This window comes from Pseudomonas sp. SWRI50 (assembly GCF_014269095.1).
Classification (GTDB): Bacteria; Pseudomonadota; Gammaproteobacteria; order Pseudomonadales; family Pseudomonadaceae; genus Aquipseudomonas; species Aquipseudomonas kermanshahensis.
The window spans coordinates 1-41,033 of record NZ_JABWRW010000038.1 but is presented as its reverse complement, the minus strand read 5'-3'; the positions used below and the strand labels follow the sequence as shown (position 1 = coordinate 41,033).

Sequence of the window (41,033 nt, the reverse complement as noted above, 5' to 3'; positions counted from 1 at the left end):
CAGCACGTTGCTTGAACTCGCGGGTATAGGTCTTACGCTCTTGCATGGAACCTCCTGAATGGGCGAATCATATCGCCCTTAAGAGGTGTCCGGGATCATTAGGCCAGTTCACTATGGTTTTTGCCATTAGTCCAACGCCCGCAACCGATACTGCGGCGGCAGTTGGGCGAACCCGCTGATGGTGGTGTCCAGGCTCTTCCAACGCCCGTCCTTGATGCCGTAGATGCAGCCATGCACCGACAGCTCCTGCCCACGGTGCCAGGCGTTCTGCACGATGCTGGTGTGGGCCACGTTGGCGACCTGCTGGATCACGTTCAGCTCACACAGGCGATCGACCTGCGCCTCTTCGGTTTCAAGGTTGGCCAGCTCACCGCGCTTTTCGTAGTACAAGTCGCGAATCGAACGCAGCCAGCCGTCGATCAACCCTAGCTGGCGGTCCTGCATGGCGGCGCGCACGCCGCCGCAGCCGTAGTGGCCGGTGACCAGGATGTGTTTGACCTTGAGCACTTCGACGGCGTACTGGATCACCGACAGGCAGTTAAGGTCAGTGTGCAGCACGACGTTGGCGACATTGCGGTGGACGAACAGGTCGCCGGGCAGCATGCCGACGATCTCGTTGGCCGGCACACGCGCATCGGAGCAGCCGATCCAGAGGAATTCCGGGGTTTGCTGACGGGCCAGTTTGGCGAAGAAATCGGGGTCACGCTGGGTGATGGCATCGGCCCAGCGCGCATTGTTGTCGATCAGTTCCTGCAGGTCGTGCATGGTCTTACCTCATCAGGTTGTACCTGTGTGACTGGACCTGCGCCTGAGGGGTCACTCCTCGAACAGGGTGCAGGCCATCACCAGGAAGCACTCACGCTTCTTCCAACCGTGCCTTAACGACCCCCTGGACAAAATAGCGTGCAGCGTCCGGGCTTTGGTCCATAAACGATAGATCGACAGGTCTCAATCGACGCCACCTATTTGCTTTCTATCTGACAGCTTCATGACCGGATCGCAGGGCGTGAATGAACCTACATGGTTAGACCTGCCTTGCAGCATCTAGAATCTGTAAAGATTATCGCTTAGCTGATCTGCGAATCCAACTAACAATTCCACTCACACCGTTATAAACGTATTCCCTCACCTCGATAACTCTCACTGTCCTTCCATATTTATTGTATAACGCTTCTCTCGCTTCATCCGCTGCCTTAGAATCGAGCATATCTAAATAATCTAGCGCGATAGTTCTATTGTCTGGAACATTACTATCATTAGAAAACAACTCGAGTTGAGAATGCTCAATTCGAGCTGTCATTCTGGCTTTAACCTGCCTCCTGTTGACATCAGCCTGCGGTTTTTGAATGAGACCTCCTTCTTGCTTCACGCGCTTTGCCCCCCCAGCCTCTACGGTTGACGCAGCACGCTTACGCGAAGCATGAATCCCCTCAGAGCGAGGGCTAATCGTTGTAGTAATCCTTGGGAAATTCTGTACCTGACTCTTTCCAAATAAACCATCTGAATAATAACTCGGCCCGGTGCGCGCACTGGGTGCAATGGGTGCAATGGGTGCAATGGGTGCACTGAGTTCTGTACCCGGTGTCAACCAATTAAAGACACTTGATGAGCCCACATAGTAGATCATGTGACCACTAGGGTCCGTACGATTCACTGGGTCACCCCCGCAGTAAACATACGCATTCACGCCTCCTCTACCAAACGGACTGAATTCATCAGGCGAGTTGAAGCGATTGGTAACAACGTCAAAAAAACGATAACCGTTTCCAAGAAAGTAACCGATTGGTAACAATGACTGCATCTGGCCTGCGAAGCCAATCAGCGACTCCATACCCCTCTGGAAGCCATAAGGTGAATAGGCTACCGATTTAGACCGTGTACCGGACTCACCTATCACAGAGCCCATGCCATCCGAAGCGAGCATCATCGTTTGCTGAAGACCATTGGCAACCTTTCGCTCGACAAGCCGCATACCCGCAGCCTGGATCAACGAACTGCAACGGCCTTCCTGCCAAACAGTGCGTACTGCATCCCCTTCATAAAAAAACCAAGCACCCGTGAAAGTCTTCATGGTCGTAATACTCAGAATTCCCATCCCAATGATTCAGAACGCGAAGCCCTTTGTATACTGGTAAAAATGCCAGGAGCGTTTCTGGGGTAACTCGGAAGCCGAGCGCAGCAACGGGTGAATCGGCACCACGCCATAGTATGCGCTAGAGGGCTGGCAGCCAGCGCATCAGCGAATGGACCGCACCTTCACTCTTCGAACAACGTACAAGCCATCACCAGCGCATCCTCGCGCCCGCCCGCCATAGGGTAGTAATCCCGCCGGCGGCCGATCTCGTTGAAGCCATAGCGCTCATACAACCGATAGGCCGACTGGTTGCTGGCGCGCACCTCCAGGAAGCACTCACGACCATTGAGCTGGTAAGCTCGCGCCATCAGGTGCTCGAGCAGACGCAGGCCCAGGCCACACCCCTGGTTCTCGGGTTTGACGGTGATGTTGAGCAGGTGCGCCTCGTCGATGATCACGTTGATCACGCCGTGGCCGACCTGCTGCTGGCCATCGAACATCAGCCACACTTCGTAGGACTTGAGCGCATCCTGAAAGATTCCGCGGGTCCAGGGATGACTGAACGCTGCATATTCGATCTTAAGCACGGCATCCAGATCCGCCTCGGTCATCGGGCGGAAACTGATCGATTCACTCATTCAACGCTCTTCCAGCGCGCCATCAGCTGGCGCATGGCTTTCCAGACGTCCGCCTTGCGCTGCGGCTCGTCCATCAACAGTTCAAGGCCCGGCAAGGCCCAGGCGTCGCCCAGGCCATCGAGCTTCAGTACTTGGTAGTAAGTGTGCGCATCGGCATTGCCGGCGAAGCGTAGCGCGGGCAGGCCGATCAGCCACAAGCAGTTGCACGGAGCTTCTTCCAGGCGCGCCTGGATGAACCCCTGGACAAAATCGCGTGCTGCGTCCGGGCCCTGGTCCATGTTACCGCGCACCAGCAACGGCCAGCGGACCGGCTCGCCGATGATCTGCGGGGCGTCGGGCAGGCCGGCGGCGCGCAGCATGTCCTTGAGCAACAGGTAGGACGGGTCGCGGCTCTGGAAGGGCTGGCCGGTGGCCAGTTCCACCAACAGCAGGCAACTGCCGGCACGCAGCAACTGCAGAGAGAAACGTGGCGGCGGCACCGGGGCCGGGCGCGGTGCGGGCGCTTCTGGCTCAGCTTCGGCTGGCTTGGCGGCGGGCTTTGCGGTGCTGCCAGGGCGCGGAATTTCGATTTTCGGGCGTTCGCCAGAGCGTGCCTGAGGGGCGGCTGGCGCCGGCTGGTTAGCCGCCGGTGCAGGCCTGACCTCGAAGTCGATGTCTTCGACCGGCGCCACCGGCAATAGCAGTTCGGGCCGCGACGGTGCGGCGAACGGCAGTTCGGCGCGCGGCAGCCAGTGCACCACTTGCATGGCGGAGAGGTAGGCGCGGCGACGGGGTTCGGTCAGCACGGGGCGGGTATCCGGAGGGTTGAAACAATCGGGCATTCTAACGCGTACGCCTTGGGTTTTGCAGTGTTGTTCAGACCGAGCGCCGCCCGCGCGGCGCTCGATCTCACAGGCGCCAAAGCGCTCCCGCCATACCCCTAAAAAACCAAGGGACATCTCTCATTACAGACCAAGGGGTGAAATCCTCCCCCCTGGATGCAGTACAATCGCCCCCTTTTTCTTGGCAACGAGTCGAAGCCAATGATCGAACCCAAGCGCGTCCTGCGCGCCCTAGCCGAACACTGGGCCCTGATCGAGCCACTGTGCGAACGTTTCGACCAGGGCACCCTGAGCCTGGTTGAACTGCGCCAGCATGTGGCCCGCCAGCAGGTCGAAAGCACCCCGCAGGACATCACCCAGCTGCTCGACGTGTGGATCCGCCTGGATATCCTGGTCCCGGTGGCCAAGAGCCCGAACCGCTTCGAGCTCAACGCCCAGATCCACGACTTCCTCGCCTACCTGCGCCGCGAACACCGCTTGGGCCTGTGCCTGGAAATCGAAGCCTACCTGCGCCACCTGGAGCGCCTCGCCGGGCATATCCAAGACGCCTTCGACAACCGCGACAGCGACGACCTGGCGCGCCAGCTGCGCCTGCTCGACATGCGCGTGCGCGATGTGCTCAAAAAGCTCGACAACGACGAGCAGGCACTGGTGGCCGTGGCCGAACGGGCCAAGACCAGCAACCGGCAGATCCCGCTGCGCCAGCGCTACGCCGAAGTCCTCGCAACCTGGGACGAATACGTCGAGCCGATGATCCAGCTGGTCAACGCCGACGGCGCCTTCGAACAAGGCGTGCGCAAGGTCGAGACCGTGCTGCTGCGCCTGCTGGGCGAACAGGCCCGCCTCGGCCACCTGGTCGACGACGACATGCTGCTGCGCACCCACGCGCGCATTCTGGAAATGCAAACCAGCGCCCAGCTGACCCTGCGCCACGCCCGTGAACTGCTGCTGCCCCTGCGCGAAGAAGCGCGCCGGCACAACGCCGTGACCCGTGGCGCTGCGTTGGCCCTGTCGGTGATCCGCCGCAAGGGCATCGATGCCGTGCCGCAAGCGGCCATGCCGATGTTCACCCGGCCGCAGAGCACCTTCCTCGGCAGTGCCAGCCAAGTCGAGGCTTATGTTTACGCCCTGGCCCGTTTCGAGCCCAAGCCTGCGCGCTTCCCCAAGGCGCACAAGACCGACAAGGACCCGCTGCCGCGCGCGCCACGTACGGTCAAGGAAATGCTCGAACGCTGCGAGCAGGCCCTGCCGCTGCCCGACCTGATGGTCTGGCTGCTTGACCAGGAGCCCGAAGGCGCCACCGACGAACTGCTGTACTGGTTCTCGCGCCTGTCCCGAGAAAAGCGCTTCAAGCGCGAGCGCCTTGAGCGCCGCGACTACACCACCCACGAACACCTGGTCAGCCTGCGCTCGTTCGCCCTGACGTCCAGCCGTGAAGACGTCGCCCGAACGACTGCCGAATCCAACGCGAGCCCAGCCAATGCATCTTGATCTTTCCGAACTGTCCCAGCTCGCGCCGATCTTCCGCGAGCTGTTCAAAGGTTTTCACGTCAGCCGCCGTGACCCGGAGCTGTACGCTCAGCTGTCGAACTTCCAGGACCAGTACCGCACCCTGTTCAAGGCCCTGGGCTTCGAGCTGGTGTGCGACACCCGTGGCTTCTATTACTTCGTGCCCGAGCTTGCCGCCGCGCAGGTCAACAAGACCGCCCAGCGCCTGTCGTTGTTCACCTTCATCCTGGTCGAGCACCTGGCCGACCAGGGCCGCGACCCGATGGCCGTGCTCGACGGCGGCAGCATCGGCCGCGACGAACTGCCCTCGCTGCTGGACAAGTACCGCGACCTGTTCCTGCAGGCCGAGGTGCAAACCGTCGACGAACTCGAAGAGAAGATCCTCCGGCGCATGACCCAGCTCGGCTTCGCCCATGAGGAAGGCGGCATCTACCGCTTCCTGCCGCCGATGCACCGCTTCCTCGATGTGTGCCTGTCGGTCCAGCAGGACCGCGACCTGGCGGCCACCCTGCACAGCGACCTGCCCTTGCCGACCCCGGTACTGGTCGAGGAAGAAAGCCCGGAACAACTCAACCGTACCGACGACCCACTCGACCTGTCGCCGTTCGAAGGCGACGAGCGCGAAGAGGACGCCCTGGCCCGGGCCATCCGCGAAGAGCAACAGGAGATTGACGCATGAGCCAGGAACGCTACGGCATCCGCCGCTTTGCATTGCTCAACACCGCCGGTTACAGCCTCGGCCTGTTCCCGCTGGAACACCCGCTGTCGGTGTACGGCGCCAACAACCTGGGTAAATCGGCGTCGATCAACGCCCTGCAGTTCCCGATTTTGGCGCGCATGTCTGACATGAGCTTCGGCAAGTACAGCCTGGAGCAGTCGCGTCGTTTCTACTTCGCCAGCGATACCTCGTACATTCTCTGCGAACTGAACCTGCCCCACGGCCCGCACGTGATCGGTGTGGTCGGCCGCGGCCCGGGTGGCGGTTTCGGCCACCAGTTCTTCGCCTACAAAGGCGAGCTGGACCTGGCCCACTACCAGAAGAACGACACCTGCCTGCGCCAGAAGGAGCTGTTCACCAACCTGGAGCGCCTAGGCCTGAAGGCCTACGAGCTCAAGCCCGATGAACTGCGCCGGCTGCTGGTCGGCGGCCACACCTCGGTGCCGCTGGACCTGACCATGATCCCGCTGCGCTCGACCAGCGAGCAAAGCCTGAAAACCTTCCGCGCGCTGTTCATCAACCTGCTGCACATGCGCGAAATCACCGCCGCCAAGCTCAAGCAGCTGTTCCTCGATGCCTTCGAGCACAGCCTGCGCTCGGGCAGCGTCGACTACATCGCAGCCTGTGAAGAAGCCTTCCGCGACGTGCGCCGCATGGAGCAGGACTACAACGCCCTGGTCGCCGCCGGCCCACTGGTTGAAGCCCTGGCGGGTGGCGTGGCCCAACGCGACATCCTGCGCGGCAAGCTGCACCGCCTTTCGCCGCTGCTCGACAACCTGCTGGGCACCTGGCAGGAATACGCCATGGCGCGCAAGGAAGAGCTGGTCATCCAGTCCGAACACTACCGCGGCGAACAGGACCGGTTGCAGAACGACCAACGTGGCGGTACCCAGGAGCTGATGCGCCTGGAACGTGAAATCACCGGCATCCAGCGCTGGCTTGGCGAGCTGTCAGTGCTCAAGCACCGCTTCGCCCTGGTCGATGACGTCAAGGTGCTGGAGCAGCAGTTGCTGGCCGCCAAAGACGCCCACGACGAACTGGCCGGCGCGCTGGCCCAGTCGCGGCAGTTCTCGGCCGAAGACCTGGACGAGCGCGTACGCGACCTGGAAAAACGCCTCAAGCAGGTCCGCCAGCAGCTCGACCACGCCGACAACAACAGCTACGCCCGCCTACGCGAAGAATTCTCGCAGCAGGATGTCGACCGCCTGATGCGCCTGTTCAACGGCGCCCTGTTCAGCCTGCCGCTGGGCGAGCGTGGCATCGAACTGGACGACAGCGACCTGTGGGTAAAGTCGCTGGAAGCGGTGCTCGATGGGTTCAAGGGCGAGCGTTTCGAAGCGCCCGGCCTGTCCATCGACCTGTCTCACATCGACCCACCGGCCCTGCAGGCCCTGGCCGACCGCGCCGCCCTTCGCGACCAAAAAGAGCGCCTGGAAAAAGAACTCAAGCAGCTCAAGACCCAGCAGGCCGTAGCCGCCGACCGCTCCGCCTCCAAGGCGCAGACCGAAACCCTGTACCAAGCGGTACTGGACGCGCAAAAAGCCTTGGAAGACTTCCGCCGCAGCGAAACCCTGGCCGCCGAAGAGCCCGAGAAACTGGAGCAGCTGTCGCAACTGGAAGCCGCCCAGGACGAGCTCAAGCGCTCCAGCGACGCCTTCACCGAACGCGTCCAGCAACTGTCGGCCAAGCTGCAACTGGTCGGCCGGCAGATCGGCGACCTCGAGTCCAAGCAACGCACCCTGGAAGACGCCCTGCGTCGCCGCCAGCTGTTGCCGGCCGACCTGCCCTACGGCACGCCGTTCATGGAAGCGATCGACGACTCGATGGACAACCTGCTGCCGATGCTCAATGACTACCAAGACAGCTGGCAGAGCCTGCAGCGGGTGGATAACCAGATCGAGGCGCTGTACGCCCAGGTGCGCCTCAAGGGCGTGGCCAAGTTCGACAGCGAAGACGACATGGAGCGCCGCCTGCAACTGCTGGTCAACGCCTATGCGCACCGCACCGACGAGGCCCTGACCCTGGCCAAGGCACGCCGCGCGGCCGTCACCGACATCGCCCGGACCCTGCGCAACATCCGCAGCGACTACGACAGCCTCGAGCACCAGTTGGCCCTGTTCAACCGCGAGATCAACAAGCGCCAGGTGTCCAACTTGGAGAGCTTCCGCGTGGTGCTGGCGCCGAACAAAGAGGCGCTCAAGCACATCGACCAGATCATCCACAGCGCCGGCCAGTACGAGGAAGGCGAGACCCTGTCGGTGTTCGACCTGACCCAAAGCTCGGACCAGGACCACAAGAACGAAGAAGCCAAGGAGTACCTGGCACGGCTGGTGGCGGCCAACCACAACCAGTTGGGCCTCAAGGACCTGTTCGAACTGGCGTTCGAGATCACCAAGGTCAATGGCCAGCCGGTGATCCACGCCGACATCGACGGCGCCGCGTCCAACGGCACCACCATGACCATCAAGGCGCTGACCAACATGTACTTGTTGCTGCACCTGATGGACCGCGACCTGGCCGGGCGCATTCGCTTGCCGTACTACCTCGACGAGGCGGCAGACATCGACGAACGCAACCAGGCGGCACTGCTGGAGACCAGCTTGCAGCTGGGCTTCGTGCCGATTCTGGCGAGCGTGAAGCCGCAGGTGTCGGCCAAGGTGGCGATCGACCTGGAAGGTGGCAGCGGGCCGAATGGCATCTACATCGACGAGGCGGACTGGAAGTTCATCAGCCGGCTGGATGAGGTGAAGGTGGACGTGCGCGAGGATCAGGCTGAGGCGTTGGCCTGATAGTGGAATACAGGGGCCGCTTTGCGGCCCATTCGCGGGGCAAGCCCGCTCCCACAGGTCTTGCGCAGCCCACAGAGGCAGCGGGGTCTCTGTAGGAGCAGCCTTGTGCTGCGAATGGAGGCCAAAGGCCTCCCAACATCTACCGGCCTATCAATGAGCCCAAGGCAAGATCGGAATCGCCGTCACCGCATTCTGCGGGCTGCCTTCGATCATGCGGTCGCTGTACACCAGGTACACCAGGGTATTGCGCTTCTTGTCGAGAAAGCGCACCACCTGCATGGTCTTGAACACCAACGAGGTGCGTTCCTTGAACACTTCCTCGCCATCTTTCAACTCACCCTTGAAGTTGATCGGCCCCACCTGACGGCAGGCAATCGACGCCTCTGCCCGATCCTCGGCCAAGCCCAAGCCACCCTTCACGCCGCCGGTCTTAGCCCGCGAAAGGTAACAGGTCACACCCTCGACCTTGGGGTCATCGAATGCCTCGACCACGATGCGGTCGTTCGGCCCGACGAACTTGAACACGGTCGACACCTGGCCGACCTCTTCGGCACCGGCCAGCATCGGCAACGCCAACGCTGCCACGGCGATCATCCTTTTCAACATGCCCACGCCCTCAAACCAGAACCAGGTTGTCACGGTGCACCAGCTCGGGCTCCGCGCTGTAGCCCAGGATGCTTTCGATGGCATCGGACGGCTGGCCAATGATTTTTTGCGCCTCAAGGGCGCTGTAGTTGGCCAAACCGCGGGCCACTTCCAGGCCATCAGGGCCGACGCACACCACCATCTCGCCACGACGGAAACTGCCCTGTACGGTCTTCACGCCCACCGGCAACAGGCTCTTGTTGGCCTGGCGCAGCGCCTGCACGGCACCGGCGTCCAGCACCAGCGTGCCGCGGGTTTGCAGGTGCCCGGCCAGCCACTGCTTGCGCGCTGCAAGCATGCCGCGCTCAGGCGACAGCAAGGTCCCTAGGCGCTCGCCCGTCTTGAGGCGGTCGAGCACGCGCTCGATACGGCCACCGATGATGATGGTGTGGGCACCGGAACGTGCCGCCAGGCGCGCCGCGCGCAGCTTGGTCTGCATGCCGCCACGGCCCAGGGCGCCGCCGGTGCCACCGGCCACGGCGTCGAGCGACGGGTCGTCGGCGCGAGCTTCGTAGATCAGCTGGGCTTCGGGGTTGTTGCGCGGGTCGGCGTCGAACATGCCGTCGCGGTCGGTGAGAATCACCAGCAGGTCGGCTTCCACCAGGTTGGCCACCAGCGCGGCCAAGGTGTCGTTGTCGCCGAAGCGGATCTCGTCGGTAACCACGGTGTCGTTCTCGTTGATCACCGGCACCACGCCCAAGTCGACCAGCGTGCGCAGGGTGCTGCGGGCGTTGAGGTAACGCTTGCGGTCGGACAGGTCGTCATGGGTCAGCAGAATTTGCGCGGTGTGCTTGCCGTGCTCGCCGAAGCTCGACTCCCAGGCCTGCACCAGGCGCATCTGGCCGATCGACGCGGCCGCCTGCAGCTCGTTCATCGCGCTCGGTCGCGAGGTCCAGCCCAACTGGCTCATGCCAGCTGCCACGGCCCCCGAAGAGACCAGCACCAACTCCACGCCTGCTTCACGCAGCGCGACCATCTGCTCGACCCAAACGGCCATTGCGCCGCGATCGAGGCCCTTGCCATCGGCGGTCAACAGAGCACTGCCAATCTTCACGACCCAGCGCTTGGCGCCCGTCACCTTGCTTCGCATCTTCTTCCAACCTATGTCGAATCTGTAGAGACCGTAGATACAAAAACGCCGCTCCAGAGAGCGGCGTTTAGTGTACTGCAACCGGTCAGTCGCGGACGTAAATGATTTCTGGGCCGTCTTCGTCGTCCTCGAAATCATCATCCCAACCGTCATCGTCGCCGATGTCGTGGACGCTCTTGACGCCAGTGCGACGCAGGGTGCGGGCGTCGTCCAGGGCCTGCAGCTGAGCACGGGCTTCGTCTTCGATGCGCTGATCGAGGTCGGCCAGCTCTTCGGCGTAGGCCGGGTCGTTGGCCAGGCGATCGGCGCGGTCTTCGAGGTAGCGCATCAGGTCGTGGCTGAGCTTGTCGGTGCCCTGCTTGGAGATGGCCGAGATCACGTAGACCGGGCCTTCCCACTGCAGACGCTCGACCACTTCCTTGACCCGCTCGTCGCGCTCGTCTTCCATGACCATGTCGGCCTTGTTCAGCACCAGCCAGCGCTCACGCTCGGCCAGCGACGGGCTGAAGCGGGTCAGCTCGTTGACGATCACTTCGGCGGCATCGGCCGGGCTGCTTTCGTCCAGCGGCGCCATGTCGACCAGGTGCAGCAGCACACGGGTACGTGCCAAGTGCTTGAGGAAGCGGATACCCAGGCCGGCACCGTCGGAAGCGCCTTCGATCAGGCCGGGGATGTCGGCGATGACGAAGCTCTTCCAGCGGTCGACGCTGACCACACCCAGGTTCGGCACCAGGGTAGTGAACGGGTAGTCGGCGACTTTCGGCTTGGCGGCCGACACCGAACGGATGAAGGTGCTCTTGCCAGCGTTCGGCAGGCCGAGCAGGCCGACGTCGGCCAGTACCTTCATTTCCATTTTCAGGTCGCGCTGATCACCTGGCTTGCCTGGGGTGGTCTGGCGCGGCGCACGGTTGGTGCTGGACTTGAAACGGGTGTTGCCCAGGCCGTGCCAGCCGCCTTGGGCGACCATCAGTTTCTGGCCAGGGGTGATCAGGTCACCGATCACTTCCTGGGTGGTGGCGTCGATCACCGTGGTGCCGACCGGCACGCGCAGGAACAGGTCTTCACCCTTCTTGCCGGTGCAGTCGGTGCTGCCACCGTTGGCGCCACGCTGGGCCTCGTGGTGACGGGTGTAGCGGTAGTCGACCAGGGTGTTGAGGTTTTCGTCGGCGACCATGTAGACCGAACCGCCGTCACCGCCGTCACCCCCGTTAGGGCCACCGTTTTCGATGAATTTTTCACGACGGAAGCTCATGCAACCGTTACCGCCGTCACCGGCTTTGACTCGAATCGATACTTCGTCAACAAACTTCATTAAAACCGCCTCTCGTCGGCAGACGAGCTGAATACTTAAAAAACCTGAGGCTCTTGCAAAAATGAGCGCGGCGGCCCCGTACGACCGTAGAAACCCACGCCGGCAGCCCATACAAACAGCTTTGCAAGAGGCTCACCACAAACGAAAAAGCCCCGTCGCATGACGGGGCTTCTGGAGCGACGTCGCGATTAAGCGGCGACGATGCTCACGTAACGGCGGTTGAACTCGCCTTTCTTCTCGAACTTGATCACGCCTTCGATCTTGGCGAACAGGGTGTGATCCTTGCCCATGCCAACGCCGTAACCGGCGTGGAACTGGGTGCCACGCTGACGGACGATGATGTTGCCGGCCTTGACGACCTGGCTGCCATACATCTTCACGCCAAGGCGTTTCGATTCTGAGTCGCGACCGTTACGGGTACTACCACCAGCCTTCTTGTGAGCCATGGTTCAATTCTCCAAATAAATTCAGGGGATCTAGGGGATTAAGCCTGGATGCCGGTGATTTTGATCTCGGTGAACCACTGGCGGTGGCCCATACGCTTCATGTGGTGCTTACGGCGACGGAACTTGATGATGCGGACTTTATCGTGACGGCCTTGCGAAACGACTTCTGCAACAACTTTAGCGCCAGCGACGACTGGTGCGCCGATGGTGACTTCTTCACCGTTGGCAACCAGCAGAACGCGATCGAAAGTCACGGATTCGCCAGTGGCGACTTCCAGTTTTTCGATCTTGAGGAATTCACCTTCAGCGACTTTGTACTGCTTGCCGCCGGTAACGATTACTGCGTAAGACATGGTATTTCTCCGATAATCCTGCTCACCCAGCGCTTTATATATTGAGTATTGGCTGGCATGGCTGCATGGGGCTGGAACGGCCCGGTGCAATTGCGTAAGGCAGGTGCTGCCCAGGAAGTTAGGGTGCGCGATTGTACGCAACCCCGGTTTTGCTTGCAAGTACCGCCCCGGTGGCGCTGGCACCGCGCCTTGACACACCGGGACCCGCGACCTAGCATGCCGCGCAACGTCAATGGAGCAGCCGATGCAACCCCAAACCTTCTACCGCGCGGTGGCTGATGATTTCAGCGCCGTCGACGAGATCATCAAGAAGCAGCTGACCTCGCGCGTGCCGCTGGTATCGAAGATCGGCGACTATATCACGTCGGCCGGTGGCAAGCGCCTGCGTCCCCTGCTGGTCCTGCTCTGCGGCAAGGCCCTGGGCCGCGAAGGCGACGACCTGCGCCTGCTGGCAGCGACCATCGAATTCCTGCACACCGCTACCCTGCTGCACGACGACGTCGTCGACATGTCGGGCATGCGCCGTGGCCGTTCCACCGCCAATGCGCTGTGGGGCAACGCGCCAAGCGTGCTGGTAGGTGACTTCCTTTATTCGCGCTCGTTCGAAATGATGGTCGAACTGGGTTCGATGCCGGTCATGCAGATCCTCTCCAAGGCCACCCGCGTCATCGCCGAGGGTGAAGTGCTGCAGCTGTCGCGTGTTCGCGATGCCAGCACCACGGAAGAGGTGTACATGGAGGTCATCCGCGGCAAGACCGCCATGCTGTTCGAAGCCTCGACCCACAGCGCCGCCGCGCTGGCCGGCGCCAGCGAAGCACAGCGCGAAGCCCTGCGCACCTTCGGTGACCACCTGGGCGTAGCCTTCCAGCTGGTCGACGACCTGCTGGACTACAAGGGCGATTCGCAGACCCTCGGCAAAAACGTCGGTGACGACCTGGCCGAAGGCAAGCCAACCCTGCCGCTGATCTACACCATGCGCGAAGGCACGCCTGAACAGGCTGCACTGGTGCGCAAGGCCATCCAGAAGGGCGGCCTGGAAGACCTCGAGCAGATCCGCGTAGCGGTCGAAGCCTCGGGCGCGCTGGACTACACCGCGCAGATGGCACGCGACTACGTGGCCAAGGCCATCGAGTGCCTGGAAGTGCTGCCGGCCAGCGAGTATCGCGATGCATTGATCGAGCTGAGCGAGTTTGCGGTAGCGCGTACGCACTAAGACAGCGTCGCCCTCTTCGCGGGACAAGCCCGCTCCCACAGGTACACCACTGCCCTTGAGCTGGGTGGAGAACCTGTGGGAGCGGGCTTGTCCCGCGAATGCTTTTGTACGGACAAAAACACTTTGCGGTTAAAACCTTATACAATATGGGCCTTTAACCGCCTGTCTGTTTAAGGAACCGAAGTGAGCACTCTGCCGCCCTGCCCCAAATGCAATTCCGAGTACACCTATGAGGATGGCAGCCAGCTGATCTGCCCCGAATGCGCCCACGAGTGGTCGGCCAACGGCGAAGCCGAAGCCGCCAGCGATGACGTGGTGAAGAAGGATTCGGTCGGCAACGTCCTGCAGGACGGCGATACCGTCACCGTGATCAAGGACCTCAAGGTCAAGGGCTCGTCCCTGGTGGTCAAGGTCGGCACCAAGGTCAAAAATATCCGCCTGTGCGACGGAGACCACGACATCGACTGCAAGATCGACGGCATCGGCGCCATGAAGCTGAAGTCCGAGTTCGTACGCAAGGTCTGACAACGCTGTGCGACGGGGCTGCCTTTCAGGCGGCCCTGACAGATCCTGCAACAGGGTCACTGCACCGTCCGGCAAAAATACGCCAATAGCCCCTTGCTATTTTGATAATAAGAATTATTCTCATTGGAATTGCTGTCCAAGGAGAATAGCCATGACTTATCTGATCGACGCCTGGCTCGAACGCCCTCACCCTTACCTGCGCATCCTGCATCGCGAGACTGGCGAAGTCTGCGCCGTGCTCGAAGAAGAAGCACTCGATGAACTGCGAGACCAGGGCGACCTGGACATGAACGGGCTGAATTCGAGTGAGCCTGGGGTGCTCAAGGAGCTGGTGCGGAATTTGTTTCTGTTCTGCTACGCGCGGGCGTTGCGCCCTGGGGGGACAGACTGGAATTGATGTTCTCAGGCCCGGCCTCTTCGCGGGGCAAGCCCGCTCCCACAAGACCTCTCTGCTCATCTTGAGTATCTCTGTGGGAGCGGGCTTGCCCCGCGAATGGGCCGCAAAGCGGCCCCAGCGGTCTTACAGTACGTCGAGCAGCTCGACGTCGAACACCAGGACGCTGTGCGGCGGGATGCTGCCAACGCCTTGGGCGCCGTAGGCCAGCTCGCTCGGCACGTACAGGCGCCATTTGCTGCCAGCGTTCATCAGCTGCAGGGCTTCGGTCCAGCCGGCGATCACGCCGCCAACCGGGAATTCAGCCGGCTGGCCACGGTCGTACGAGCTGTCGAACACGGTGCCGTCGATCAGGGTGCCGTGGTAGTGAGTACGCACGTTGCTTTCGCGGGTCGGCTTGGCGCCTTCACCTGCGGTCAGCACTTCGAACTGCAGGCCCGAAGCCAGGGTGGTGATGCCTTCGCGCTTGGCGTTTTCGGCAAGGAATGCCTTGCCAGCGCCAGCAGCGGCTTCAGCCTTGGCTGCAGCTTCGGCTTGCATGATGTCGCGGATGACTTTGAAGCTGGCCGACAGGTCGGCTTCGCTGACGCGGCTGTCGGCGCCGTTGAAGGCGTCGGTCAGGCCAGCCAGGATGGCATCCAGGCTGACGCCTGGTGGCGGGTTGTCACGCAGTTGGCCACCCAGCTGACGGCCGATGCCGTAGCTGACGCGGGTTTCGTCGGTAGACAGGTTGAGTTCGGACATTGTCGTGCTCCACTGCAGGGCGCAGTGCAGCCGCGCCCTTGATGAAAAGGGCGAGCAGCCTAGCACACTGGGGCGCCGCGAGCAGCTACCAGGCCGAACGCTGGGAAATCGGCACTTTCAGGTCTTCTTCCGGGTGCGTGCCCATGCCACACATTTCGTCCTGCACAGACCAGTGCAACAGGTTCAGCGAGAGCAATGGAAGGTCCTTGAGCAGGCCCCGTGCCTCTTCCACGGAGTGCACGCGCAAGCGTTGCCCACGGCTGTCGGAAAGCGGATGCGCACGGCCCTTGATCCGGGCCTCAAGTAGATAGTCGCCACCTTCGATGGCAATCAGGTTGAGTTCGTCGACATGGCCAACCCTGGCCTCGGTATTGAGCTGATGCAGGTTCATGAGAGCACCTCGCAGCGGGAACCGCGTGAGTGCTCATTTTTTGTACAAGGCTTGCGAATACACAAGGTAAAACTGACGCCATTGGTCAGTTTTACCCTTAAGCCGCATGGGCTCAGTGCTTGGTGAGCTTGTCTAGGTAGCCCATGCAGAAGGCCGACACCACGAAGGTCATGTGGATGATCACATACCACATCAGGTAGTCGGTGGAGATGTTCTGCGCATCCATGAACACCCGCAGCAGGTGAATGGACGAAATGGCCACGATCGACGCAGCAACCTTCATCTTCAGCGACGAAGAGTCCATTTTGCCGAGCCAGTTGAGCTTTTCCTTGCTGTCGTCGATGTCCAGTTGCGAGACGAAGTTCTCGTAGCCGGAAATCATCACCATCACCAGCAGGCCGCCCACCAGCGACATGTCGATCAACGACAGGATCACCAGAATCAGGTCAGCTTCGCTCAAGGCAAATACGTTGGGCAGGACGTGGACGACTTCCTGGAAGAATTTCAGTGCCAAGGCCAGCAGGCCGAGCGACAGGCCGAAGTAGATCGGGGCGAGCAGCCAGCGCGAGGCATACATCGCGTTTTCGAGAATACGTTCCATGGAGGGTAAGGGACTCGTCAGGTGACTAAAAAAGCGACGGCGAGTATAGCCAGCCACCCGCTGCAGCAAAAGCCCGGGGCTGCCGTGCAGCCCAATCGCCGGCAAGCCGGCCCCCACCCGAACTGTGTAGCCTCAAAGGCTAGCGCCGCACCTGTGGGAGCTGGCTTGCCAGCGATGAGGCCGGCACAAGCACCACAAGACAGTTGCTCCCAGAGGGACCGGGTACCTGTAGGGTCACCCGGCCTGTTCAGCTTTCAGGATGAAACTGATAATCCCCCAGGTTGCGGCAACGCTCGCCATTGATGCGACGCAACTGCGCTTGCAGGTGCAGGCACCAGATCTGCGGGTCTTCGGTCACTTGATAGCCATGCAGCGTGAGGCTGTCGACGATGGCATTGAGCACCGATTCGGCAACCAATGGCCCGTGGAACGGCCCCTGAGCCTTGATGGCCGAGGGTTGCTCACCGGCCATGCCGGCGGCGAACAGCAGCGTCCACATGCCATTGTCACCGGCAAGTGGGCGAATGCTGCATTCAATGCGGGTCACCAGGCCCAGGCACTGGCGAGTAAGGCTGAGGTTGCGCATGGCCGCGTCCCCTCCAATGAGCCCTGTTCAGCCTGAAACCCTCAGGCTGTTTCCATCCTGAACCCTGATTGCTCCCTAAGTTCCAGCATAGAAGAACAATTCAGAAAGTTGGAAAACCGGCGCTGAACGGTAGCACATCGCCGCCAGCGCCGATTTATTGACTCAGGCGGGTTTAGCCTGCGCAATCATCTCTTCCAGGCGTTCCTTTTCCGCCTCTTTGATGTCTTCTTCGCTGATCATTTCGGCGATTTCCCGCAGGCGCTCCACCACGCGGGCATTGACGCTGCCCTCGGTGAACTCGCCCTTGTCATCCGCCACACCGGCCTCCTCGCCTACCAGCAGGCTAAGCGCTTCGTCAGCCTGGCTGACCGCGTAAACGTGGAACTGCCCGGCTTCGACCGCCTGCAGCACGCGCTCGTCGAGCATCAGGGTGGCCACGTTGGCCCGTGGAATGATCACCCCTTGGTCGCCGGTCAGGCCGCGCGCATCGCAGAGCCGGAAGAAGCCCTCGATCTTCTCGTTGACCCCGCCCACCGCCTGCACTTCACCGAACTGGTTGATCGAGCCAGTGATGGCAAAGCATTGCTTGAGCGGCGTGCGCGACAAGGCCGAGATCAGTGTGCAGACCTCACCCAGCGAGGCGCTGTCACCGTCGACGTAGCCGTAGGACTGCTCCAGAGCGATGCTCGCCGAGATGGCCAGCGGGAACTCCTGCGCGTAGCGACTGCCCAGGTAGCCGGTCAGAATCATCACCCCCTTGGAGTGGATCGGCTGGCCCAGGTTGACCTCACGCTCGATGTCGACGATGCCGCTGCCACCGGGGTAGACGCTGGCAGAGATACGCGCCGGCATGCCGAACGCCGAATCGCCCACTTCCAGCACCGTCAGGCCGTTGCACTTGCCGATGGCCGCGCCTTCAGTGTCGATCAGGATGATGCCGGCGAGCATGTCGTCCAGCACCCGCTGCGACACACGCCCGGTACGGGTGGCCTTGGCCTTGAGTGCGCGTTCGATGTGGCCGGCATCGGTCATCTCGTCGCTGGCCAGTTGGCGGATGAAGTCGGCCTCGCTGACCAGCTGGAACAGGTCACCGATGCGCGCCGACAGCCGCGACTGGTTCTCTGCCAGCCGGGCGCTGTAGGTGGCCAGGCGTGCCACGGCGTCGCTGGTCAGCGGCGCCATGCCTTCTTCGTTGGTGCGGGTACGCAAGAGCTGGGCGAACTGCTCCAGGTTCTCGTCGACCATGGGCATGTCTTCGTCGAAGTCGACCAACACCCGGAACATTTCCTGGAAGTCCGGATCATGGTCCTGCAGCGCGTAGTAGAGCTGGCGCGAGCCGATGATCACCAGCTTGACGTTGAGCGGGATCATCTGTGGCGTCAGGCTGACGCTCGCCACGCGGCCCAGTTCACCCAGCGGCGACTCCATCTTCAGCTTGCGCGACTGCAGCGCACGCTTGAGCGCATCCCAGACGAAGGGCTCGCCAAGCATCTTCTCGGCTTCAAGAATCAGGAAGCCGCCGTTGGCCCGGTGCAAGGCGCCTGGGCGCAATTGGCGATAGGAGGTGTACAGCGCGCCTTGGTCGGTACTGTATTCGATTCGGCCGAACAGGTTGTCGTAGGTCGGGTGCGGCTCGAACACCACCGGCGCGCCGCCATCGTGGTGATGGCCGACCACCAGGCTGGGGGCGTATTGCTCTTCGAGCATCTTGCGCGCCACGGCGTCGGTCTTGCTGTCATCGACCAACTGCTCGACCACGGTGCGCAGCAGGTTCAGTTGCACCGACTGCAGGTAGGCGCACACCGCAGCATTCTCGGCGTACTTTTCAGACAGCGGCGCCAGCAGCGGCTGCAGGGCCAGGGTGATGGTTTCTTCGTTGAGCTGACGCAGCTGGTTGTTCGACTCACGCTTCCACTGCGGCAGGCTGGCCAGTTCTTCGTTGAGGCGCTCCTCGAGCAGGGCGATGTCCTCGTGGAACTGCTCGCGCACCGCTTCAGGCAACTGTGCGAACTCGGCTTCATCCAGCGCCTTGCCGTCGGCCATCGGGGTGAAGGCAACGTTGCTGGCGTCGCGGTACAGGGCCACGTCTTTTTCCAGCGACGCCCGCTCGATCACATCCAGGGCGCGGTCGTAGCGCTGGTTGAAGGCGCGGTCGATGGCGCCCTTCTTCTGCTGGTACGACGGGTGCTCGAACACTGCCGGGAAGGTCGACAACAGGTTGTCGATCAGCCCCCCCATGTCGGCGATGAATTCACCGGCACTGCCTGAGGGCAGCTCCAGGGCACGCGGCTCGCGGGTTTCCTCGAAGTGGTTGACGTAAACCCAGTCGGCTGGGGTGTGCTGGCGCTTGCCCTCGGCCTTGAGGTAGCGCTTGACGAACGAGAAGCGGCCCGTGCCGGGCTCGCCCATCACATACACGTTGTAACCAGGGCGAGGCATGGCCACGCCGAATTGCAGGGCCTCGACTGCTCGCTCCTGGCCCAGAACGCCTCGAAACGGCTCCAGATCGTCGGTATGGGTAAAAGCAAACTGCTCGGGGGAAAAACGCCGGGTCAGGGCTTCAGGCGCAAGACGCAGGCGCGCAGCGACAGGATCGGGCATTGGGTTTCCTTACTTCGGCGGGGCGGATACGGAGCATTCTGGCGCTGCCCGCGCGCGCCTTGCAAGGCTCACCGGGACTTTATGTCGCAGTCGCGATAACACAGGCCCCCAGGCAAATTTTTCGCAATCAACAACGCAACCTTTAGATCGTGCCTAAACTCCAAGCTGCGCGGGTGGGTGAAATGCTTTCCCGACCTGGCAAGCGAGTTGCCAGAAACCCTGACCCTTGGTTTAAGACAAATAGAGAACAAATGCTATGAAACGGATTCTTCTGGGTACTCTGTTCACCGTGGTCTCCCTCAATGCCATGGCTGAAGCGCCAGGCGGCCCGAACTGCGGCTGGGGCAACATGCTGTTCGAAGGCCAACGCGGTACGCCGGCTCACTTCCTGGCTTCCACCACCAACGGCACCTCCGGTAACGCCACCTTCGGCATGACCTCCGGCACCAACGGCTGCTCCACCAAGGCTTCGCTGACCTATGGCGGCAAGTCGTGGTTTGCCATGAATGGCATGATGAACGAACTGTCCGAAGACATGGCCATGGGCAAAGGCGAGGCGCTGACCACCTATGCCGTGGTACTGGGCGTAGCGCCGGAAGACCGTACTTACTTCGAGTCGGTCACCCACCAGCACTTCAGCCAGATCTTCAGCAGTGCCGACGTGACGGCCGAAACCGTGCACAGCAATACCCTGGCAGTTCTGAAGAACGACCCACGCCTGGCCAAATACGCCACCGAGGCGTAAGCGCAGCATCCCCCGCCCCCTTACCGGGGCGGGTTTCGCCCTTTCTTTCGGCATCGTGAAGAAGTAGTTGCCCGATATGCTCAAACGTCTCGCTTACCTGGCGCTGTGTGCCTGCGCCCCTGTTCATGCTGCGCCTGCGCTGGATGAAGGCCGTCTTCAGCAATTGGCCAATAACCCCTACTGGATCGCCCTGGGCCATTACGAAACCGCCAAGCTGGGTGGTTGGCGCAGCTATGTGGACGATACCCAGTTCTTTCTCGCCGACGATGGCGCGCACCACCCGGACCAAGAGCTGCGGGCCACGGTGCAGGCGTTGTATGCGCCCGCCAGCCTGGGCGACAAGCATGCCCAGTGCGTTTTCCCGGCGCGTACCCGCTGGCTCAAGGAGCAACTGGGGCTGACCGACCTGCCACAGCCCGACTGCCAGGAATTCAAGACCTGGTACACCTCGATCGACCCGCACAGCGCCGCGCTGATTTTTCCGGCGGCCTACCTGAACAGCCCTTCGTCGATGTTCGGCCACACCTTGCTGCGCATCGACCAGTCCAACACCCACAGCGACGACACCACGCTGCTGAGCTACGCGATCAACTTCGGCGCCTACATCGAAGGCAGCGACAACAGCATCCTGTATGCCTGGAAAGGCCTGATGGGCGGCTACCCAGGCCTGTTCGCGCTGATGCCCTACCAAGAGAAGCTGTCCGAGTACCGCAGCCTGGAAAACCGCGACCTGTGGGAGTACCAGCTGGACCTCACCCCGCAAGAGACCGGGCGCATGGTCGAGCATGTGTGGGAGCTGAAGCAGATCCAGTTCGACTATTTCTTCTTCGACGAGAACTGCTCGTACCGCCTGCTCGAACTGCTGCAGGTGGCGCGGCCAGGCCTGGATTTGACGTCGCAGTTCCCGCTGACCGCCATCCCTACCGACACGGTCAAGGCAGTGCGCCAGTCTGGCCTGGTGTCCAGCGTCAACTACCGGCCTTCGCGCGAGCGCGAACTGCTGGCCCGCGCCGAGCCGCTTGACCCTCACGAAAAGCAGCAGGTGCTGGCTGTCAGCGCCGATACCGCACAGCTGCAAAGCCCTGGGTTCACTGCCCTGCCCCGCGAGCGCCAGGCGCTGGTTCAGGACGCCGCCTACCGCCTGGAGCGTTACCGCGCCAATGGCCAGCAACGCGACCCACGCCAGGCAACGCGCAGCTTCGAGCTGCTGCGCGCAATCAACCGCAACCCGCCGCCGGCGCTGCAAATCGAGCGCCCGGGGTTGCCCGAGGATGGCCATGACTCACGCACCTGGCAGCTGGGTGTCGGCACGCGGGAAGACCGCGCCTACGCCGAGTACGGCCTGCGCATGGCATATCACGACCTCAACGACAACGCCTATGGCTTCCCGCTGGGCGCGCAAATCGAGATTCTGCAGCTGAAAGTCCGCCAGTACGAAGGCAACGACTGGCAGGTGCAGCGCCTGGACCTTGCCACCATCCGCTCGCTGACACCCCGCAATGCGCTGCTCAAACCATGGTCATGGCAGGTGACCGGTGGCCTGGAACGGGTGCCGGGCAAGCATGACGACGAAGTGCTGGTCAGCCATGTGAATGGCGGCGCTGGCGGCACCTGGCAACTGGCCGACGAACTGCTGGGCTTCGCCCTGGGCACGGTACGGGTCGAACACCACAATGATTTTGCCGAGTTCATCTCCCCGGCAGCCGGGTTCAACGGCGGCCTGCTCTGGCGCAACGGGCTGGGCAACATGACACTGGAGGCGAAGGGCGACTTCTTCACCAATGGCGAAGTGCGGCGCAGCGTGAGCCTGAATCAACAATGGGAGATCAGCCGCAACCTGGGCCTGCGGTTAAGTGCCTCGCGCGAATTCAGCCACTTGGCGACGGCGCAGAACGAGGTGATGCTGGAGCTGAAGTGGTACCACTACTGACTCTTTGACACTGTTTTGACAGCTCACCGACAAATCGCCCCCTAGACTCTCCAGCATCAATTGGAGGGTCTAGTGTTCATGTCGCGGTACTGGTTAGGCCTGTGCGTTGCCTTTTTGCTGTCAGGGTGCGAAACCACCCACGAACAGATGCTCGACCACGGTTACCCCCCCCGCCTACGCCGATGGCTTCCAGGATGGCTGCAGCAGCGGCCGGCAGGCGGCCGGGGTGATGGCCGGGGACTTCCGCAAGGACGTGCCGCGCTACCTGCACAATCGCCAGTACGAAAGCGGTTGGGACGATGGTTTTCGCCAATGCCACGCCCTGCAGAACAGCGAAGAGCAGCGTCAATACCGTGACCGCTACTGGGACCAACGCGACCGTGACTGGGAGCACGAGAAGGACCGCGATGCCGCACGGGCCTATCGCCACGACTAGGTCGCAAACTGACATCCCTTGAAACCGGCGGCCTGCCATCATGGTCTCCTGCACAAGGAGGCCACCATGAGCCGAGCGTTCGTCAACGAAGACCAAGCTGCCGCCCAGGCCGACCAACCGGTTGAGCGACGGGTGAGCGAGCAGCCCAACTACGTCACGGCCAGTGGCCTGGCGCAATTGCAGCAGCGGGTAGCCGAACTCAATACATTGCGCAGCCAGTTGCAGGCCCAGGGCGAGCGTGCCGACAAGCAGCGCCTGGCCGATGCCGAGCGCGACCTGCGCTACTTCAGCGCACGGGTGCAGAGTGCCCAGGTGGTACCAGCCGCTACCTCGCGGGACAAGGTGCAGATCGGCAGCCGGGTGAGCTTTGTGGATGAGCAGGGCCAGGCGCATGAGGTGCAGCTGGTGGGGGAAGATCAGGCCGATGCGGGCCACGGGTTGATCAACTGGGGCTCGCCGCTGGGGCGGGCATTGCTGGGCGCGGGGCCTGGGGATGAAGTGGTGTGGCGACGGCCGGTGGGGGATCAGATGATCGAGGTGGTCGACATAGGAGGTGAGGCTTGAGGGCCAATCGCCGGCAAGCCGGCTCCCACCCGAACCGTGTAGCCTCCAAGGCTAGCGCCGCACCTGTGGGAGCTGGCTTGCCAGCGATTGGGCCGCAAAGCGGCCCCTTACTGACTGATCAGACCACGCCCTGCGCCAGCATGGCATCAGCCACTTTCACAAAGCCGGCGATGTTCGCGCCCTTGACGTAGTTGATCGTGCCATCCGCCTCTTCACCATAGTGAACACAGGCATGGTGGATCGACTGCATGATGTTGTGCAACTTGCTGTCCACTTCACCGGCCGTCCACAGCAGGCGCATGGCGTTCTGCGACATTTCCAGGCCCGACACGGCCACGCCACCGGCGTTGGATGCCTTGCCCGGCGCGTACAGGATGCCTGCCTCGAGGAAGATATCAACCGCCTCAAGGGTGGTCGGCATGTTGGCACCTTCGGCGACGCAGAAGCAGCCATTGCGCAGCAGGGTGCGGGCGTCTTCGGTGTCCAGCTCGTTCTGCGTGGCGCACGGCAGGGCGATGTCGCACGGCAGGCTCCACGGGGTCTGGCCCTTGCGGAACTCAAGGCCGAACTCGCCCGCCAGCGTGCTGAGGCGGCCACGTTTGACGTTTTTCAGCTCCATCACGGCGTCCCACTGGGCGTCGCTGAGGCCGGCTTCGGCGTACAGGGTGCCTTCGGAATCAGACAGCGAGATGACCTTGCCGCCCAGGTCCATGACCTTGCGCGCAGCATACTGGGCCACGTTGCCGGACCCAGAAATGGCCACGCGACGGCCATCGATGCGCAGGTCACGGCGCTTGAGCATTTCTTCAGCGAAGTAGACGCAGCCGTAGCCGGTGGCTTCCGGGCGAATCAGGCTGCCGCCATAGGTCATGCCCTTGCCGGTCAGCACCGAGGTGAACTGGTTGGCCAGGCGCTTGTACTGGCCGAACATGAAGCCGATTTCGCGCGCGCCCACCCCGATGTCACCGGCCGGTACGTCGAGGTCGGCGCCGATGTGGCGGTACAGCTCGCTCATGAACGCCTGGCAGAAGCGCATCACTTCCGCATCGCTCTTGCCCTTGGGGTCGAAGTCCGAGCCGCCTTTACCGCCACCCATGGGCAGCGAGGTCAGGGAGTTTTTGAACACCTGCTCGAAGGCCAGGAACTTGAGCACGCTCAGGTTCACCGACGGGTGGAAGCGCAGGCCGCCCTTGTACGGGCCGATGGCGCTGCTCATTTGGATGCGGTAGCCGCGGTTGACCTGGACCTTGCCTTGGTCATCGACCCACGAAACACGGAACAGCACCGCGCGCTCAGGCTCGACCATGCGCTCCAGGATACCGGCCTGCAGGTAATGAGGGTTGGCTTCGAGGAACGGCCACAGGGTACGTAAGACTTCTTCCACCGCCTGGTGGAATTCAGGCTGGGCAGGATCGCGTTGCTTAAGGCGCGCGAGGAAATTGTCGACAGATTCGATCATGGTAGACATCTCACCAAGAGGGATTGGACTTATTGGTTTTTTTTCGAATGTACCAAGAAGCAATCGCACGAGAACAGGGCGTAATGTCGTTTTTTTGAAATTATTTGGTGCGTTTTATATAAATGTATACAAATTAGTAGAAATATTGTTAGCAGGATCGGCCTCTTCGCGGGCAAGCCCGCTCCCACAGAGGCCTGTGCAAGGCTGAGATTGCGGGTGATTCTGTGGGAGTGGGCTTGCCCCGCGAAGGGGCCAACGCCGATGCCTGCCAGGCACAAAAATGGGGCCCCGAAGGGCCCCATTCTAGTGCAGCTAAAACCGGCTCACTGGGCCAGCTTCTTGTGCCGTACGCGGTGCGGCTGGGCAGCAGCATCGCCGAGGCGCTTCTTGCGGTCGGCTTCGTACTCGGTGTAGTTGCCTTCGAAGAACATCACGTTCGAGTCGTCTTCGTACGCCAGGATGTGGGTCGCCACGCGGTCCAGGAACCAACGGTCGTGGGAAATCACAATGGCGGCGCCCGGGAAGTCCAGCAGGGCTTCTTCCAGGGAACGCAGGGTTTCGACGTCGAGGTCGTTGGACGGTTCGTCGAGCAGCAGGACGTTACCGCCCTCCTTCAGGGTCAGGGCCAGGTGCAGACGGCCACGCTCACCACCGGACAGGTCCTTGACGAACTTCTGCTGGTCGCCGCCCTTGAAGTTGAAGCGGCCCACGTAGGTGCGCGACGGGATCTCGTAGTTGCCGATGCGGATCTGGTCGGAACCGTCGGAGATCTGCTGGAACACGGTCTTGGAACCGTCCAGGTCTTCGCGGCTTTGGTCGACGCAGGCCAGTTGCACGGTTTCGCCGATTTCGATGCTGCCCGAGTCCGGCTGCTCCTTGCCCATCAGCATGCGGAACAGGGTCGACTTACCGGCGCCGTTACCGCCGATCACGCCGACAATGGCGCCCTTCGGCATGGCGAACGACAGGTTGTCGATCAGCACGCGATCGCCATAGCCTTTGGAAACGTTCTTGAACTCGATGACCTTGTCACCCAGGCGCGGGCCGGCCGGGATGTAGATCTCGTTGGTCTCGCTGCGCTTCTGGAACTCTTGCGACTGCATTTCTTCAAAGCGCTGCAGACGTGCCTTGGATTTGGACTGGCGGGCCTTGGCGCCTTTGCGCACCCACTCCAGTTCCTCTTTCATGGCCTTTTCGTGGGCGCTCTGCTGCTTGGATTCCTGCGCCAGACGGTCTGACTTGGCTTCCAGCCAGCCCGAGTAGTTGCCTTCGTACGGGATGCCGGCGCCGCGGTCCAGTTCGAGGATCCAGCCGGCGACGTTGTCGAGGAAGTAACGGTCGTGGGTAATCGCTACCACGGTGCCCGGGAAGTCGTGCAGGAAGCGCTCCAGCCAGGCCACCGAGTCGGCGTCCAGGTGGTTGGTTGGTTCGTCGAGCAGCAGCATGTCGGGGGCCGACAGCAGCAGGCGGCACAGGGCCACACGGCGCTTTTCACCACCGGACAGGTGTTCGATTTTCGCGTCCCAGGCCGGCAGGCGCAGGGCGTCGGCGGCGACGTCCAGCTGGCGCTCGAGGTTGTGGCCGTCGGCAGCCTGCAGGATCGACTCGAGCTTGGCCTGTTCGGCGGCCAGCTTGTCGAAGTCGGCGTCGGGTTCGGCGTAGGCGGCGTAGACCTCGTCCAGGCGAGCCTGGGCGTCCTTGATCACGCTGACCGCTTCCTCGACCACTTCACGCACGGTCTTGGCGGGGTCGAGTTGTGGTTCCTGCGGCAGGTAGCCGACGTTGATGTCGGGCATCGGACGGGCTTCGCCGTCGAATTCCTTGTCGACGCCCGCCATGATGCGCAGCAGGGTCGATTTACCCGCGCCGTTCAGGCCGAGTACGCCGATCTTGGCGCCTGGGAAGAACGACAGGGAGATGTTCTTGAGAATTTCGCGCTTCGGCGGCACGACCTTGCTCAGCCGATGCATGGTGTAGACGTATTGAGCCAAAACCAAGCCCTCTAAATAGGTAAAGACATCGACCAACGCCCCGGCAGTGGGCCAGGGGGATGTGTTTACGGGGTGTCATTGAACAAAGTCGACCATTCTACGCCAACGCGCGGCGTTGCATAGGAGGGTCGGATGGTGGGGTTACGGGGAAGAAATGCTTATGCCTGTGCTGGCCTCTTCGCGGGGCAAGCCCGCTCCCACAGGAACAGTACAAACCCCAAAGCTTGCGCAGTACCCACTCCCCCAGGGACAGCACAAACCCCAAAGCTTGCGCAGTACCCGCTGCCCCAGGAACAGTACAAACCCCAAAGCTTGCGCAGTACCCACTCCCCCAGGGACAGTACAAACCCCAAAGCTTGCGCAGTACCCACTCCCCCAGGGACAGCACAAACCCCAAAGCTTGCGCAGTACCCGCTGCCCCAGGAACAGCACAAACCCCAAAGCTTGCGCAGTACCTGTGGGAGCGGGCTTGCCCCGCGAAGAGGCCAGAACTGACCTTGAAAAGCTCAGACGTGACGCTGCTTGACCTTGCCCCGCGGCAACCGGCAACGGTCGCCCTGCTCGGCCAGGCGCGCGGCCCAGGCAGACTTGACGCTGAACCCGCCACTGCGAGCAGGCTGCTCAACGGCCTTGGCCGGCTGGGCAGCAGGCACGCTTACGACCTTGGCCGCGACCGCGGGCACTGCCGGTGCTGCCACGGCTACCGGTGCTGCTGCCGCCTTGGCGGTCTTGCGCAGTTCGGCCAGCGACGGGGCCTTGCTTTTCGAGGCGGCGGCCGCCTCCGGTTTGACCAGCGAACGCTGGCACGACTTGCAAGATACGTCCGCGGTCACGGCAGTGCTGACAAGGGTCTGACTGCTGCGCCCACAGGCGGAATCGAGGCCATTGGAGGAAAAGTGAGTAACCAAAACCGAACATCTCCGAAGCGTTGTCATTGAAGCGGGCGGCATTCTCGCACAGGTTGCAGGGGCTTGCCGAACCACAGGGCGCCACCACGACCGTCGGAACGGCGACGATCACCGGACAAGGAGGGGCTGGCACTTTGCCATAATCCTAGGCATGCTAGCCCGTTTAGGGTGTCCGGCCTTATAGTGCGCCACCGCGGTCTGGCAACCAGACACCGGCACCAACCGTGCATGATCAATCCCTGCCATCGCCAGCCCAATCGCAGGACCAACGCTTGACCAATCTCTCTCAACCGTCGTCGCTGCGTCCCGCACCAATGGCCCCCGTCGCTTCCCTGCGCGGGTCGATCAAGGGTGCGCTGGCCCTGTTGGCCCTGATTCTGCTGGGCCTGTTGCTGTGGCAGCTGTTCGCCCAGTTCCGCCACACCCAAGCCGACCTGCGCAAGCAAAGCCTGGAGGCCACTGCGGAGCTGGCCGACCACCTCAGCCTGAACATGGCGTTGAAGGCCCAGCAGGCCGTGAATGTGGTGCAGCCCTACGTCAATGCGCCGACGCCGGCAGCCCTGCCCAGCCTGCTCGTTACCCTGCGCACGCGCCTGCCCGCCCTGCGTGACCTGGCCTGGCTAGACACCAGTGGGCAGGTCCGCGCCGACAGCCTGGCCGGCAGCCCTGACCGCCAATTGATTGGCGAGCTGCTGACGCTGAACCAGGGTCGCCCGTATTTCTTTGCCAACTCGGCGGACAACCGCACCATTTACCTGTTGCTGCGCCAGTCCACCGAGCAGGACCGCGGCTACTGGCTGCTGCGCCTGTCCGACGCGTATTACCGCACCCTCACCGTGCACCTGGACAGCCCAGGCCACCCCTTGTGGCTGCTGGAAAACAGCCGCAACGGCGCGGTGCTGGACCGCCACGCCATCGCGCAGACCAGCCCGGCACCGCTGCAGAGCGTGATGCTGGCGTTCATCGACAACAGCACCTGGCAACTGCGCGGCCTATTTGACGCCCAGCGGGCCCAGCAGAAGCTGCTGCCGGCACTGATCGGCAAGTGCCTGCTGGTGCTGTTCTGTGCCCTGCTGCCGGTGCTGGCGTTGATCAACATGCGCCGCCGCCAGCGCGCACTGCAGGAAGACCGCCGGCGCTATCAAGAAATTTTCGAAGGCACCGGTGTTGCCTTGTGCGTGCTCGACCTTTCCAGCCTGCCCGGCCAGCTTGACCGCTACCACCTGCGCAACCACGCTGCGCTCAAGCACAGCCTGGCCCTGGACCCTAACCTGCGCCGCTCGCTGTTGCAGGAGTTGAAGATCACCGAGATCAACCAGGTGGCGCGCCAGTTGCTCAACGTCGAATGCCACGAAGGTGCCTGGCAGCGCCTGATAGACGGCAGCGGCGATGGCCGCGACAGCATCGGCATGCAACTGATCGATGCACTGATCGAACAGCGCTCGCTGCTGGAACTGGAAGTGCGCCTGCCCGCACCGCTGGGCGGCGAACTGCACCTGTGGCTGATGGCCCGCCTGCCGCTGCAACGCCGCGACTACCAGGCGGTGATCCTCAGCATCAGCGACATCACCAGCCGCAAACAAGTGGAGCTGTCCCTGCTCGAACGCGAGAGTTTCTGGTCGGACGTGGTGCGTACCGTGCCCGACCAGCTCTACGTGCAGGACGTGCCGAGCCAGCGCATGATCTTCAGCAACCGCCACCTCGGCCAAACCCTGGGCTACGACCGCACCGAGCTGGCACAGATGGGCGACCGCTTCTGGGAGCTGCTGCTGCACCCCGAAGACGCCACGCACTTCCAGGCCCTGCGCCAGCATCAACGAGCTACCGGCCACAGCCAGCCGCTGCACTGCCAACTGCGCTTCCGTCACCACGACGGTGGCTGGCGCTGCTACGACATTCGCGAACAGGTGCTGACCCGCGACCACGACGGCCAGGTGATACGCATCATCGGCGTGGGCAAGGACGTTACCGTACAGATCGAGGCCAGCCAGTCGCTGCGCGACAGCGAACAGCGCTACCGCATGTTGGCCGAAAGCATCAGCGACGTGATTTTCTCCACCGACAGCCAACTGCAGCTCAACTACGTCAGCCCCTCGGTCAAAGCGGTACTGGGTTATCAGGCTGAGTGGATCTTCGACAACGGCTGGCAATCGATCATCGCCAACCCGGCCCAGCTGACCGGCATCTACAGCCTGATGGAGCGCGTCAGCAATGCCATGGGCAACGGCGAGCAACTGGCCCAGTTGCGTTGCCAGTTGCCCACCCAACTGTTCCTGTTCGACTGCCTGCGCGCCGATGGCCGCAAGATCCCGATCGAGCTGCGCCTGGTATTGGTGTGGGACGACCAGGAGCGCTTCGAAGGCGTGCTTGGGGTTGGCCGCGACATCAGCCAGCAACGCCGCGCCGAAAAAGACCTGCGCATGGCCGCCACGGTATTCGAGCACTCGACCTCGGCCATCCTCATCACCGACCCGGCCGGCTACATCGTCCAGGCCAACGAGGCGTTCAGCCGGGTCAGCGGCTATGCCGTCAGCGACGTGCTCGACCAGCTGCCTGGCATGCTCACCGTCGAGCAACAGCAGGAAGGCCACCTGCGCTACGTGGTCAAGCAGTTGCACCAGCGCGGCAGCTGGGAAGGCGAAGTGTGGCTCAAGCGCCGCGATGGCGACCACTACCCGGCCTGGGTCGGCATCACGGCAGTGCTGGACGACGAAGGCGACCTGGCCAGCTACGTGTGCTTCTTCACCGACATCAGCGAGCGCAAGGCCAGCGAACAGCGCATCCACCGCCTGGCCTACTACGACGCCCTCACCCACCTGCCCAACCGCACGCTGTTCCAGGACCGCCTGCACACGGCCCTGCAACAGGCCGAACGGCAAAAGGCGTGGGTGGTGTTGATGTTCCTCGACCTGGACCGTTTCAAGCCGATCAACGACTCCCTCGGCCATGCCGCAGGCGATCGCATGCTCAAAGACATGGCCCTGCGCCTGCTGGCCTGCGTGGATGACGACGACACCGTGGCACGCATGGGCGGCGACGAGTTCACCTTGCTGCTGCAACCGCGTGCGACCCGCGAGATGGCGCTGAACCGCGCCATCCACGTGGCCGAGAACATCCTCGCCAGCCTGGTACGGCCCTTCGTGCTGGAGAACCGCGAGTTTTTCGTCACGGCCAGTATCGGCATCGCCCTCAGCCCGCAAGATGGCAGCGAACTGAGCCAGTTGATGAAAAACGCCGACACCGCGATGTACCACGCCAAGGAGCGCGGCAAGAACAACTTCCAGTTCTACCAGGCCGAGATGAACGCCAGTGCCCTGGAGCGCCTGGAGCTGGAAAGCGACCTGCGCCATGCCATGGAGCAGAACGAGTTCATCCTCTACTACCAGCCGCAGTTCAGTGGCGATGGCAAACGCCTGACCGGCGCCGAAGCCTTGCTGCGCTGGCGCCACCCCACCCGCGGCCTAGTGCCGCCGGGCGACTTCATCCCGGTGATCGAAGAGCTGGGCCTAGTGGTGGACGTCGGCGACTGGGTACTGCGTGAGGCCAGCCGACAGCTCAAGGCTTGGCACAAAGCCAAAGTGCGGGTACCGAAGGTGTCGGTGAACATCTCGGCGCGGCAGTTCTCCGACGGCCAGCTGGGCACGCGCATCGCCACCATCCTGGAAGACATCGGGCTGCCGCCGGCGTGCCTGGAACTGGAGCTGACCGAAAGCATCCTGATGCGCGAGGTGAATGAGGCCTTGCAGATTCTCGCCAGCCTGAAGAATCTCGGGCTGAGCATTGCGGTGGACGACTTTGGCACCGGGTACTCCTCGCTCAACTACCTCAAGCAGTTCCCCATCGACGTGCTGAAGATCGACCGCACCTTCGTCGACGGCTTGCCCGAGGGCGAGCAGGATGCGCAGATTGCCCGGGCGATCATTGCCATGGCCCACAGCCTGAACCTGGCGGTGATCGCCGAGGGCGTGGAAACCCATGAGCAGTTGGAGTTCTTGCGTGAGCATGGTTGCGACGAGGTGCAGGGTTACCTGTTCGGGCGGCCGATGCCGGCGCATCAGTTCGAGGCGCAGTTCGCCAACGAAACGCTGTTCATGTTCCAGTAGCTGGCCACTCCCGTCTTTTTTGTAGGAGCAGCCTTGTGCTGCGAAGAGGCCGGCGACCGCACCCTGAATCTTTACTGCTGTCACCGGCCTCTTCGCAGCACAAGGCTGCTCCTACAGGCACAGCGCCAACGCTGTAATTGGCGCCGCAAAAAACGGACCTGAAAGTCAACTCCAGCCCAGGCAGGCTGCGGGATGCAACATGAAGGCCTTTGGTCCGCGACTTGACGTCACTTCATATGCCAGGCCCGAAGCAATCGGTTAGAATGCCCCCCCAATTCAGCCCGATCCTTGAGGACCGCCATGTTCAGCCGTGATTTGACCATTGCCAAGTACGACGCCGAGCTCTTCGAAGCCATGCAGCAAGAAGCTCTGCGCCAGGAAGAGCATATCGAGCTGATCGCTTCGGAAAACTACACCAGCCCGGCTGTCATGGAAGCCCAGGGTTCGGTTCTGACCAACAAGTACGCTGAAGGCTACCCAGGCAAGCGTTACTACGGTGGTTGCGAATACGTCGACGTGGTCGAGCAACTGGCCATCGACCGCGCCAAAGAGCTGTTCGGCGCCGACTACGCCAACGTCCAGCCGCACGCTGGCTCCCAGGCCAACGCCGCCGTTTACCTGGCCCTGCTGTCGGCCGGTGACACCATCCTGGGCATGAGCCTGGCCCACGGTGGTCACCTGACCCACGGCGCCAGCGTCAGCTCTTCGGGCAAGCTGTACAACGCCATCCAGTACGGCATCGACGGCAACGGCCTGATCGACTACGACGAAGTCGAGCGCCTGGCTGTAGAGCACAAGCCGAAGATGATCGTTGCCGGCTTCTCGGCCTACTCGCAGGTGCTGGACTTCCCACGCTTCCGCGCCATCGCCGACAAGGTCGGTGCCTACCTGTTCGTCGACATGGCCCACGTTGCTGGCCTGGTTGCCGCTGGCGTGTACCCGAACCCTGTGCCGTTCGCCGACGTGGTCACCACCACCACCCACAAGACCCTGCGCGGTCCACGTGGCGGCCTGATCCTGGCCCGTGCCAACGCCGACATCGAGAAGAAGCTGAACTCCGCTGTCTTCCCAGGCGCCCAAGGCGGCCCGCTGGAGCACGTCATCGCGGCCAAGGCGATCTGCTTCAAAGAAGCCCTGCAGCCTGAGTTCAAGGCTTACCAGCAGCAAGTGGTGAAAAACGCCCAGGCCATGGCCAGCGTGTTCATCGAGCGTGGTTTCGACGTCGTTTCTGGCGGCACCCAAAACCACCTGTTCCTGCTGTCGCTGATCAAGCAGGAAATCTCCGGTAAGGACGCTGACGCCGCACTGGGCAAAGCCTTCATTACCGTCAACAAGAACTCGGTACCGAACGACCCACGTTCCCCGTTCGTCACCTCGGGCCTGCGTTTCGGCACCCCAGCCGTGACCACCCGTGGCTTCAAAGAAGCAGAGTGCAAGGAACTGGCCGGCTGGATCTGCGACATCCTGGCTGACCTGAACAACGAAGCGGTGATCGATGCCGTGCGTGAGAAGGTCAAGGCCATCTGCAAGAAGCTGCCGGTTTACGGCAACTGATTGGCGCCAGCCTGATGTGAAAAAGCCCGGCCTTGCGCCGGGCTTTTTTGTGCCCGCTTTGCGGAACCTGTTCCAAATGGCACCCCTGCGCAAGACACCCTAGCCTGCAGCCTCCCCCACGCCGAGCCGGAGGCACCCCATGGCAGATAACAAAACACGCTCCTTTACAGCTACCCTGCAGATCGCCGAATCACCGGTGAACAGCCTGGACTGCCTGTGCACAGGGCACGTGAGCCTGGTCACACCCACTGAAGTACCGGGTTACGCCATTGAAGGCGCCCACGCGCTCGGCATGCTCAACGGCACGGACGATGATTGGCAGCACGGTCAGGGCTTTGGGTTGATCCCGTTCGACAAAGGCGACGATCAGTGCGCGATGCTGCTGTATTTTCGCTATAGCGACGCAGGTTATCGACTGTATGTGCGCAGCGGGCCTCATTTCGGTAAAGGCATATTCACCACCGCCGAAGGCCTGGTGGCCGCTCAGGCCATCGAGGCGCAAGATCCTAGCCTGTGGACCTTGGTCGATGCGCAAACCGGCGCCCCGTTCGACCTGGCACAACTTGAAGATGACCGGCGAGAAATCCAGATGATCGCCAGCAACGGCCACCCCATGGAAATTCACAACCTCTACCCGGTGGGCGGCTTTCTGGCGTGCTACGCCGCTGCCCAGCAATGCACCCTGAGCCTGTTGATTGCACAACGCGGGGTGGATTGGCTGAACACCTGATGTCGCCTGCATGGGCCTTCACGTATTACCCTGTGCCGCTTCAAAACCCGCGCGCGCACAGGACCCTGCCTTGACCAGAGAGCAACTCGAAACTCATCAAATTCCGGTCTACTTCGCGGCAGTGCTCGCAGCCCTTGCCTTCGGCCTGCTGGCCACCGACACCGCACACCATCTGCAAGCCCTGATCACCCCCGCCATTGCCGTGCTGATGTACGCGATGTTCCTGCAGATCCCCTTCCTCGACCTGCGCCAAGGCCTGGGCAACCGTCGCTTCATCAGTGCACTGCTACTGGCCAACTTCGTCATCATCCCACTGCTGGTCTGGGCAATCACCCGCGGCTTGGTCGCGCACCCGGCCATCCTGATCGGCGCCCTGCTGGTGTTGCTAACCCCCTGCATCGACTACGTGGTGGTGTTCACCCACATCGGCAAAGGCGACTCACGCCAGACCCTCGCCGCCACGCCGCTGCTGCTGTTGATGCAATTGGTCCTGCTGCCGGTGTACCTGGCGTTGATGCTGGGTGACGACAACGCTGTGGCAATTTCCATCACGCCCTTCGTGGAAGCGTTTGCCCTGTTGATTGTGTTGCCGATGATTCTCGCCGTGCTGACCAGCGCCAGCGCCCGCCGCTCCCGCGTGGCATCGAAGTGGAACGACGCCTGGGCGTGGATGCCGGTACCGGCGATGGCATGGGTGCTGGTGGTGGTGATCGGCTCGCAGATTGCCGCCGTGCTGCGCGATTTCGAGCGCTTGCTGCCCGTGATCCCGGTGTACCTCGGCTTCATGCTGCTGGCGCCGGTGATCGGCTTTGCCACCGCGCGGCTGATGCGTTTGCCGGTGGCCGAGGTGAGATCGGTGACGTTCAGCGCTTCGACGCGCAACTCGCTGGTGGTGTTGCCGTTGGCGTTGGCGTTGCCGGACGACCTGCGCGGGTTGGCGGCGGCGGCGGTGATTACCCAAACGCTGGTGGAGTTGGTGAGCGAGTTAATTTATGTGCGCGTCGTGCCCGCATGGGTGCGAGACAGATGAGGCTGTGAAGGTTCAGCAAGCGCTTAACCTTTTGCTTGCACCTGGCCGAACGTATGCTGATAGAATGCGATGAATTCTCATTAACATCTATCGTATCCCGTGCAATCCACCTCATCGGCAAATCATCACCCGCATCAGGCCATCGATCAGCTCTACAGCCACCACCACGGCTGGCTGCAGAACTGGCTGCGCAAGCGCTTGGGCAGTGCCGCCGATGCTGCGGACCTGGCCCAGGACACCTTCGTGCGGCTGCTCAGCAGTGCAACCGGCGAGGCGCTGAACTACACGGCCCCGCGCGCCTATCTGGCCACAATCGCCAATCGCCTGGCCCTCAACTTCTATCGCCGCCGCTCGCTGGAGCAAGCCTACTTGGCCGCGCTGGCGGAAACGCCAGAAGCACTGGCACCGTCGCTGGAAAATCAGGCGCTGGTGCTCGAAGCCCTCGACGAGATCGACCAGGTACTGGCCCTCCTGCCCGCCCCAAGCCGACAGGCGTTCCTGATGGCGCAGCTGGAAGGCTATACCCAAGAAGAGATCGCCAGCCGGCTCAAGCTCAGCGTCCGTACCGTGCAACGCCACCTGGCGCGGGCGTTTGAAGAATGCATCGTGCTCGCCAGTACGCACAATGAGTAATACCCCCATCGACCGGCGCATTGCCCGCGAAGCCGCCAGCTGGTTCGTGCGTTTGCAGAACAGCAGCGCCGGCGCCGCCGAACATGCCGCCGGCGCCGAATGGCGGGCGCGGCACGCTGACCACGAACGCGCTTGGCAACTGGCCGAGCGCTTCAGCAGCCGTGCCCAGCAACTTAGCGGGGAACCCACCCGCACGGCGCTGGAGCGCCCGCGCAGCCTGGAGCGCAGGCAGGCACTCAAGACCCTCGCATTGCTGATTGCCGCCGCCCCGCTTGGCCTCGCAGCCTACCGGGGGCTGCCGTGGCGCGAGTGGCAGGCGGACGTGCGCACGGCCACCGGGGAGCAGCGCAGCGTGCCCTTGCCGGATGGCGGGCAGCTACGCCTGAACACCGGCAGCGCCGTCGATATCGCCTACGACGACAGCGTTCGCCGCGTGCGCCTGATCGCCGGCGAGATGCTGGTCGAGCTGCCCCGTGAGCCTGCCAGGCGCCCGTTTATCGTCGATACCGCCGAAGCGCACATCAGCCCGCTCGGCAGCCGCTTGCTGGTGCGTCAGTACCCAGGCAGCACGTTCCTCGCCGCGCTAGAGGGCGCTGTCGAAGTGCGTCCTCGCCTGGCATGGGGTGACGACGGCCTGGTGCGCCTGGCGGCCGGCCAGCAAACACAGGTCAGCCTCCAGGCTGTGCAGCCCCCCATGCCGCTGGCCGAGCAGCGCCTCGACTGGCTCAACCATGTGCTGCGGGTAGAAAAGACGCGCCTGGATGACTTCATCAGCGAGCTGGGGCGCTATCGGCCTGGCTTGCTGCGTTGCGACCCCGCCGTGGCCCGGCTGCTGATCTCCGGCACCTTCCAACTGCGCGACACCGATCAGATTCTGCGCGCTTTGAGCCAGACGCTGCCGGTGGACATCCACTACCGCACGCCCTACTGGGTCACCGTCACGGCGCGCGCGTATACGTAACAAGAATCATTGTCGTGTTTTGCTCAGGTTGCGTGTCCCTACCGTAAGCACATCACTTTTACAGGGCGGGACGAACACATGGCGACGACGCAGGGCATGCAACCATTGGCGCGGGCAGTACACGCTGCTGCATTGGGCCTGATCATCACAGGTAGCGGCCTGACTGCAGCCGTGTCGCAAGCCACCGAGCACAGCGCGCAGCAGGGCCGGACCTTTCAGGTGCCCGCCGGCAACCTGAGCAGCGCCCTTTCTAATTTCGCCAGCCAAGCCGGTATCACCCTGCCCATCGAACCAGGCCTGGTCGAAGGTTTGCGCAGCCCAGGCCTGAACGCCGCCACCAGTGTGGAAGGCGGCTTGCAGCAACTGCTGCAAGGCACCGGCCTGCAAGCGTCACCGCAGGGCAATGGCCTTTACCTGCTGACACCGCAGGCCGCGGGCACTGGCCTGGAGCTGGGCGCTACCAGCATTACCGGCCAAGGCCTGGCGGCGACCACCGAAAACAGCGGGTCGTACACCACCGGCACGATGCAGACGGCCACCAAGCTGCCCTTGAGCCTGCGCGAAACCCCGCAGGCCGTCAGCGTGGTCACGCGCAAGCGGATGGACGACAAGGCCATGACCACCATCAGCGATGTGGTCAAAAGTGCACCCGGTATCTTCCTCAGCAACTCCGGCGGTGCCGGCCGCCCCTCTTTCAGTGCCCGCGGTTTTGACGTCGACAACATCATGTACGACGGCTTCCCCACCAGCTTCCTGACTTACCTGCCCAGCGGCGAAGCCAACCTGGCCATGTACGACCGGGTCGAGATCGTGCGTGGGGCCACCGGGTTGGCCCAGGGCGCTGGCAACCCCGGGGGTGCCATCAACCTGGTGCGCAAGCGCCCGACCCATGAATTCCAGGGCACCCTCACCGGCAGTGCCGGCAGTTGGGACGATTACACCGGCACGCTGGACATCGGCGGCCCATTGAATGAAACCGGCACCCTGCGCGCCCGTACCGTGGTCTCCAAGCAAGACGCCAAAAGCTTCCGCGACTCGGTGGAGAGTGACCATGACCTGTTCTACGGCGTGGTCGACGCCGACCTGAGCGAAAGCACCACCCTCACCCTCGGCGCCTACCGACAGAAAAACCACACCAACTACATTTGGGGCGGGTTGCCCATGGCCCGTGGCGGCGGCCACCTCGGGCTGCCACGCGACACCTTTCTCGGCCATGACTGGGAATATTCCGACAACCGCACCACCGGCTATTTCGCCACCCTCGAACAAGGCTTAGCCAACGACTGGACACTGCGCCTGGCGGCCATGCAAACCAAGACCGACACCGATGTGCTGGCCTCGTCGATATGGGAATACGACCGCCACTATCTCTGGACCGAAGCCATGGAGCAGAAGGAAAAAGGCTACGACCTGGCCGTCAGCGGCCCCTTCCAGTTGCTCGGTCAAACCCATGACCTGACCGTTGGCGTCAGCAAGCGCCAGCTGGATTATCGGTCTGGCAAGGCCTGGAGCGATTACATCGACGCCGGCAGCAACCTCTTCGAGTGGAACCCCCGCGGCCATGCCAAGCCGGATTACGTCACGGGCCCCAACGGCCTCCCCGAAACCACCACCCAGGACAGCGTCTACGCCAGCAGCCGCCTGCGTTTGACCGACCCGCTGTCGCTGATTCTGGGTGGCCGTCTCGACTGGTACGAATTCGATGACAGCGAAAGCAGCGAAAACAACTACAAGATCACGCGCAACCTGACCCGCTATGCCGGCCTGGTCTACGACCTGGACACCAACCACTCGGTCTACGTCAGCTACACCGATATCTTCAAGCCGCAGACCAGCAAAGGCCTCGACAGCAAAGTGCTCGACCCTGTGGTGGGCGAAAACTACGAAGTGGGCATCAAGGGCGAATACTTTGGTGGCGCACTGAACGCCAGTCTGGCGGTTTTCCAGATCGACCAAAAGAACCGCGCCCAAGAGCTGCCTGATGTCAAAGGGTGCGGTTCAGGCGCCGCCAGTGCCTGCTACGAGGCCGCCGGCCTGGTGCGCAGCAAAGGCATCGACCTCGAAATCCAAGGCGCCCTGACCGACAACTGGCAACTGGCTGCCGGCTACACCTACACCCAGACCAAATATGTCAGCGACGCCAACAAAGCCCGCGAAGGCGAAGACTTCGACCGCGCCAAACCGCGCCAGCTGTTCAAGCTGTCGACGATCTACACCCTGCCCGGCGAACTGCAGCGCTGGCGCGTGGGTGGTGATATCTACCAACAGAGCCGCATCCGCACCTCGGGGGGCGCCGGTTCTACAGCATGGGAAAACCAGCAAGGCTCGTACACCGTGGTGGGGTTGGTGGCAGGCTACAAAGCCAGCGAGCAGTTGGACCTGCAGGTCAACGTCAACAACCTGTTCGACCGCACCTACTACAGCAGCGTGGCCAATGGTGGGTGGAGCCCGTATGACATTTATGGCGACCCACGGAACGTGAAACTGACTGCGCGGTATAGCTTCTAGGAGGCGGCGCTTCGCCATCAGTAGGCGTATTGGACACATCTGGAAAATCTGCAGATGAGCCTCCACGCTGCAAAGTCTGCACAATGATCCTCATAAGCGCAGACAGCGCTCGATGAGTTCAGGGTGGCGAATTCAGTGGCTTGCACCAGCGCGACGTGAAGTCGGGCAGCCTTGCAGGCTGGTCGACGCACGCATCGGTCAGCAATTCCCAGACACGCACTTTGAGCATTTGTATTGGTCACGATTTACGCTAAGGCAGAGCGTGCCAACATCAGCCCCGCTGAAATCAGCAAGGTGGTATGACATGCGTGATATCGATATTGAAAGTGTTGCAAAAGCCATTGAGGCCGACGCAGGCGAGCCGTTGCCTGACCTACGCCAAGCGCTAAACGAAGCCAAGCAGGGGGTTGGACGCGTTACGACACCGGAGCAAATCCTGGTTCGCCAAGCTCGCGAGCGCTGCGGACTAACTCAGGTCTCATTCGCCGAGCGAATTGCCACACCCGTAGCGACTTTGCGCGATTGGGAACAGGGCCGCTTCGTGCCTCCAGGCGGGGTATTGTGCCTGATGCGCTTAATTCTCAAGCACCCTGAACTGACTCAGGAACTTGCGACGCACTAACTTTACTTCTGCGCACTATCGCCGGCCAGACCGCCGGCGATAGCACCCTCCCGCCGGTCACAGAGCATTCATTTCAGCAATATCCCGCACCACCTGATCCGCAGAGTGGTCAAACATCGCCTGCTCCTGCGCATCCAGCGGCAACTCGATCACCCGCACAATCCCCTCCTCCGCCAGCACACACGGCACCCCCATGGCGATGTCGGTTCGCCCATACTCGCCCTCCAGCACCACCACCGCCGGCAAAATGCGATTTCGCCCATTGGCGATGGCATCCACCATCTGCGCAATCGCCACACCCGGCGCATCGCAGGCACTGCCCATTTTCTTCAAGCCCAAAATCTCACCGCCCCCCTTGCGCGTGCGTTCCACAATCCGCTCTATCTGCTCGCTGGACAGGAAGTGCGACAACGGCACCGACCCCACCTGGCAGTAGCGCATCAACGGCACCATGCTATCGCCATGCCCGCCCAGCACCAGCGCCGTGATATCCCGAGCAGAAAAACCCGTTTCCTCGGCAATGAAGCACTTCATGCGCGCGGTATCCAGCACCCCCGCCTGCCCGAACACCTTGTTGCGGCTCTGCCCGCTGAGCGACCAGGCGCGATAGGTCAGCACGTCGACAGGGTTCGACACCACCAGCACCGTCGCCGCTGGCGCATGGCGTTTGATATCCCGCATGACGCCATCGAGAATCGGCAGGTTGATACTCAGCACATCCTGCCGCGACTGCCCCGGCTTGCGCGGCACACCTGCGGTGATCACCACCAGCTCAGACCCCTCCAGCATTTCAGCCTTGGCCCCGCCGTAAACCCGCGTATCGGACCCAGCCTCGACCGCCGCCTGCCACACATCCAGCGCCTTGCCCTGCGCCAACTCACCCTGCACATCGATCAACGCCAGCTCACGGCAGAACTCATCCCGGGCGATGATCTGAGCCGCCGCCTCGCCCACCATCCCGGCACCCACGATTGATAGTTTGTTCACCTGACACCTCCCAGCGGCGCGTGCCACCAGGAACACGCCTGCGTATAGAGAGAAGTATTGCCTGCTAATGCCCAAAGGCCACCCTGAGGTGGCCAGTGGTCGTTTTAGAGGGGGGACGGTTGGCTTTCAGGCACTACGCCGGTTAATCGGCCAGGCTCTGCTCGCGCTGTGACATCACCTTCCCGCACTGCTCACTGGCCAGACGGCTGATGATCTGGATGGCTTGATGGATGCCAGCCGTGTTGCGGAAGCTCAGGCGCGGATTGTGTTCGCATTCCAGCATTTCGTCGTGCTGGACCAAGGCTTCGCCGAGCAGTTCTAGGGTCCAGGCGTAGCTTTGAATGGTGGAGAGGCGTTCGTGGTCAGTCATGGGGGGCCTCCTGGGGTTTGGAGGTGGGGTGGGATTGGGTGTTGAGGGGGTA

General features: G+C 62.4%; 36 protein-coding genes and 1 pseudogene. 18 read left to right on the top strand and 19 right to left on the bottom strand.

Annotated elements, in window-relative coordinates; translation table 11 throughout:
* Window positions 1–126: 126 nt before the first annotated feature.
* The 4 genes from can to HU750_RS25965 form a co-directional block, all read right to left on the bottom strand.
* Window positions 127–765 (bottom strand): carbonate dehydratase, encoded by a 639-nt coding sequence (gene can / locus HU750_RS25980; protein WP_186683175.1) that lies wholly within the window; start codon window positions 763–765, stop codon window positions 127–129.
* Window positions 766–1,060: 295 nt separating this feature from the next.
* The gene (locus tag HU750_RS25975) at window positions 1,061–2,071 is read right to left on the bottom strand and encodes an RHS repeat-associated core domain-containing protein (protein ID WP_238348948.1); all 1,011 of its coding nucleotides are present in this window, start codon (window positions 2,069–2,071) and stop codon (window positions 1,061–1,063) included.
* Between the two features lie 185 nt (window positions 2,072–2,256).
* Entirely contained in the window at window positions 2,257–2,712 is a 456-nt protein-coding gene (gene rimI / locus HU750_RS25970) for a ribosomal protein S18-alanine N-acetyltransferase (protein ID WP_027594512.1), read from the bottom strand.
* Window positions 2,709–3,497, bottom strand: a complete 789-nt coding sequence (locus HU750_RS25965) for an energy transducer TonB (RefSeq protein WP_186683171.1) — start codon at window positions 3,495–3,497, stop codon at window positions 2,709–2,711. Before HU750_RS25965 ends, rimI begins: the two co-directional genes overlap by 4 nt.
* A gap of 237 nt (window positions 3,498–3,734) precedes the next feature.
* Here HU750_RS25965 and mksB point away from each other — a divergent pair, with 237 nt between their 5' ends.
* The 3 genes from mksB to mksF are packed head-to-tail and all read left to right on the top strand — an operon-like array spanning window position 3,735 to window position 8,549.
* Window positions 3,735–5,024, top strand: a complete 1,290-nt coding sequence (gene mksB / locus HU750_RS25960; RefSeq protein WP_027594514.1) for an Mks condensin complex protein MksB — start codon at window positions 3,735–3,737, stop codon at window positions 5,022–5,024.
* A complete protein-coding gene (mksE, locus tag HU750_RS25955; RefSeq protein WP_186683169.1) occupies window positions 5,014–5,721 on the top strand; it encodes an Mks condensin complex protein MksE in 708 nt (235 codons plus the stop codon). Before mksB ends, mksE begins: the two co-directional genes overlap by 11 nt.
* Window positions 5,718–8,549, top strand: coding sequence for an Mks condensin complex protein MksF (gene mksF / locus HU750_RS25950; protein ID WP_186683167.1), 2,832 nt, complete (start codon window positions 5,718–5,720; stop codon window positions 8,547–8,549). Before mksE ends, mksF begins: the two co-directional genes overlap by 4 nt.
* Before the next feature lie 150 nt (window positions 8,550–8,699).
* Here mksF and HU750_RS25945 read toward each other — a convergent pair whose 3' ends face one another.
* The 5 genes from HU750_RS25945 to rplU form a co-directional block, all read right to left on the bottom strand.
* Entirely contained in the window at window positions 8,700–9,155 is a 456-nt protein-coding gene (locus tag HU750_RS25945; protein WP_172960338.1) for a CreA family protein, read from the bottom strand.
* A gap of 10 nt (window positions 9,156–9,165) precedes the next feature.
* The gene (gene proB, locus HU750_RS25940; RefSeq protein WP_027594518.1) at window positions 9,166–10,284 is read right to left on the bottom strand and encodes a glutamate 5-kinase; all 1,119 of its coding nucleotides are present in this window, start codon (window positions 10,282–10,284) and stop codon (window positions 9,166–9,168) included.
* Between the two features lie 85 nt (window positions 10,285–10,369).
* Window positions 10,370–11,596 (bottom strand): Obg family GTPase CgtA, encoded by a 1,227-nt coding sequence (gene cgtA / locus HU750_RS25935; RefSeq protein ID WP_027594519.1) that lies wholly within the window; start codon window positions 11,594–11,596, stop codon window positions 10,370–10,372.
* A 188-nt stretch (window positions 11,597–11,784) separates the two neighbouring features.
* The gene (gene rpmA / locus HU750_RS25930) at window positions 11,785–12,042 is read right to left on the bottom strand and encodes a 50S ribosomal protein L27 (protein ID WP_008092023.1); all 258 of its coding nucleotides are present in this window, start codon (window positions 12,040–12,042) and stop codon (window positions 11,785–11,787) included.
* A 38-nt stretch (window positions 12,043–12,080) separates the two neighbouring features.
* Window positions 12,081–12,395 carry a 50S ribosomal protein L21 gene (gene rplU, locus HU750_RS25925; RefSeq protein WP_003247466.1) on the bottom strand — a complete coding sequence of 105 codons (315 nt, stop codon included), beginning with the start codon at window positions 12,393–12,395 and terminating at the stop codon, window positions 12,081–12,083.
* A 244-nt stretch (window positions 12,396–12,639) separates the two neighbouring features.
* Between rplU and HU750_RS25920 the strand changes: the two genes are divergently transcribed.
* From HU750_RS25920 to HU750_RS25910, 3 genes are all read left to right on the top strand, one after another.
* A complete protein-coding gene (locus HU750_RS25920) occupies window positions 12,640–13,608 on the top strand; it encodes a polyprenyl synthetase family protein (RefSeq protein WP_027594520.1) in 969 nt (322 codons plus the stop codon).
* Between the two features lie 183 nt (window positions 13,609–13,791).
* Window positions 13,792–14,133, top strand: a complete 342-nt coding sequence (locus HU750_RS25915) for a zinc ribbon domain-containing protein YjdM (RefSeq protein ID WP_027594521.1) — start codon at window positions 13,792–13,794, stop codon at window positions 14,131–14,133.
* 151 nt (window positions 14,134–14,284) lie between these two features.
* Window positions 14,285–14,530: a PA4570 family protein gene (locus tag HU750_RS25910; protein WP_186683165.1), complete on the top strand. Its 246-nt coding sequence runs from the start codon at window positions 14,285–14,287 to the stop codon at window positions 14,528–14,530.
* 123 nt (window positions 14,531–14,653) lie between these two features.
* Here the strand turns inward: HU750_RS25910 and bamJ are convergent, their stop codons facing one another.
* The 5 genes from bamJ to HU750_RS25885 all read right to left on the bottom strand — a co-directional run bounded on the left by bamJ (window position 14,654) and on the right by HU750_RS25885 (window position 19,450).
* Complete coding sequence (gene bamJ / locus HU750_RS25905; RefSeq protein WP_027594522.1) at window positions 14,654–15,271, bottom strand: BamJ family beta-barrel-assembly machinery protein; 618 nt, start codon at window positions 15,269–15,271, stop codon at window positions 14,654–14,656.
* Window positions 15,272–15,356: 85 nt separating this feature from the next.
* A complete protein-coding gene (locus tag HU750_RS25900; RefSeq protein WP_099452864.1) occupies window positions 15,357–15,662 on the bottom strand; it encodes a DUF6482 family protein in 306 nt (101 codons plus the stop codon).
* A 112-nt stretch (window positions 15,663–15,774) separates the two neighbouring features.
* On the bottom strand, window positions 15,775–16,263 hold the full coding sequence (locus HU750_RS25895; RefSeq protein ID WP_016501546.1) for a TIGR00645 family protein: 489 nt from the start codon (window positions 16,261–16,263) through the stop codon (window positions 15,775–15,777).
* Between the two features lie 247 nt (window positions 16,264–16,510).
* The gene (locus HU750_RS25890; protein WP_027594524.1) at window positions 16,511–16,849 is read right to left on the bottom strand and encodes a PA4575 family protein; all 339 of its coding nucleotides are present in this window, start codon (window positions 16,847–16,849) and stop codon (window positions 16,511–16,513) included.
* A 162-nt stretch (window positions 16,850–17,011) separates the two neighbouring features.
* A complete protein-coding gene (locus HU750_RS25885) occupies window positions 17,012–19,450 on the bottom strand; it encodes a Lon protease family protein (RefSeq protein WP_186683163.1) in 2,439 nt (812 codons plus the stop codon).
* 256 nt (window positions 19,451–19,706) lie between these two features.
* Here HU750_RS25885 and HU750_RS25880 point away from each other — a divergent pair, with 256 nt between their 5' ends.
* The 4 genes and pseudogenes from HU750_RS25880 to HU750_RS25865 all read left to right on the top strand — a co-directional run bounded on the left by HU750_RS25880 (window position 19,707) and on the right by HU750_RS25865 (window position 23,125).
* On the top strand, window positions 19,707–20,195 hold the full coding sequence (locus HU750_RS25880; protein ID WP_027594526.1) for a DUF3015 domain-containing protein: 489 nt from the start codon (window positions 19,707–19,709) through the stop codon (window positions 20,193–20,195).
* A gap of 76 nt (window positions 20,196–20,271) precedes the next feature.
* Window positions 20,272–22,125 carry an Lnb N-terminal periplasmic domain-containing protein gene (locus HU750_RS25875; RefSeq protein ID WP_186683161.1) on the top strand — a complete coding sequence of 618 codons (1,854 nt, stop codon included), beginning with the start codon at window positions 20,272–20,274 and terminating at the stop codon, window positions 22,123–22,125.
* 78 nt (window positions 22,126–22,203) lie between these two features.
* Window positions 22,204–22,561 (top strand): annotated as a pseudogene (locus HU750_RS25870) (hypothetical protein).
* 66 nt (window positions 22,562–22,627) lie between these two features.
* Window positions 22,628–23,125 (top strand): GreA/GreB family elongation factor, encoded by a 498-nt coding sequence (locus HU750_RS25865; protein WP_186683159.1) that lies wholly within the window; start codon window positions 22,628–22,630, stop codon window positions 23,123–23,125.
* 118 nt (window positions 23,126–23,243) lie between these two features.
* Here HU750_RS25865 and gdhA read toward each other — a convergent pair whose 3' ends face one another.
* From gdhA to HU750_RS25850, 3 genes are all read right to left on the bottom strand, one after another.
* Entirely contained in the window at window positions 23,244–24,584 is a 1,341-nt protein-coding gene (gene gdhA, locus HU750_RS25860) for an NADP-specific glutamate dehydrogenase (RefSeq protein ID WP_099428289.1), read from the bottom strand.
* Between the two features lie 323 nt (window positions 24,585–24,907).
* Window positions 24,908–26,575, bottom strand: coding sequence for an energy-dependent translational throttle protein EttA (gene ettA / locus HU750_RS25855; RefSeq protein WP_027594531.1), 1,668 nt, complete (start codon window positions 26,573–26,575; stop codon window positions 24,908–24,910).
* A 506-nt stretch (window positions 26,576–27,081) separates the two neighbouring features.
* The gene (locus tag HU750_RS25850; protein ID WP_186683157.1) at window positions 27,082–27,483 is read right to left on the bottom strand and encodes a hypothetical protein; all 402 of its coding nucleotides are present in this window, start codon (window positions 27,481–27,483) and stop codon (window positions 27,082–27,084) included.
* Between the two features lie 272 nt (window positions 27,484–27,755).
* Between HU750_RS25850 and HU750_RS25845 the strand changes: the two genes are divergently transcribed.
* From HU750_RS25845 to HU750_RS25810, 8 genes are all read left to right on the top strand, one after another.
* Window positions 27,756–31,586: a sensor domain-containing protein gene (locus tag HU750_RS25845; protein WP_186683155.1), complete on the top strand. Its 3,831-nt coding sequence runs from the start codon at window positions 27,756–27,758 to the stop codon at window positions 31,584–31,586.
* A 300-nt stretch (window positions 31,587–31,886) separates the two neighbouring features.
* Window positions 31,887–33,140 (top strand): serine hydroxymethyltransferase, encoded by a 1,254-nt coding sequence (gene glyA / locus HU750_RS25840; protein WP_027594534.1) that lies wholly within the window; start codon window positions 31,887–31,889, stop codon window positions 33,138–33,140.
* A 139-nt stretch (window positions 33,141–33,279) separates the two neighbouring features.
* Window positions 33,280–33,870: a hypothetical protein gene (locus HU750_RS25835; protein ID WP_186683153.1), complete on the top strand. Its 591-nt coding sequence runs from the start codon at window positions 33,280–33,282 to the stop codon at window positions 33,868–33,870.
* A gap of 70 nt (window positions 33,871–33,940) precedes the next feature.
* Entirely contained in the window at window positions 33,941–34,900 is a 960-nt protein-coding gene (locus HU750_RS25830) for an arsenic resistance protein (protein ID WP_186683151.1), read from the top strand.
* 99 nt (window positions 34,901–34,999) lie between these two features.
* Entirely contained in the window at window positions 35,000–35,533 is a 534-nt protein-coding gene (locus HU750_RS25825; protein ID WP_186683149.1) for a sigma-70 family RNA polymerase sigma factor, read from the top strand.
* Window positions 35,526–36,494: a FecR domain-containing protein gene (locus HU750_RS25820; RefSeq protein ID WP_186683147.1), complete on the top strand. Its 969-nt coding sequence runs from the start codon at window positions 35,526–35,528 to the stop codon at window positions 36,492–36,494. Before HU750_RS25825 ends, HU750_RS25820 begins: the two co-directional genes overlap by 8 nt.
* Before the next feature lie 78 nt (window positions 36,495–36,572).
* Window positions 36,573–39,002, top strand: a complete 2,430-nt coding sequence (locus tag HU750_RS25815; protein WP_238348947.1) for a TonB-dependent siderophore receptor — start codon at window positions 36,573–36,575, stop codon at window positions 39,000–39,002.
* 304 nt (window positions 39,003–39,306) lie between these two features.
* Window positions 39,307–39,624 (top strand): helix-turn-helix domain-containing protein, encoded by a 318-nt coding sequence (locus HU750_RS25810; RefSeq protein WP_186683146.1) that lies wholly within the window; start codon window positions 39,307–39,309, stop codon window positions 39,622–39,624.
* 57 nt (window positions 39,625–39,681) lie between these two features.
* Here the strand turns inward: HU750_RS25810 and HU750_RS25805 are convergent, their stop codons facing one another.
* Together HU750_RS25805 and HU750_RS25800 are read right to left on the bottom strand one after the other, a co-directional pair.
* Window positions 39,682–40,611, bottom strand: a complete 930-nt coding sequence (locus HU750_RS25805) for a malate dehydrogenase (protein WP_186683144.1) — start codon at window positions 40,609–40,611, stop codon at window positions 39,682–39,684.
* 142 nt (window positions 40,612–40,753) lie between these two features.
* Window positions 40,754–40,981, bottom strand: coding sequence for a hypothetical protein (locus tag HU750_RS25800; RefSeq protein ID WP_186683142.1), 228 nt, complete (start codon window positions 40,979–40,981; stop codon window positions 40,754–40,756).
* Between the last annotated feature and the right edge of the window lie 52 nt (window positions 40,982–41,033).

Coding starts and splice junctions, on each gene's coding strand:
- can (WP_186683175.1), bottom strand. CDS start 765: ATGCACGACCTGCAGGAACTGATCGACAACAATGCGCGCTGGGCCGAT.
- HU750_RS25975 (WP_238348948.1), bottom strand. CDS start 2,071: ATGAAGACTTTCACGGGTGCTTGGTTTTTTTATGAAGGGGATGCAGTA.
- rimI (WP_027594512.1), bottom strand. CDS start 2,712: ATGAGTGAATCGATCAGTTTCCGCCCGATGACCGAGGCGGATCTGGAT.
- mksB (WP_027594514.1), top strand. CDS start 3,735: ATGATCGAACCCAAGCGCGTCCTGCGCGCCCTAGCCGAACACTGGGCC.
- mksE (WP_186683169.1), top strand. CDS start 5,014: ATGCATCTTGATCTTTCCGAACTGTCCCAGCTCGCGCCGATCTTCCGC.
- mksF (WP_186683167.1), top strand. CDS start 5,718: ATGAGCCAGGAACGCTACGGCATCCGCCGCTTTGCATTGCTCAACACC.
- HU750_RS25945 (WP_172960338.1), bottom strand. CDS start 9,155: ATGTTGAAAAGGATGATCGCCGTGGCAGCGTTGGCGTTGCCGATGCTG.
- proB (WP_027594518.1), bottom strand. CDS start 10,284: ATGCGAAGCAAGGTGACGGGCGCCAAGCGCTGGGTCGTGAAGATTGGC.
- cgtA (WP_027594519.1), bottom strand. CDS start 11,596: ATGAAGTTTGTTGACGAAGTATCGATTCGAGTCAAAGCCGGTGACGGC.
- rpmA (WP_008092023.1), bottom strand. CDS start 12,042: ATGGCTCACAAGAAGGCTGGTGGTAGTACCCGTAACGGTCGCGACTCA.
- rplU (WP_003247466.1), bottom strand. CDS start 12,395: ATGTCTTACGCAGTAATCGTTACCGGCGGCAAGCAGTACAAAGTCGCT.
- HU750_RS25920 (WP_027594520.1), top strand. CDS start 12,640: ATGCAACCCCAAACCTTCTACCGCGCGGTGGCTGATGATTTCAGCGCC.
- HU750_RS25910 (WP_186683165.1), top strand. CDS start 14,285: ATGACTTATCTGATCGACGCCTGGCTCGAACGCCCTCACCCTTACCTG.
- bamJ (WP_027594522.1), bottom strand. CDS start 15,271: ATGTCCGAACTCAACCTGTCTACCGACGAAACCCGCGTCAGCTACGGC.
- HU750_RS25900 (WP_099452864.1), bottom strand. CDS start 15,662: ATGAACCTGCATCAGCTCAATACCGAGGCCAGGGTTGGCCATGTCGAC.
- HU750_RS25895 (WP_016501546.1), bottom strand. CDS start 16,263: ATGGAACGTATTCTCGAAAACGCGATGTATGCCTCGCGCTGGCTGCTC.
- HU750_RS25890 (WP_027594524.1), bottom strand. CDS start 16,849: ATGCGCAACCTCAGCCTTACTCGCCAGTGCCTGGGCCTGGTGACCCGC.
- HU750_RS25885 (WP_186683163.1), bottom strand. CDS start 19,450: ATGCCCGATCCTGTCGCTGCGCGCCTGCGTCTTGCGCCTGAAGCCCTG.
- HU750_RS25880 (WP_027594526.1), top strand. CDS start 19,707: ATGAAACGGATTCTTCTGGGTACTCTGTTCACCGTGGTCTCCCTCAAT.
- HU750_RS25875 (WP_186683161.1), top strand. CDS start 20,272: ATGCTCAAACGTCTCGCTTACCTGGCGCTGTGTGCCTGCGCCCCTGTT.
- HU750_RS25865 (WP_186683159.1), top strand. CDS start 22,628: ATGAGCCGAGCGTTCGTCAACGAAGACCAAGCTGCCGCCCAGGCCGAC.
- gdhA (WP_099428289.1), bottom strand. CDS start 24,584: ATGATCGAATCTGTCGACAATTTCCTCGCGCGCCTTAAGCAACGCGAT.
- glyA (WP_027594534.1), top strand. CDS start 31,887: ATGTTCAGCCGTGATTTGACCATTGCCAAGTACGACGCCGAGCTCTTC.
- HU750_RS25835 (WP_186683153.1), top strand. CDS start 33,280: ATGGCAGATAACAAAACACGCTCCTTTACAGCTACCCTGCAGATCGCC.
- HU750_RS25820 (WP_186683147.1), top strand. CDS start 35,526: ATGAGTAATACCCCCATCGACCGGCGCATTGCCCGCGAAGCCGCCAGC.
- HU750_RS25815 (WP_238348947.1), top strand. CDS start 36,573: ATGGCGACGACGCAGGGCATGCAACCATTGGCGCGGGCAGTACACGCT.
- HU750_RS25810 (WP_186683146.1), top strand. CDS start 39,307: ATGCGTGATATCGATATTGAAAGTGTTGCAAAAGCCATTGAGGCCGAC.
- HU750_RS25800 (WP_186683142.1), bottom strand. CDS start 40,981: ATGACTGACCACGAACGCCTCTCCACCATTCAAAGCTACGCCTGGACC.